We start from the raw sequence: 57671 nt of genomic DNA on the forward strand, positions 1-57671 counted from the left end.
CGGCGAACTCCGGCAGCAGGTGGCAGCTCGGCAGCAACACCTCCTGCACCGGCGAGTCCAGTGCCTCATCCACAGCCGCCAGCGGCGTCGCAGTGGCAGGTGCCAAATCGAAATGCAGCGCATCGAGCAACGGCTGGCCTGGGGCGGCATCGGCTCGAATCAGGCTCAAGGGCTCGGCAATCAGCCTGCCCGCGTGTTCATAGACCCGCGCCACCAGCTGTGAACCCTCGATCCAGGGTTCGCCAGCCACTTGCTCGATCCGGCCGATGGCGTGCCGGGTGTAGGCCGAATAGCGCAATTCGACCCACAGGGTCGCGCCCTGATGGTCGTGCAGCGGCCAGACCAGGGTCTGGCGTGTGCTGTCGAACTGCACCGTCCCCACGGCGGCCGGTTGCAACAACGCCCAGTCGTTCATCGGCCGCGCCGGGGTCAGCAGGCTGCGGCGCTGGGCCGAACGCGCCAGGAGCAAGGCGCTCCAATCCGCTGCCGCCGGCAGTTGCTGCCACTGCACCGCGGTCAATGGCTCAAGCACTGCGGCCTGTACCGACTCGGCCACCGACAGGCGCCCGTCGCCATTGACCTGGGCGCCCATCAACGACAGCCGCCGGCCGCTGGCATGGGCCGGCGACAGCAGACCGCTCCAGGGGCCCGGATTGCGGTAGCGCAGCAACGGGTTGAAGCCGCGTTGCAGCTCGGGCCGGGCCTCGGTGCAGGACAAAAAACCCTGCTGCGCCGGGCTCCAGAACACCAGGCTCAAGCCCTGGTAACCGGACGCCGAGCGCCAGGCATTGGCGCCCAGCCCCCACAGTTCCAGGGCCGTCGACGGCGTGTACTGGCTGCGCGCCTGGCCCAGCAGGCGCGCCGGCTCTTCGCCACGTTGCGCGGCGCTGGTCAAGGCCTGGAGCAAGGCATAACAGCGGCTCAGTTCATCGAACAGGCGCTGGCCATCGGCCCCGGCCGCCCGCTCCAGCAGCAGTTGCACCTGATCCGCCAGGCGCCGCAGCGACAGGGCCAGGCGCGGGTAATCGGCGCCTTGGGCCCACACCGCCAGGGTCACGTAGCGCTGCTGCATGGCCTGGGACAAATGGGCCAGGCCCACCGCCACCGACTCTTCCAGCAACTGCCGCGCGCCCTGGCGCAAACGGCTGCGAGTGGCCTCCCGAAGGGTCGGGCTCGACTCGGCATTGGCGCCGCCCAGGGGGACGGGCGCGATCAGCTCCAGCCCTTGCATACGGCGCAGCGCCAGCACCGCCGCCACCTGGTACTTCTCCAGGGCGCCGCTGCGCTGGTCGGCGAGCATGCCGCCCAGGGGGCCGCCCATATAGCGCAGGGTCAGGGGTGGCGTGCCCAGGGTCAGGGTCAGATTGTGCTCGCCACCCAGGTGCAGCTCCTGCTCCAGATCCAGGTCCATGACGAACTGCCAGGCCCAGCGATAACCCGGCTTGCCCCCATGCTTGAGCAACTCGGCATGGGGCAGCGTGAGCAAGCTGTTCAACAGTGCCTGACGCTGATCCGGCGCGGGTTCTGGCTCGGCTCCAGGCGCCAGCGGCGGACCCTGCTCGGCCAAAATCTCGCGCAAGCCCAGGGCACAGGCCAGGATGTGCTGGCACACGCCGCTGGCCGGGCAACTGCACTGGGCAAAGGCCGGCCCGCGCTGATCAAAGCGCAGTTGATAAGGACCGCACTCCAGCAGCAAGTGCTCCGCGCCCTCCTCCAGCAGCCGTGGCGGGTTGCTTTCCAAATCTTTATAAGCGCGGCGCAACAGGCCGCGATTGGCCAGGGCAACAAAGGCTTCGTCGTCAAAACTCAGCAGTTGCGCCAGCAGCTCCGGGCGCAGGCTCATGAGATCACCTTGAGCAGCCAGTGGGCCAGGCGCTGCGGGCTCATGGCGGCGATCTGCATGCCGTAGGCGGCAAGGTTGGTGGCCATCTGCCGGTCGTAATCGGGGTTGGCCTGGTCGTCGAGAGCGGCCAGCCCGAGCAGGGTCACCCGAGCCTCGGCCAGTTGCTTGACGGTGCGCAGCAGCTCATTGGGCGATGCCCCTTCGTAGAAGTCACTGACCAGCACCAGCACCGTGCGCTGGGGGTTTTCCAGCAACTGGCTGCAATAGCGCAGGGCCTTGCCGATATCGGTGCCGCCCCCCAGTTGCACGCGCATCAGGGTTTCCACCGGGTCGCCTGCGTGCTCGCTGAGGTCGACCACGTCGGTGTCGAACACCACCACCTTGACCCGCAGCGCCGGCAGCCCGGCGAGAATCCCGGCCATCACCGCGCTGTGGATCACTGAGTCGGCCATGCTCCCGCTCTGGTCCACGCAAAGTATGATGTCCCACGGCAGGCGCCGGCTGTTGCGCTGGAAAAAAAACAGCTTCTCCACCACCAGCCGCTGGCGTTCGACATCGTAGTGCTTGAGGTTGCGCCGCAGGGTGCCCAGGGCATCGAAATTGCGGGCCACGGCCATGGGGGAATGGCGCTGGCGGTTGAGGCGCCCGGACAGCACCTGGCGCACCTGCGGTTCCAGCCGCTTGCGAATCTCTTCCACCACCTGGCGAATGATGCGCCGCACCATCACCAGCACATCGCCCTGCAAGTGCCCGCGCAGGGCGAGCAAGGTGCGCAGCAGCTGTTGATTGGGTTCCAGGCGCTCCAGGGCCTGGGGATCGGTGACCAGCTCGGTCAGGCCGTAGCGGTCCAGGGCGTGCTGCTCGATCACCTCCACGGTGTCCACCGGGAACAGCTCGCGCACCTCACCCAGCCAGGTCACCAGGGTCAATTGGGTCGGGTCGAGGGAACCGGCGCGAGCGTCTTCGCGTAAGCCCCGGCCCTGGTATTCACGGCCGTAGAGGTATTCCAGTGCCACGTCCATGCGCGCCGCCTGGCCTTCCAGCCCGGCGCCGCCGGCGGCGTCACGCAGAGGTTTATCGGCATATTTGCCCAGCACCAGGCGCCAGCGTTCGAGGGGGGTCATGGCGTCATCCAGGGGGCGAGGCCGTCGCCTTGCAACACCAGGGCCAGGCTTTGCGACAGGCGCAGGTTGGCCTGGACCTGATCGGCATGCAGCATTGCATGGCGTAGCCGGCCCAGATCATCGGCGCCATGCAACTGGGCGACTCGGGTTGCGATACGGTCGGTTTCACGCGGGGTCATTTCGGCAAAGGCCAGGCGCAGCTCCGGCAGGCAGGCGACAAACTGCGCCTCGCCCCACTGGTTGAGCAATTGGTCCAGCACCTCTAGCAGGCTGGGGATCTGCCAGGCGCTCTCGCGGGCGGTGGACAGCAAGCCGCGCAGGTAGGCCACGGCTTCCTGGGGTTGACGCAGGCCATGCAGGTGCCCGGCCAGTTCAGTGGCCAGTTGTGCTTCGGACAAGCGCCCGGCCAGGTACAGCAAGCCGGCACAGGCACCCCGCAACAGCAGGTTGGGCTGCTGGTGCAACTGGCTGACCAGGGCCCAGTACAACGCCTGATCCAGCTCCGCACCCGCGGCCCCGGCCAGCAATTCGCGCAACTGCACCAGGCAGGCCACATGGCCCGTGGCCTCGGCCTCGCTCACGCCTTGGGCGCCAAGGTAGGTGGCGCGCTGATAAGCACTACGCAGCAACCCCGGCAAGCCCGGCAGGTGCGCGGCCTGCAACGGCTCGTGGGACTCCAGCAGCAGCGACAGGCTGGCCGTGGCCGCCACCAGCGAGGCGAATACCGGGTCGGCGCCAATGGCTTCCGCCAGGCGCTGCAAGGGCGTGGCCAACTGCTCATGCAGCCCCAGCACACAGGCCTGCACCAACAGCACCGCCGCGCCCCGGGCATCGGCCACGCCGTCGCCGGTCTGTTGCTCCAGGCGCTGGGCGAAGCGATTGGCCACCGCCTGGGGCAGGGTCGCGCCATACACCGACGCTTCCACCAGCGCACCTTCGGTGCTGGCCGTCCAGGCGTACTCCCAGTGTTCCTGGAGCAGATGCAAACCGTGGCCGTCGACAAAATCCGGGCCGCCGGTGCGCCAGGCAAAGGGGATGCCCAACAACAGCAGGCCATGCAGCAACTGGCTGCTGCGCCGGTGTTCGGCGCGCCGGTACAGGTCCAGCACCACCCGGCGCGGCTGCGAGTCGTGCAGCTTCAGGCGCTGGTGCCGGGCACGGTATTCCACGTCCCTGACCAACGGCGGCGTGCCGGCCCCGGGCGGCACCCGGCCCAAGGCCTGGCCGGTGAAACAGGCGCGGGCCACTTGCCGCACCCGAACGCCGTCGGCGTCGGCATTGCCCTGGATAAAACAACTGAGGATGGCGTCGTCGACATCCACCCGGATCGGCGCATCGCGCCCGCGCAGGGTGGCCAGGCGCAGCATCTGTTCGTAGGCGGCGGTGAGGGTCGGCAAAGGCAGCGCCACGTCCTGCTCGCGGAGTTTTTCCGCGACCTCGAACAACAGCTCCAGGGCCGCTGCCTGCCGTGGCCGAGCCGGGGCCTGCGCGCTGCGTTGCAGGTGCTTGAGCTGGGCGTGCCACAGCCGCTGGTGCCAGGCCGGCGCGGTCATGCCGGCGGCGTAACCATTGAGGCGCTCCAGGCGGTCGAAGCTGTAGCGGATCAGCGCGCTGGCTTCATCGGTCAGCCCGGCGCGGCTGATGGCCGGCCGCTCGACCCCGGTCGCCAGCAAGCCCGGCAGCGCCACCGCGTGCAAGCCACCGACCACCACCAGCACCGGCCCCTCTCCCGGACGCCGGGCGGCCAGGGCCTGCTGGATATGCCAGGCCATTTCCGCCTCACGGGCCAGGGTGCCGTCGACGTGCAGCTCGTCGTGGCTGCAATCCAGGCGCGCCAGTTGGCAATAGGCCGCGACCCGGGTCAGGTGCTCGGGCCAATCGAGCCGGGTAGCCGGCACCTCGAACAGGTGCTCCCAGAGTTCTTCGTGGTCGCGGCAGCCCAGTTGGCCGGCCAGGCGTTGCAGGTGTTCGCTGCGCCGGTAATGACCCTCGTCGAGCAGCGAATCCTGGCGGAGTTCCACCTCGGGCGGCGACGCCTCCAGGGCGCATTGCTCGGCAAAGTCGAGGTCGATAAAGCGTGCGGGAATGCCCTGGGCCGCTGCGGCGCGCAGGGCCACCAGCTCCGGCGAATAGTCACAGAACGGGTAATAGGCTGCGCGCCGCGAATCCGCCGCCGCGCCGCCCACGGCGTAGGTGTAGATCGCCAGGGGCATCTGCGCTTCGGGGTGTACCAGCAGCGGCAGCAACGGGTCGAAGGACCGCGGCCCTTCCACCAGCACCACGCTCGGCGGATGGCTGGCGAACAGTTGCTGCAATTGCCAGGCGCAACCGGGGCTGTGGTGGCGCACGGCAAACACAATCAACTCATCGCTGGCCAGGCTCTGGCCCAGGGCGCGCAGGCTGGCGCTGTCTAGCCCGCTGTCTAGCCCGGTGCCGGCCAGGGACGCATCAGCGATCAAGCTCACGTCGCGCCTCGAGCACCCGCTGCCATTGCGGTTGGCGCTGGGCCCGCTGGCGCACCACCACGTCGAAATAGTGGCGCAGCTTGCCGCCGTCCTCGGGGTTGTCCTTGAGCACGGTGCCGATCAGTTGCCGGGCAATATGCTCGCCGCCGACCACGCCGTTGCCGAAGTAGTGGGCATCCAGGCTGGCGGCGTACCCCACTGCCACCGCTTCGGCGGCCGACATCACCGCGCTGGGTTTCTCCAGCACCGTGCCTTCGGCGGTGGCACCATGGCGCAGGTCGTTGAACGCGGTCACCAGCAGTTCGAGCACGTCAGGGCTGAAGTCGACCTTGACCTGGGCCTGTTGCAACAAGGCTTCGGTCTGCTCGCGCACCAGCTGGGTTTCAAGGCGCCGGTCGCTGATGGGGCGCACGGTTTCGAAGTTGAAGCGGCGCTTGAGGGCGCTGGACATTTCATGCACGCCCCGGTCACGCAGGTTGGCGGTGGCCAGGATATTGAACCCCGGCGCGGCAAACACCGTGGCCTCCTCGTCCTTGAGTTCGGGCACGTGCAGCACTTTGTCCGAGAGCAGGCTGATCAGGCTGTCCTGGATCTCGGGCTGCATGCGGGTGATTTCTTCGATCCGGCACAGGCTGCCGCTGCGCATCGCCTCATACATCGGGCCGCGCACCAGGGCGCGCTGGGTCGGACCTTCGGCCAGCAGCAAGGCGTAGTTCCACGAATAACGGATCTGCTCCTCGGTGGTCCCGGCCGTGCCCTGCACCGTGCACAACGACTGGCCGCTGATCGCCGCCGCCAGCAGCTCGGAGAGCATCGACTTGGCGGTCCCCGGCTCGCCCACCAGCATCAACCCACGGTTGCTCATCAGGGTCACGATACAGCGGTCGATCAGGGCATCGTCGCCATAGAACTTGCGCCGCACCTGCAACGGCCCGTCGCCGAGGATAAACCCGCGCACCGCGCGCGGTGACAGGCGCCAGCCGATGGGGCGCGGGCCGCTGTCGTGCTGTTGCAGGCGCGCCAGTTCAGCGGCGTGGGCCTGTTCGGCCGGGGCCTTGAGCATTGCGCCAGGCGCAGGGGTCATGGGCGTGGTCCTTTACGGTGGCGTGCCAGGCTTTCAGTATTCACTTTTCTTTTCCCAGTCCGGGTCGAACCCTGTGCCCTGGGCGGCGATCGAGCGCAGGTCGTGGTAGCACTCCGAGAGCAGAATCGTCGGCACCTCAGCCAGGGGCATGCTGTAGCGGCCGCGGTAGAACGTCAGGTCGACCAGGGCCACGGTGCGGTTGCTCTCCGGCAGCGGGTTGCCGGTAAAGCGGATATCGGCCGACAGCCCGAGGCTGACAAAGGACTTTTCATAGGTGTAGAACCAGCCGGCATCCTCGGTCGCGCCCCGGGTATAGCCGAGCTTCAGCGCGTGGCTGCGCAGGGCGAAGGCTTCCAGCAGGTGGCCCTTGAAGTCTTCGATAGAATGGGCGTCGCCCTGCCCTTCGGGCAACTGATAGACGCCCTTGCCCAACTGCTGGAACAGCGGCGTCACTTCGTAGTCCACCAGGTGCTGCTGCCACTGGAGCAGTTCCTCGGCGCCCAGCAGCGAGTCATGAGCCAGGCGCACCTGGGCGTCGTCGGCCAGGGTCAGCGGGTTGTCCTCGCAATCGGTCAGGCTGCCATCGTCCAGCGGGCGGAAGCTGGCCAGTACCCGGTCCCCCTCGACCTGCACCCAGACCAGGCGCTGCAACAGCCGGCGCATGATCGGGTGCTGGTTGAGGTAACGCTGCCAGTCGGCGTACGGCCACTCGCGGCCGGTGCACAGGGCTTCGTAGAGGCGCTCGGTCTGCTGCTTGACGATGCTGGCCAGGGACTTCTTGGCACTGGCGAACTGCTTCTTCGCCTCCTTGGCTTCGTCGGCGTCGTCGTCCTGGCGCGGGTCGGGCAAGGCGGCGATTTTCTTGCCGTCGGGGTTGTACAGCTCGATCTTGAAGTCAGCCAGCAAGCGCGCGCTGAACAGCCGTTCGCCGTAACTCAGCTCCAGCAGGCCGTGCTCGTCGAAGCCGGCCGAAGGCAAGGTGCGGTCCGCCAGCTGGGCCAGGGTCCAGTGGTTGCGTTCGGCCAGGGCCCGGGCTTGCAGGATGGCTTCTTCCTGAAAGCCTGCGGTGCGGAAGCGACTGGCAATGGACAGCAACAACTGGGTCGCGGACGGGTGCTCGATCCAGGCCAGCATGGCGATCAGCGCCTTGCCCTGGGACGCGCGGGTGCCATAGAACTCCTTGAGGTAACGCCCGGCCGGCGCCGCTGCATCGGCCCCGGCGCAGGCCGCCGCCACCGCCAGCAAGCCTTTGCTGGCCGCCGCCGAGCCTTGGGGCTGGCGCATGAAACGCGGCAGGAAGCTCGCACTCAGCTCGTCCAGGCTCTTGCCCAGGTGCGGGCTGTCCTTGTAGTCGTCCGGGTAGCGCTGGATGAAAAACAGGGTGCTCGTGGCATGCCGCTCGGCCAACTGCTGGGCCTGCTCCAGCGGGATCGGCCGGGTGTCTTCGGCCAGCCAGGTGTCCAGCACGAACTGGCCGAAACGCTCGCGGCCGCGGGCTTCGAACATCCCGCAGAAGCGCCGCAGCAACGCCCCCGGCTGCGCCGACTTGAGCTTGACCGCCTGGGCCAGCAGCCCCTGGGCCGCCGGGGCCGGAACCGGCTCCTGAGTATCGGCCCAGCGCAATTCGGGCAAGGCGTCCCAGGGGAACCATGCCAGGTCCTTGGGCGCGCCCTTGGCCATGGCCTTGCTGGTGTCGATGACCCATTGCTCGCGGTCCAGGTACTGCTCCACCGGCTGGCCCATTTGCTCCAGAGCTTCGATCATGGCGGTGCGCACGCCGTCGTTCTTGTCCTTTTTCAGGGCCTGTTCCAGGGCCGGGATCGCCGGCTGGTGGCCCAGGTTGCCGAGCCATTTGGTGGCCAGCAGCCGGACCTCGGACTTGCCCGAGCCGAGGGCGGCAATCAGGTGCGCCTCCTTGCCCGGCAGCTGTTCCAGGGCGCGCTGGGCCTGGGCCCGCTCACCCTGGTTGGAGCCCAGGGCGATCTCGAACAGGCGGTTGATCAACGATGCGGGCGGCGGTGCCATCTTGACCACCGCGGCATACAACGCGTCGGTGCGATACACCTCCAGGGCCGCCAGCGCCTGCTCCAGCCAGCCCTGGTGCAGGGCAAAATACGGCGCCACCGCGTCGGCATCCCAATCCTCGGCGAACCCGCCATTGAAGCAATCCTGCAGCAGGCTGTCGCCGTTGCGGCCACGGTCCTCGAGCATCTGTGCCAGGGCCATCAGGCTCAGCGAGTCGTCCTGTTGATAGGCTTGCTCCAACGCGCGACAGCTGATGTTGCTCAGGCAGCCCTCGCCACTGCCCAGGGCGTTGCAGAAATCCAGGACCTTGAACGCCATCACCCCCGTCAACTCCTCGCTGTCGGCGAAGGCCTGCATCGCCGAGCGGGAAAAGTACTCGCTATGGTCTTGCGGCAGATCACGGGACGCCGGCGGCACCACTTCGGTCGAGGCCAAAAACGCCTTGAGCTGGTTCAGGGCTGCGACGCTGTAGTTGGGCCACAGCTCCGGCTTGCCGGCGGTTTTTTTCTCCGGGTGGGCGGCGTAGTACTCGATGTTGCTCTCGTTATCCCGGTCGATCAGCTGATTGAGGTCGGCCCACAGTTGGTCGACGACTTCCAGGCGTTCAGGGGTCAGCACCACCGCCCAATCAATCACCGGGCCGCTGTAGTGGACCGGCCCCTGCTCGTGGGCAGGCTCGGCGTCCCACTCAGCGAGCAGGCCGCGCACCGAGGCCGCACGGTCGGCTTCGGCCAGGGCCCGGGCCTCGGCGCGCAGGGGCGGGTCAGCCAACTGGTTGGCCAGGGCCCACAGCAGGCGCAGGGCATGGGCGCGCTGCTCGGGCTTGCCGCCCTGGATCATCAGGGTCAGGGGTTGCAGGGCGCCGCGCTGGCACTTGAGCAGCAGCGGAGCCGCCTGTTCACGCACTTCGCGATTGCCGCCACAGGCCATTTCACACAGCTCACCGGCCATGGCGGTCATGACCGGCGGATCGAGGTCGCTCATCAGGTTCAGGACCTGGTGCTTGAGGTACATGTCCCCCGCCAGCAGCAACGGCCGCAGCGCCTCGACATGGCGCAGCACCCACTGCGAATAGCCGTCCATATAGGGCACCAGGTAGATGCCGTAGCCCTGACGGTAGGCGTCATTCGAGCCGCTGAAACACGCGGTCAGCAGCGCCGAGGGCGGCAGGTGCGCCTCCAGCAGCAGGGTCTCCATCAAGGGGGCGCTGATGCGCTGGACGATGCGGGTTTCATCGGTCTGCGGGTCGCGCAACAGCTCGACGCTGTGGGTCAGGAGCAGCTCCGGCCAATGGCTGCCGTCGGCCATGGCGATGCCGAAGCGGCGTGCCGGACAGGCTTGCAGCACCCGCGCCCAGCGCAATAGCTGGGCCGGGTCGACATCGGTCAGATCGTGATACAGCTGCGGCCCGAGGCTGCCGACCCGGCACTCGTGCCCGCTCAATATGTGGAGGTAGTTGGCGACGGCGTAGCGCTGGCCCAGTTCGGCCAGGACCTGCGGCCCATCGCCCTGGCGCACATAGGTCAGGATCGCCTCGGCCAGGCCGGCGCGGCCGCCGTTATCGGGCAAGTGGTCAAGGGGTTCGAGGTAGGTCTGCAGGCGCTGCAGCCAGACATCGCCCGGCACGTTGCTCGCCGCTGCGGCCGGCGTTGCGCTGGCCCCACCCAATACCTTGCCTATCCATTTGAGCATGCGTCGTCCTGTTCGCTATCGGTCCGTTTCGGGCGCGCAGGATACAACACAATTTCCCTTGGCGGCAGGGCGGCCTGTGCAGCCGGGGCCCTGCCCGGGCCGGTTGCTTATGCCTGCGGCAGCTTGCGGAAGCCCACGGCCAGGCGGTTCCAGCTATTGATGGTGGAGATTGCCACGGTGAGGTCGACCATTTCGCTGGGGCTGAACGCGCTGGCCAGCAGCTCGTAGTCGGCGTCCGGGGCGTGGGTCTGGCTGATCAGGGTCAGCGACTCGGTCCAGGCCAGGGCGGCGCGTTCACGCGGGGTGAAGAACGGCGTTTCACGCCAGACCGACACCGCATACAGGCGGCGCTCGGTCTCGCCCCCTTTGCGTGCATCGGCAGTGTGCATGTCGACGCAAAAGGCACAGCCATTGATTTGCGAGGCACGCAGCTTGACCAGTTCGATCAGCGACTTTTCCAGCGGCAGTTTTGTCACCGCGCTTTCCAGCGCGATCATGGCTTTGAGGGCATCCGGCGAGGCGGTGTAGAAATCGACGCGAGATTGCATGGTCAGCTCCATAGCAAGTGGGGATGCGCTATACGGTAGCGCTGCCGGCGATTGGCACAAATAGCCAATTGTTCAGAAGTCGAGGTAGCCAATGACTGACCCGCCCGTCTTTTGGCGCGACCGTTTCTGCGGTCGGGTTGGCGGTGAATCGAGCGCTGGATCACCTCGATGCACGGAACTCACCGCAGTAGCCAATCCGGCGTCAGTCATTGTGGCGAGGGAGCTTGCTCCCGCTCGGCCGCGAAGCGGTCGTAATCCGGTAATCGCGCGCTATCTGGATATTCGCGGTGGCTGATTTTAGGGTCGCTTCGCAACCCAGCGGGAGCAAGCTCCCTCGCCACGGAACCGTATCGGCCTTTGGGCAGTGTTCGCAGACCACACAAAACCCGCCACCTTTTCACGAGGTTGGCGGGTTTTTGATTGCTCCCACGAGAGAACATTGTGAAGGCGCCGTAACGGCCTACGCCCGGCTACGCAACCACTGCAGAAAACCCTTCTTTTCCACCACTTTTGGTACTTCCTGAGTCAAGGTTTGTGCAGTGTGCAAGCGGAAATCCAGTAACGCCTGCATCGCTTCGTTGATGTCGTGGCGGGCGTCGAGACAGGGTTTGAGGTATTCCTTTTCGATCCGGTACAGGGTGCAGAAGGTCTTGGCCGAAAAGTCCGCCGGCACCGATTCATCCGAGAGAATCCCTGCCTCGCCGATCACCTCGCCCGGCCCCATGCGCCCGGCTTCGAACTTTTTGCCGCCACGGCTCAAGGCCACTGACACCACGCCCGATTCGATGATGAACAGGTGATCGCTGACCTCTCCCGCCGGCAGGATCATTTCCCCGGCACGGAAGGTGATGAGCGTCATGTTCTGGCTGAAGGTGTCTTTCTCTTCCGAACGCAAGGTCGAAAAAATACTCGAGCTTTCGAGCAGCGCCCGTGGCCGTGAAAGGCCCGGCGGTGTTGTGGTTTCTGCGGTCGACAACAGGCTCACGCCCGATGCACGCAAATGCCGGAAGGCCAGATCGAACAGCAGATTGCGCACTTCGCGCTTTTGCCCCATGGACGATACAAATCCGATGATCTCGTATTCCACGCCACTGGCGCTGGAGCTTTTCAAGGAGACGCTCGGTGCCGGTTTGCTGAGCAGTGGCCGGCAACCCTGCATCGCCCGCTCCAGTGCTTCGATCACCGTGTGCGGGCGCGCATGAGGGCTCAGTTGCAGGCTGATGGTAATGCCGAAAATGTCGCTGGGCCGACTGAAGTTGATGATCTTGGCCTTGGCCGCCAACGAGTTGGGGATCACCGCCATGCTGCCCTGTGAGGTTTGCAGCCGCGTGGCCCGCCAGTCGATGTCGGTGACCCGGCCTTCGGTGCCGTCGATGGAGATCCAGTCATCCAGTTGATAGGGTTTGGTGGTGTTGAGCACGATGCCGGAAAACACATCGCTGAGGGTGCTCTGCAATGCCAGGCCGACGATGATCGCCAGGGCACCGGAAGTCGCCAGCACGCCTTTGACCGGCAAATCGAGCACATACGCCAGGGCGGCGATGATCGCGATCAGGAAAATTACCGCACCGAGCAAATCCTGCAACAGCCGGCCAGTATGCCCGACCCGTTGCATCATCACCGTGCCGAGCAATACCGTCAGGGTTCGCGCGCCAAACAGCCACCAACCGATCTGCAATCCGGTCGCGGCCAGGTGCAACGGCACGTTCTCCGGCCAAGGCGCCACGTCCATCGGGTTCATGCCTTCGTTGAACAGCACGGCGCTGAACAACGCAAAAATCACCACCCGCACGACCAACTGCCAGTGACTGACACTTACCAACCGCCACAGCAGGATGTCGAGCAAAATCAGCGCCAGGGCACAAAACAGCGGGTGATCGGTGAGCAGTGACAACATCAAGCAACTCCAGCAAGACCAATGGCGTGAAGATCGCACAGATTGGGCACAGTGTAGGAGTGTTTGATTGCGAGGTGAACGCAACCCGCACAACACCACTCACCATCGCTTGAGCGCACGGCCCCCTGGATTCGTGATTTTCAGTAAAAAGTGCTTTGCCGATTCAGCGGTTTTTCTCAAGGATGCAGACCGGGATACTCGCGGCCATTCCCGTCACAACCCCTGGAGTCACACATGTCTGTTCCCGCCTTCGGCCTCGGTACTTTTCGCTTGCAAGGCCAGGTGGTCATCGATTCGGTGAGCACCGGCCTTGAACTCGGTTACCGGGCGATCGATACCGCGCAGATCTACGACAACGAAGCCGATGTCGGCCAGGCCATCGCCGCCAGCGGCATTGCCCGCGAAGAACTGTTCATCACCAGCAAGATCTGGATCGCCAATTTTGCCAAGGACCAGCTGATCGCCAGCTTGAAAGATAGCCTGCGCAAACTGCAAACCGATTATCTGGACCTGACGCTGATCCACTGGCCGTCCCCGGAAAACCAGGTGCCGGTGCATGAATTCATGGGCGCCCTGCTGGAAGCCAAGGCGCTGGGCCTGACGCGGCAGATCGGTGTGTCGAATTTCACCGTCGACCTCATGCAGCAAGCCATCGACGCGGTCGGCGCAGACAACATCGCGACCAATCAGATCGAGCTGCACCCTTACCTGCAAAACCGCACAGTGGTCGAGTTTGCCCAGAGCCGGGGTATTCAGATCACCTCCTACATGACCCTGGCCTACGGCGAAGTCCTGAAGGACCCGGTCATCCAACAGATCGCCGAGCGGCATCAGGCAACTCCGGCACAAGTCACGCTGGCCTGGGCCATGCAACTGGGTTACGCGGTAATTCCGTCGTCGACCCAACGGGCCAACCTCGACAGCAACCTGGCGGCCCGCGAGCTGACATTGAGCGAAGCCGATATGACGCTGATCGCAGGACTTGAGCGCGGCCAGCGCCTGACCAGCCCGAAAGGTATCGCTCCCGATTGGGATTGAGCGTAACCGCTCAGCATTATTGCTCCAGGTGCAGAGCCAAACGCTCCATGGCGAATTGCAGGGCCTGCACCGCCTGGTTCAATACGTTGTTGTCGCGCCCACCGCAGGCGACTTCCAGTTGTTCGCAACAGTGGACCACGCGCCGGGCCTTGACCATTTGCGCGCCGCCCTTGATCCGATGGGCCAGCTCCCGCAAGCCTATGCGGTCACGCTTGCGGTAAAAGCCCTGTAACCGTGCCAGATCCTTGGCATTACTGCTGGCCAGTTCAGCCAGCAGTTTATTGATCAGGCTACGGTCAGGCCCGGCCAGTTGTTCAAGGCTGCCAAGATCGATTTCGGCAGCGCTGACCGGCAACGTTTCGAGCGGTTGTCGCGTGTTGGTGTCCGGTGTCACATCGGCCAGACGGGCACTCAGGTCTTTCAGGCCGATGGGCTTGAACAGGCAATCGTCCATCCCGGCTTCCATGCAACGGATCTTTTCTTCGGGCTGGGCATTGGCAGTGAAACCGAGAATCAGGCAAGGCATGTCCCCATTGGCCCGCTCCTCGTCACGAATTGCCATGGCCAACTCGTAACCGCTGAGGTTCGGCATGTTGCAATCGGTGATCACCACGTCGAACGTGTGTTCACGCCAGCATTCGAGCCCCTGCTCACCGTCCTGGGCATCACACACACGGTGCCCAAGACGGCTCAGTTGTTGCACCAGCAACAGGCGATTGGCCGGGTAGTCGTCAACCACCAGAATGTTCAACGAGTGCCCTCGCTCCGGTGGCACAGTCTCGACCGGCGGCGCGGCCAGCGGCTGCAATGCCAGTACATCGAGGCTGACGTCGATTTGCGTGCCCGCGCCCAGCTCGCTGCGCAATTGCAATCGCCCCCCCATCATCTCGCACAGCGAACGGCTAATGAGCAAGCCCAGCCCGGAGCCACTGCGGCCATCCTGCGGGCTATTGCTGGCCTGTACAAACCGACTGAACAATCGCTGCTGGTCGAATTCGCTGATGCCTATCCCGCTGTCCTTGATCCGCAGGCTGATCGCCAGGTTCCCGTGGACGGCAGCGGGCTCTACTCGTAGCGTCAGGCTGATCTGTCCGGCGCGGGTGAACTTGATCGCGTTGCTCAGCAGGTTGGAGACGATTTGCTTGAAACGCATCGGGTCGATCAACACATCGCGGTCACTACGGGCATCCAGTTCGACCTGCCAAAGCAGGTTCTTTTGCCGTGCCAGGCCTTCAAATACTTTGCTCACCGAACTGACCAGCGCCAACAGATTCGCGCGTTCCGGGGTCAGGGACAAATGCCCCGACTCGATCCGCGCGATGTCCAGAATATCGCCGATCAGCTCCAGCATCTGCTGCGCGGCATTCCACGCCACCTCTATCGCAAGATGGTCCGTGACGCCCTCTTCAGCTCGCAACATCGCCAGTTCGAGCATGCCGATCACAGCGTTCATTGGCGTGCGGATTTCATGGCTCATGGTTGCCAGGAAGGTGGTTTTGGCACGGTTGGCATCGTCCGCCGCGTCCCTCGCTTGCTGCACCTGTTGCAGCAATTGCTGGCGCTTGCGGATCAGGTTGCGCTGGTAGGCAATCCAGCCCAGCGCCAACAGCAGCAACAGTCCTGCGGCCAAAAAACCCTGAAGGATGGACGTGCGGTGACGCGACCAGTAGCTGTCATCCACCGGCAGTTCATTGCGCCAGCGGTTGGCCAACTCGTCCATTTCTTCCGGGGGAATGCTTAACAGGGCTTTATTGAGAATTGAGTAGAGTTCAAGGGCTCCACGGTTGGTCGCGAAGCTGATGTGTGCCGGTTCGGTGCCGACGGTGCTGGTCACTTGAAGCGTGTTGCGGTAGTACCGGCCAATCATGTAGCGCGCACTGATCAACGAGTTCAAGGCAGCATCAGCCGCCCCGCTGGCCACCATTGCCATCGCCTGGGCGGGACTTTCCGCTTCGATGAAGAGCACACCCGGTGCATTGACCCGAATGAATTCATGCAGAGCGTTACCACGGACAATTGCCAGGCGTTTACCCGGTAAATCGTCCAGGGTCTTGGGGGCTTTGGCGCTCACGGCACTGACAAGCACAAAGGGGCTGACCCGATACGGTCGTGTGAAGCGCAGCTCTGCCTGGCGTTCGATGCTCGGCGTCATCACCGCCAACAAGTCGACTGTTCCGCGTTTGAGTTGATCGAGTTGCTCACTCAATGACTCGCTGCGCAGCGGTTCGAATTTCAACCCGGTGAGCAGGCTAATTCTGTCCAGGACCTCCGCGCTAAGGCCACTGAACCGGCCTTCTTTTTCATAAAACGAAAGTGGCTCAAAGTTGCCGATAACCCCGACCGTGGCACGTGGATGCTGGTCGAGCCAGCGTTGTTCGCTGGCGCTCAACTGTACGCGCTGCGGGTTGCTGAAACTGCCGCCGGAGCTCCAGCGACGCAGGATGGTCATGCGTTCCTGCTCTGGGATCACCGCCAGAGCGGCATCGGTGATGCGGCGCAAACGGGTGTTCTCGGCACTCACGGCGAACCCGAATGTGTTGACTTCCATTCGGGCAAATTGCGTCAACCGCACATTATTCAGGTAATTGTTGTTGATCAGGTAGCGAGCACTGATGGAGTCACCGAGGTAGGCATCCGCGCGCCCAAAGGCCACGGCGCCAATGGCACTCAATGTCGAGGGATAGAGTCTTAGCCGGGCTTCGGGGTAACTCTCCTTGACAGCTTCAGGCCGCAGATAATGATCGAGCATGGCCACCCGCACCCCTGAAAGATCTTCTGTCAGCCTGGCGCTGTCACCCTCCTTCGCGACCAGAACGGGAGCATCTTCTGCATAGGCACGCGACATCAGAAGCTGCGGATCGGCCGCTTCAAAGTTGTTGGCGGTCCCCAGCAGATCAATCTCTCCCCGCTTTAACGCGTTAATTACAGCCTCGCGAGACTCGTAACGCGTCACCTCAACCTTGATGCGCAGCAATTGGGCGAGCAGGTCTGCAAAATCAGCCGTGATGCCCTCAAAATCGTAGTCGTTGATCGTGCTCTCGAACGGCGGGTAATCCGGCGCCGAAGCGCCCAATCGCAAGCTGCCCTTATCCCTTAACCAGCGCCAGTCGGCCGGTGCCAGTTCGACGCGGTAACCCTCAACAGTCGAGCGTCCCAGTAGATGCAGGGGTTCAGGTTCTTGCGCAAAGGTGTTCGCCGCGTACCACGGACTGAACAACGTCAATGCAACCAGCCATACACGCAGGCGCATATGCATTCAGATCAGCTGATTGCGTATGGCGAATTCTCTCAAGTGAACCAGGGATTTCACATTGAGCTTTGCGATCAAACGGGTTTTGTAGGTACTGATGGTCTTGTGGCTGAGGTTCATGGCTTTAGCGATTTCCTTGTTGCTAAAGCCGAGCGCCAGGTATCGAAAGATGCTCAGTTCACGGTCGGAGAGTTTCCCGATCATCTGCGACTCGTTGAGTTGCAGCGGATCCAGACTCACTGAGCTGGAGTCCAGTTGAGGGAAATACATATAGCCAGACATCACCGCTTGAACGGCTTTACGCAGCTCTTGCAGGTCATTGGTTTTCGAGACAAAGCCCAAGGCCCCGGCTCTCATGCAGCGGTCGACATAGAACCTGGGCTCACAGGAGGTGAAGACCACAACCCGGGAAAGTGACTGATCGCGCTGCAGACGACTCAGCAGTTCCAACCCGCCAAGCCTGGGAATATTCAGATCCAGCACCACCAGATCAGGTGACTGGGTAAGGATCGTTTGCAGGGCCTCAACACCATTGAATGACTCCAGAATAGTCTGGAACATCTCTCTGCCATTGGAATCCTTGAGTGCCGCAAGCAGCATTTTGACAGCGGCCACAACAACCGGATGATCATCCGCGATCAGCACTGACAGCATGGCAACTCCTGTAGAAACGCCCAAAAACCCCGGCGTGCCGCCCATGGCATTTGCCAAGGCTGACACAACGGCTGCGCAACGACTGTTGCACGAGGAACTGGGCGAAACTACCTGTCAAAGTTGACAGTTCAGACCAACGGTCGTGTGCCTCAGGCGCGCAAACCGCCCTGCTGCCGGGCGTGCCCACGCCGGGAACCGTGAGCCGGTATATCGACGCGACTCATCAGCCCTTCGAGGGTTTCCTGGTCCGGTACGCGATCCTGGCTGATCCGCACGTTGTGCTGCTGGACGGCAAACAACGCGGGCAGGCCGGCTTTCTGGGCATCGTAGATCAATGTATGACAGATCTGCTGGTTGTCTTGGCAGAACGCCACCAGGTCCAGGCCGGTCCCGGTACACAAGGTTGCATTGATGATCACCAGATCAAACGGCTCACAGCCGTATTCGACAACGCTGAGCAGCTCTACAAGGGAGTGCACGGGGGCAATTCGGTAGTAACCGAGCTGATTCAGCCTGCGCTCGATTTTCATGCGATGAAAATGCTGCTCATCGGCGATCAGGATACGTAACGCTTTATTCGGCATGGTTGATTGACCCTACAATGACGGTGCGGCTGTTTACGCCCACCCTTATCAAGAGCGCCTCAGACTAAGGGCAATGCCGCGGGGGTTTCTGTAGGACATTTCTGAAAGAAACAGTTCCATCGACTTTTAATTTTTTTGCTGTCGCACCGATGACAACTTCAGCCAACGCTGCAAATCAGTGCCCGTCATCGGTCGGTCACTCAGTCGTACTCGGGCCCAGAACGCCTGTTGAACCAAGGGTGAGAGGGAGATTCGTGCCACAAGCGCACCCAGTTCGTCTCCGTCAACCGAGGTGGTTGCCGGGGTGGCTTCGATTTCCACTTCATCATTGCCAAAGGCGCGCACGTCATCGCTGGCCGGTAAGGGGAAAGAATGACGCCCAACACAAATTAGTCGCCGTACATGTGGGAGCGTGGCTTGCCCGCGATGAACGATGACGCGTAATACCTGAAAAATCGCGGTGTTCGCTTCGCGGGCAAGCCTTGCTCCTACGGGTTTATCGCCTATCCATGGATTTGAGTCAGCTGACGCCAATGTTCATTTGAGTCGTCGATAACTCTGGATGGCCGAACCCAGCACCACCGCCCCCGCCGCAATCGACAGCCAGAACCCGCTGCGTGCGCCGAAGGCATCCACCAGCCAGCCGGAACCTGCTGCGCCGATCGCCACGCCGATGCTCAGGCCGGTGATCAGCCAGGTCAGGCCTTCCGTGAGTTTGGCGGGTGGCACGATGCGCTCCACCAACCCCATGGCGACAATCAACGTCGGTGCGAAAAACAGCCCGGCAACAAACACCGCCAGCGACAACCCGAGAATGTTCCCCGCCAGCAGCAACGGCAGCGTGGTCAGCGCCGTCGCCACTCCGCCGTACAGAAACAAACGCGGCAACGGCACGTCGGGTTTCAACGCGCCGAACGCCAACCCGGCCAGGCACGAGCCGATGGCATACACCGACAGCACGATGCTCGCCGCTGCTGGCTGGCCTTGCTGCTGGGCGAAGGCCACGCTGACCACATCCACCACCCCGACGATGGTGCCCATGGCGCCCATCAACAGCATCAACAGGCGTATATCCCCTGAACCCACGACCGAACCCGGTTGATCGGCGTCATGCGGATGCACCGACGGCTCGGTGCTGCGCTGCAACACAAACGCGCTCACCCCAATCGCCAACATCAGCAACGCCACCAACGGCCCGGCCTCGGGAAACACCACCACGCACAGCCCCACCGAGAGTGGCGGTCCGACGATAAAACACACCTCATCCAGCACCGACTCCAGCGCATAGGCGGTTTGTAACTGCGGTTGACCACGATACAGCTCGGTCCAGCGCGCCCGGACCATCGCCGACATGTTCGGCATGCAACCGGCCAGCGCGGCGAACACAAACAGTGTCCAGTTCGGCGCTTGCAATCGTGTACAGAGCAACAGCAACAACAACGCGCAACCGCCGACCAAGGCCGAAACCGGCAGCACCCGGCCCTGACCAAAACGGTCGACCATGCGCGACACCTGCGGCGCGCAAAACGCCGTGGCCAAGGCAAAGGTCGCCGCCACTGACCCGGCCAACGCGTAACCGCCCTGCAACTGCGAGAGCATGGTGATCAGGCCGATGCCGGTCATCGAGATCGGCATGCGCGCGACCATTCCCGCCAGCACAAAGGCGCGGCTGCCAGGGGCGTTGAATAGCGCTTGATAGGGATTTGCCATCCGGTTCCATCCTCTGCTGAGCCGTGCAACTTGCCACAAAGCGTCCAGGTAGTAAAAAACCACAAATAAGCCCGCCAAACATGAACTCAAGCCACCTTGCGCCAGTCACCTGATAAGCCCGCCCGTCGAAAGCTGAGTGATAGGCACATCTCGTCAGCAGCACACTGTTCATCGATGGCGGCCTATGTCTCTATCCGGAGTGACGCAGCAATGACTGATCATTACAACGAGCGACAAAGCGCTATCGACGCCCACGGCATCATCGGGGACATGCGCAGCGCAGCGTTGGTCAACGACAAGGGCAGCGTGGACTTTTTCTGCTGGCCGGAATTCGACAGCCCGTCGATTTTCTGCTCATTGCTGGACACCCCGGACGCGGGGATTTTCCAACTGGCACCCGACCTGCCCGATGCCCGGCGCGAGCAAATCTACCTGCCCGACACCAACGTGCTGCAAACCCGTTGGTTGAGTGAACAAGCGGTGGTGGAAATCACCGACCTGCTGCCGGTCGGCGACAACGACGACGCCCTGCCCCTGTTGATCCGTCGTGTGCGGCTGGTCAGTGGCCACGCCACGTTCCACCTGCATTGCGCGGTACGCCATGACTACGCCCGAGCGCAGACCAAGGCGCGGACCGACGGCGCAGACGTCTGCTTCGAAGCCGACCAGCAGCCAGGTTTACGCCTGCGCGCCAATCAGCCGATGCAAGTTGCACAAGACGCCGCCGTCGCCACGTTCAGCCTCAAACAGGGCCAGAGCGCCGAATTCCTCCTCGGCGCCCTCGACGACCCACGCTTCAAGGATGAAAACAGTGACCTGTGCCTGCAACGCACACTGAAGTTCTGGCGCGACTGGATCGGGCAATCCAATTACCGCGGACGCTGGCGCGAAATGGTCAACCGCTCGGCGCTGGCGCTGAAACTGCTGACCTCGCGCAAACACGGCGCGATCCTCGCTGCCGCGACCTTCGGCCTGCCGGAAATACCCGGCGGCGCCCGCAACTGGGACTATCGCTACACCTGGATCCGCGATGCCTCCTTCACCGTCTATGCCTTCATGCGCCTGGGCTTTGTCGATGAAGCCAACGCCTACATGCGCTGGTTGCACGGACGGATGAGCGACTGCCAGGGCAAAGCGATGAAGCTCAACGTCCTGTATGCCATTGATGGTCGTCAGGAGCTGCCGGAAATCGAACTTGCGCACTTGTCCGGTCACGGCAACGCCAAGCCGGTACGTATCGGCAATCAGGCCTACGAGCAGGCTCAGCTGGATATTTTCGGCGAGTTGATGGACGCGGTGTACCTGGTCAACAAGTACGGTGAGGCCATTTCCCATGAGAGTTGGCAACATGCCATCAAGGTGGTCGATCAGGTTTGCGATAGCTGGCAGCAAGAGGATGTCGGCATCTGGGAAATGCGTGGCGAGCAGCATCACTTCCTGCATTCACGGCTGATGTGCTGGGTGGCACTGGACCGGGCCATCCGTCTCGCGTCGAAACGCTCGCTGCCCGCCCCGTTCGCCCGTTGGGATCAGACCCGCCAAGCGATCTACGCCGACATCTGGAACAACTTCTGGAGCGACGAACATGGGCATTTCGTCCAGCACATCGGCGGCACCGCGCTTGACGGTTCGATGTTGCTGATGCCGCTGGTGCGCTTCGTCAGCGCCAGGGACCCGCGCTGGCTGTCGACCCTGCAAGCGATCCAGAAAACCCTGGTGCGCGACGGCATGGTGTACCGCTACCACAACGACGACAGCCAGATCGATGGCCTGCCCGGCACCGAGGGCGCCTTCGCCGCCTGCTCGTTCTGGTACATCGAGTGCCTGGCTCGCGCCGGCATGGTCGAAAAAGCGCACCTGGAGTTCGAACAACTGCTGCGCTACGCCAACCCGCTCGGGCTTTACGCCGAAGAATTCGACAGCCACGCACGGCACCTGGGCAACACGCCACAGGCGCTGACCCACTTGGCACTGATCAGCGCAGCGAGTTTTCTCGAGCGGAAGTTGAGTGGGGAGAAGAGTTACTGGCAGCCGTAAATGCGGGTGAGAAACCTGACGCGGACTGTCTGACAGCCGACAATCCCTTGTGGCGAGGGAGCTTGCTCCCGCTCGGCTGCGCAGCAGTCGTAACCTCTGTCACTCGGTCCTCCAGCAAAACCGCATCGAATGGTCTTAGGACCGCTTCGCGCTCCAGCGGGAGCAAGCTCCCTCGCCACAAGGTTGTGCTTTACGCGTCGGAGTCGTATGGATCGAAATTATCCAGCACCCGATTTACCAGCAACTCGCTCAGTACAATCATCTGCTGAATCGCCAACGCCACATGACGCCGCGAACCTTCCAGTTCGAAGGCCAGATCGCTGGCCGAACGGAAGTAGAGTGAGGAAAAGAGTTAATGGCAGCCGTAAGGTGCTGGTGCGCTTGATGCGGCTCACTGACAATGACCAACTTCGGCTCGAACCTCAAGCACCTCGCCAACAGCCTTTCCATGTTGTGATGTGCACTAAGCGCAAACACAACGAATACCTCAAGATTACACGCAACCCTCTCTAACGCACTGTCCAACCTGGTATCGGTCGAATCGACAATCAATAGACGCTGTATCATAAATTTTTCACTCCGGCCTCAACCGACCAACTAAATCAACAGGCGCTCCCCTATAAGCCCCCTGATCAACATTGCGTTAATCAACCGACAGAGCGCGGCCAAAATACTAGGGCTTGAGACTGAGGCATGAGTAAAGAAATTCATCTCAACCCGTAATCGGCCAAAGAAACATTGGCTTTCGGTCTCGAAGATAGCAAACGACCACGACTTTACAAGCCTCTGACTGATGAGGATTAGCTATATAAGCCAGATCATATTGACCTAAAGGATTCTCCTGAAAACCTATACAAAATTATATAAAAATATAACTAACAACGAAGCCAACTAAAAACCATTAAAATATTTGCTTCTATCAAAAACTCAACTAAATTCCTTCCCCACACACAAACATTACTAAACTCACAAACTAGCCTTGCCTACCATAACGCCCAGCAGCGAAAACAAAATGGAGTTTGCCCATGGAAGAAAAATTGATACTTGTTGATCCAGGCGATCGTGAAATCGGCTCTGCACCGAAGTTGCACGTCCATCAACAGGGTCTTTTACACCGAGCATTCTCGATCTTCATTTTCGATGGCAACGGCCGTGTACTGTTGCAACAACGGGCACTGGGCAAATACCACTCTCAAGGCCTGTGGACCAACGCCTGCTGTGGACATCCGCGCCAGGGTGAGCGGACCCGCGCCGCAGCCAAACGCCGGCTGCGCGAAGAAATGGGGCTCACCTGCAAACTGACGCCGGTCTCCACCCTGCTCTACCACGAACGCGTGTCAAACCAGCTCATCGAGCATGAATACGACCACGTGTTCGCCGGTATCAGCCGTACTCCACCGATTGCCAATCCCGAAGAAGCCCACAGCTGGCAATGGCAGAAGCTCTCCGAGATTCCGGGACGCATCGCGGCAACCCCTGAAGCCTTCAGCATCTGGTTTCGTCGGATCTTCGAACAAGTCGGGCCGGCCGGGGTACGCAGCTGGAAAGAACTCGCGCACAGTCACCGCTGAGCGGTGTTGCTTCGTCCATACCTTCACGAGAAATCAGCCATGAGCAGCCACCCCCAAAAAATCACCCTCGCCGATGAAACCCGCCTGCCTTATCAAATCATCCAGGGCTCCAGCATCGACAGTTATCAGGAGAAGGTCGTGTACACCTACGGCGACAGCCCTGAGGACTGGCGCAAGGCAATCGGCAATTACATCCTGTTCCAGTTCGGTGTCTACGACGATCCACGTTCGACTCCGCCCATCAGCCTCGACGAGTCCGGCATCCGCTATTTCGAACGACAACTGAAACTCGCCGGCCTCGAAGAACCGAATCGCCCACCGATCAAACGCATCCTTGACATCGGTTGTGGCTGGGGCTACATCCTCAAATACCTGGCGGAACGCTTCCCCGAATGCCAACGCCTGGACGGGGTCAACGTCAGCCGCCGACAACTGGAACACTGCGCGAAATTCCACGCCGAGCAAGGGTTGTCCGAACGCATCAACCTCTACCTGTGCAACGCCAAGGATATCGAGCTGCTTCCGGACGCGGATGAACCCTACGACCTGGTGATCATCCGCGGCGTGATCTCGCACTTCCCCGACGAGCTCTACGAAACCACCATGCAAGCCCTCGCCGGCCGAGTGCGCGAAGGCGGTGTGGTGGTCATCGCCGACAACCTCTACAACACCCCTCCCGCAACCTACACCCCCGACACCCCGGACGAAGTCGACCGCCTCGCCTGCAAACACCGCAAATCACCGGCGTACTTTCGTGAAGTGCTTGAGGAAAGTGGCTTCACGATCCACGACATGCGGGTACTGCCCTCCAATATCGATGTGGCGCGTTGGTTGATGGATTCGAAAGCCAATATCGAAAACAAGGAGTTGTTCCCTTATGGGGTAACGGGGGCGTTGGAAGAGTTGCGGGTGCTGGCAGAGAACTGGTCGGTGGCGCTGATTAAGAACAAGGTTTCGACGTATAGCGTGGTTGTGAAAAAACCAAAGAATAACTAAGCGAATTTTTCAGGAGACGTATATGAACCGGATCACGCTTCCCCCTATGGCTAACCCATTCCCATACGCTACCCATCCCAATGTCGACTTAGAACATCCAGATAAGTGCCGAATTGAGTCAACCACACGAGACTATGCGGATCGTTTCAAATTGTATTGGGATGATACTCAGCGACAACGTATGAGAAGTCTTGAAAGCGCTCGCCTAGCCGCCCTTATGTACCCAAGAGGTTCCGACGAATTATTGCAAATTGGTTCAGATTTTGTGCTATGGGCATTTGCATACGACGACGAGTATTGCGATGAAGGCCCGATGAGTTTGAAACCTGCAACATTCATCAATAATGCTGCCGAAATCCAGCGAACTTTGGAGTCGCCCGAACATGCAGTATCCAATGATCGCTATGCCCTGGCTATGCGCGACTTGCGATGCAGGCTTGATAGGTATGCAACACCAACACAGGTTGGGCGATTTGTAGAAGGTATGAGAGCCTACATGATGACCGAGATATGGAAGGCTGTAATACCTAACCCGTCGCTCAACGAATATCTGGTAATGCGTATGTATGGTGGGGGAGGATGGGCTTTTCCAATACTCAATCACGTCATCGCTGGCATAGATATATCACAAGATGAATACGAGGACAGGCGTGTCCGGGCTCTGACAGAAATGATGGTGACTCTAATGGTATGGGACACTGACCCTTATGGTTATGTGAAAGAGTGTGCCCGAGCCGTCGACGGAAAGGAGCACAATCTGATCAGAATTCTGTGCAGGGATTACAACTACTCGTTCGAACAAAGCATGCATAGTTACTTAGAAATGAGGCGACGTCTAATCAGTCTTTTTTACCGTCTGCGTGCTGCCGTATTTACCGAAGCATCACCTGCAGTACGTTCATACATTGACAGTTTGTCCGAATACTACAGCGGTGCTCTGGTTTGGACACAAGCGAATAATCGTTACGGCTCCATAAGTGGTGTCAGCCTCACAGGTGCTTTTGAAGGCGGCGAATTGACTCAAGAAGCTCCTCCGGAAAGCTTCGAGTCCTTGGGACTCTCATCGTTTGAATGGTGGTGGAAATACGACCCTGCGCGGGCACCCGACTATCGCCGTCGGTCCATTCACGGCTGATACGAGGAATCACCATGAAAGTCATCCTCGCCCAACCCCGTGGCTTCTGTGACCCTGCGCGATATTGCCGGCGAAAGTTGGTGGAACGGTCCCGATCAACCTGCTCAATCCACGGTCCATCTGACGAAACTCAATCCCCGTGACGAGGGGGCTTGCCCCCTCGTCACGGGTTGTGCTCTGCGCGTCAATCGTACGGATCGAAATTATCCAGCGCCCGACTTACCAGCAACTCGCTCAGTACAATCATCTGCTGAATCGCCAACGCCACATGACGCCGAGAACCTTCCAGTTCGAAGGCCAGATCACTGGCCGAACGGAAGTTGAGTGAGGAAAAGAGTTACTGGCAGCCGTAAGGTGCTGGTGAGAGACCTGACGCGGACTGTCTGAAAGCAGACAGTCCCTTGTGGCGAGGGAGCTTGCTCCCGCTCGGCTGCGCAGCAGTCGTAACCTCTGTCAGTCGGTCCTCCAGCAAAACCGCATCGAATGGTTTTGGGACCGCTTCGCGCTCCAGCGGGAGCAAGCTCCCTCGCCACAAGGTTGTGCTCTACGCGTCGGAGTCGTAGGGATCGAAATTATCCAGCGCCCGGTTCACCAGCAACTCGCTCAGTACAATCATCTGTTGAATCGCCAACGCCACATGACGCCGCGAACCTTCCAGTTCGAAGGCTGGATTGCTGGCCGAACAGAAGTTGAGTGAGGAAAAGAGTTACTGGCAGCCGTAAGGTGCTGGTGAAAGACCTGATGCGGACTGTCTGACAGCCGACAGTCCCTTGTGGCGAGGGAGCTTGCTCCCGCTCGGCTGCGCAGCAGTCGTACCCCCCTGTCACTCGGTCCTCCAGCAAAACCGCATCGAATGGTGTTGGGACCGCTTCGCGCTCCAGCGGGAGCAAGCTCCCTCGCCACAAGGTTGTGCTCTACGCGTCGGAGTCGTAGGGATCGAAATTATCCAGCGCCCGGTTCACCAGCAACTCGCTCAGTACAATCATCTGCTGAATCGCCAACGCCACATGACGTCGCGAACCTTCCAGTTCGAAGGCTGGATTGCTGGCCGAACAGAAGTTGAGTGAGGAAAAGAGTTACTGGCAGCCGTAATATGCGGGTGAGAAACCTGACGGACTGTCTGACAGCAGACAGTCTCTTGCTCCCGCTCGGCTGCGCAGCAGTCGTAACCCCTTCGCTCGGTCCTCCAGCAAAACCGCATCGAATGGTTTTGGGACCGCTTCGCGCTCCAGCGGGAGCAAGCTCCCTCGCCACAAGGTTGTGCTTTACGCGTCGGAGTCGTACGGATCGAAATTATCCAGCGCCCGGTTTACCAGCAACTCGCTCAGTACAATCATCTGCTGAATCGCCAACGCCACATGACGCCGCGAACCTTCCAGTTCGAAGGCCAGATCGCTGGCCAACACATTCACCGATGCCAGGGTTTCGCTGGCGTGGGCCAGCAGGGTTTCGTTATCGACATCGGGTATGACCACAAACATTTTGCCCGGCCGGGTATCGAGTTTCGGTGGCGGGGTGAACGGTGGTAAGTGGTAATCCAGCGCACGTTCGGCGGCTTCATGCAGCTTGCTGGAATCGAGGGAGTCGTACGGGGAAACGCTTGGGTTTTCGGGGGGATTGGGGGTGATTTTGACCATGGTTGAAACTCCTGACATTCATGAAGCTCACCAGCATCGTGACCAAACGATGGGTGGTGGGCGGTACGCAGGTTGGTCAACCGGGAAGTCAGGCACCCGGCGCACTCGAAAGTGCCCCGCGCACAGCCCACCGCGAAGCATAACGGCAAGTGCAAAAAAAAGCGCCGACATGCTTAGGTTGGCGCTCATGCGCCTGACATTGAACAGGTGACCAAACCCGGCCGCTGAATTGGCAGCGACCCGCAAACACTAGTCCCGTGCCCTTCCTAACCACAACCTGAAAACCTCGTCGGAGAATTCCCCGGTCGACACCGCTTCTGTAGGAGCAAGGCTTGCCCGCGATGAACGAAGACGCGGTCTACCTGACGAAACGCGTTTAATGATGAATAGCCCTGCCCCCTACAAACACTAAACAACTCACCTCGCCGCACTCTGAAATATGCGGTTGCATGCCAACCATCCGCCTCATACCATCGCCCCCTCAACGGGTACAGCGGAGCTGTTCTACAAAAACCCGCATTCAAGGAACCAGAATGAGCCATCGCATCCACTGCAGCATCAAAGCACCTCCCCGCTCGGGCCTGACCCGGGATCAACTGTGGGAAGCCGACGACAAAGGCCTGATCAAATGTTGGGAAGTCGGCCGCGAACGTGCCGCTAAATTCCCCGACCTTTCAAAACGCTGCCTGGCCGGCGAACTCCCGGTGCTCGGCTGGAAAGGTGGCGTCAGCCGCAGCTTGAAGAAGCGCGATAAATTCGGCTCCCTCAAATACCTCGCCCAATGGCAAGGCCTGCGCGGTGAAGACCTGGACATCGACCTGACTCAGGAACGGACGATGACCTGCTCCAGCACCAGAATGGTCGTGACCTTTACCCCTGATCGCACAAAATACTTTAACCAGCCGTTGGAAATGGAAGCCTAGGTGCCGACCTGATGGCCCGCCCACAAGTGGGCCAATCATCCTGACTCACAACCTTGCCCTAAAGTCCGCCGTTTGCCACGCCTCGCTTTTCAGCAGTAAGCCAGGCAAAACATCGTTACACTTGCCGCCCCCAAGGACGCGATCAGGACAAGGAATGTTACCCACCTCTTCTACCCTCCGGCGCACGCTGGTGGGTTGGTTGTATGCCGCCGCCATGGCGCATCTGCTCGTCAGCGTCATGCTGACCTGGGCTGGCCACTCGGGTTTGCTCGATGGCTATCTGCAAATCATCGAACAAGCCTTCTGGGCAGACGCCGCGCCTGCTGCTGCCCGCGCACAACAGGTCTGGTGGCTGGCGTTGTTCGGCGCCACCCTGCAAAGTTATTCGCTGTACATGCTGGCGCTGGTGCACATCGGCAACCGCCTTGAAAGCCCTATGGCGTGGGGCTGGTTAATTGCCGGGATCGTGCTCTGGGCCCCTCAGGACATGCTGATTTCGATTCAGGCCAACGTCTGGTCACACTTGTGGATTGACAGCTTTGCGCTGCTCACCCTGCTGCCGCCCCTGTTCTGGCTGTATCGCCATGACCGCCGTCCTCCCCCTGTCAATGTATTGAGTGAATCCGACCATGGCTGATTTTTCCCTTCTGGACTGGGCGCTCACGCTGTTGATTGCCCAAGCTGTTCTCGGTGCGCTGGATACCCTTTATCACCACGAACTGACCGTCGCCCTGCCCTATCGCCACAGCGCACGGCTGGAGCTGTCGATCCACGCGTTGCGTTCATGTTTCTACGGCATCCTGTTTCTGGGCATGGCACACCTGGCCTTCCAGGGCACGTGGGCAATTGTCATTGCGCTGCTGTTCGCGCTGGAGATCGGCCTGACACTGTGGGACTTCGTGGTCGAGGATCGCAGCCGCAAGTTGCCGGCCATCGAGCGCATCATGCACACGGTACTGGCGGTCAATGGCGGTGCGTTCTTCGCGTTATACGGTGTGCAACTGGCGCAATGGGCAACGCTGCCTACCGCCCTGAGCCCTATCGATTTCGGCTGGCGCGGTTGGTTACTGACGCTGTTTGCGATCGGCGTCACCGCTTCTGGTATTCGCGACGGATTGGCGGCACTCCGCATGCAGCGCGAAGGCAAACCGGCTAACCCGTTCGCGGGGCTTGCCTATAAGCGTGTACTGGTCACCGGTGGCACCGGGTTTATCGGTGAAACCCTGGTCAATCAACTGCTCGACGCCGGTCACACCGTCAGCGTGCTGGCCCGCGATCCGTTGAAAGCCGCTTACCTGTTTGACGGCCGTGCTCGCTGCCTGCGCTCGCTGAGCAAACTGGGCTACAACGAAACCTTCGATGTGGTGATCAATCTGGCGGGCGCGCCGGTTGCCGGTCCGCGCTGGAGTGCCAAGCGTCAGGCGCAATTGCTGGCCAGTCGGGTCAACACCACTGAAGCGTTGATGACCTGGTTGAAGAATGCCCGGCACAAACCGGCGCTGTGGGTTCAGGCCTCGGCCATCGGGTTTTACGGCGTGCGTGACGCCAGTGAAAGCCTTGATGAAAGTGCCACCAAGGGCGAGGGTTTCATGGCTGAGCTGTGCTCACGCTGGGAAGCCGCCGCGCAACCGGCCAGCGAACTCGGCGTGCGTCAGGTGGTCATGCGTCTGGGTGTGGTGTTCGGCCCGGGCGGCGCGTTGTTGCCGTTGCTGATTCCATTCCGTTTGGGTTTCGGTGGGCGCATGGGCGATGGCCAGCAGATCATGAGCTGGGTGCACCGCGACGATGTGATTCAAGTGATCGCCCGTGCATTCGACGACAACAGCCTGAGCGGCACCTACAACCTGGTCGCACCGGATGCAGTCAGTCAGGCAGTGTTCGCCGACAGCGTCGGTAAAGTCCTGAAGCGCCCGGTGTGGTTCCACATCCCGGCGGCCCCGGTGCGCACCCTGGCTGGCGAAATGGCGCAGTTGTTCTTCGATGGCCAACGGGTGGTGCCAGTTCGCCTGACGGAGGCTGGCTATACCTTCCGTTACCCGACCCTCGACGCTGCCCTGCGCGACCTGGCCTGAGGACTGTGATGAGCAAGCCCCTTTTGTACTTGCTGGCCGGCAACGGCAGCGCCGCCGATTGGTGGGATGATGCACTGCCGTACTTTCAGCGCTATCAGGTGGTGCCGCTGGAACTTCCGGGGTTCGGGAACAACCCCCAAGCGCCCTGCGAGGACCTCGCCGCCTACGCTCAGGCGTTGCTGGCAGCGACCGTCAAAGGCAGCGCAATCATGGCGGTCGGCGTGAATGCGTTGCTGGTATTGCATGCACTGCAACGGCAACCGGGGCACTTTTGCAGGAGTGTATTGCTGGCGCCGGTGGGGGCGTTTTTGTGGCAACGACGTCTGCCGGCGTTGATGTCACCGCTGCCCATTCGCAAGACCATCCACTGGTTGCTGGCGAACAAACCCACGCTGTTTGCACACAAGTTTTCCAGCCAGACCTGGACACCCGCGCAGTACCGACGCATGGGCGCCGGTTATGCACGCTGCCGGGCGTTTGTACCGCACTGGGATCTGGTGCGGGCAGACACCGCGTTGCCTTTGCTGGAGTGGATCAACGATCCGGTCGAGCTGGTCTGGGGCGATCAGGACAAAGTGCTGGGCATCGAGCAAGCCGCCGCATGGTCGGCGATTCTGGCCCGTGCCGATTTGACCATCAGCCTGAAACCCGGATGGGGCCATTACCCATGGATCGACTCACCGGCCGAATTCGCGGCGTGGCTGGAATCGGGTGAGCGCGGATTCGTCGCGCACACCAAGGGCGGGCGTTTACGTCTGGCAACACTGGCCGGGCAAGCAGTTCCCCCTGCGCTTTCACTCAATGACTGCAACGACTCACGCTTGCCGGCGTTTCTCGCCAGCCAACCGAACGCCACTTGGGCGGTGCGCTCTTCCAGCTATGGAGAGGATCAGGCCGATGCAGCGAACGCTGGTTTGAGCACCACGTTCCTGCGTGAACCGACGCACAGCGTGCCTGCGCGGATTGCCGAATTGAGTTCGTCCGGGGTCGAGGAAGTGGTGGTGCAACGCTTCATCACTCCCCTGCTGTCCGGGATTGCCTTTGTACGTCATCTGTCGGTCGAGCTGGAATGGGTCGAGGGTCACCTCGAGTCACTGGCCGACGGCCAGGTGAGTCCGCAGCGGGCGATTGTTTCGCGGCTCGGTACCTCCTGGAGCAGCGACACATTCAAGCCATCCCATGGCTTGACCGCGAACCTGCTGTGGCGCTTTTTACAGAACGTGTTGCGGGTCTTCCACTATGTGCCCGGCGACGTCGAATGGGCCTGGGACGGTACGCAACTGTGGTTGCTGCAATACCGGCCGATCAGCGATTACGGCTGGCGTCGACACCTGACCGCCGCCAACATCGCCGAGATCCTGCCGCCCCAACCGAGCCGTCTGGTGGAGTACGCCCAACGACGTGCAGCGGCCAGTATCCCGGCGATCATGGCGCGCTGGGATTCACGCGTTTTGCAGGACAACGAGCCGTTCACTGCGGTATTCGGCGGCGCCTCCTATATCAACAACGACCTGTTTCTCGCCCGCCTGGCGGACTGGGGAATCTCCGCCAGCAGCTACGCCGGCGAAGTCGGTGGCGCGACGCCGGAGCTGCCTTGGCGGCCTCTGCGTCTTTTGCGTTCGCTGCCGTTATTGCTGCGTATGCAACGCATCGCTCGCGGGCATTTGCTGACGCTGGAAAGCCGATTGCAGCGCTTCGACCAGGAGCTGACAGACCTGATCGCGCAAAGCGCCGACGGCCAGCAACTCGCCGACTGGTTCACCCGGTTCTATGTGTTTGTGGTGCAGGGAAACCTGTGTATCGCCACAGCGTTGGCCAGCAGTGGTGGCGATCTGCTGGGGCGCCCACCGACGGCGTATGACGACCTTGAGCACAGCCCACATCGACTGCCATGGGAAACCGATCCGGCGACGCCGCGCCCGGCACCGACCGAGCTGCCGTTGCAGGCATTCCCGCGATGGTCCCGGGCCATCCACCTGGCTCATTCAGCGGGTGCGCCAGGCTTGCGCGGTTACTACCTGCAAGTGCGCGAGTGGTATCGCGACAACCTGATGCGGCTGTTCTTTCGCCTGCACCATGCCATGCCGATGGCGGATCGGGCGCACTGGTTCGGAGCCCATCCGGAGATTCGCACGCGTGACGGCAGCTTCTGGCAGGACGGTCGTGAAGGCACCGAGCAGGCCACGGGGTTCATGATCTATCCGGGGCAGGTCCAGGGCATTCTGGGTGACGATATTCTGCTTGAAGACACCCTGGACCCCGGACGACACGCGCACTACCAGACCGCGCGGGCAGTGATCGCACGCATGGGCGGACGCTTGTCCCACGGCTCGACCTTGCTGCGTGAACTGCGCAAACCCTCGGCAGTGCTGCCCCAGGTCGATCTGGCGTGGTTAGGCCGCGAAGTGCGGTATTGCGATGGTGAGTTGACGTTGGTGAAGTAAGCGCAAGCCTTACCTCTCGCAGGTCTCAGCGACACAGCAGTCTTCGCGCGAAAACCGCTCGCGGTACGCCTGCGGTGTCACCCCCATGGCCCGCAGGAAACTACGGCGCAGGGTTTCTTCGCTGCCAAACCCGCATTGCACGGCAATCCGTTTGATTGGTACGCCGGTGTCACTCAGCAATCGTCGTGCAGTTTCGACACGGATCAGTTCGATGGCCCGCGCCGGGGTCTGGCCGGTGTCGGCGCGGTAGTGTCGGATAAAGCTGCGTTCGCTCATGCCCGCTTGCAGCGCCAGCGCCGGGATGCCGAGGTCCAGGCTGAGGTTTTCGGCGATCCAGGCGTGCAGTTCATCAAACCGATTGCCGTGCTGTTGCAGGTCCAGCGTTACGCTGAACTGTGACTGGCCACCCGGACGCTTGAGGAACACCACCAGTTGCCGGGCAACTTCCAGGGCAATCCCGCGCCCCAGATCTGCTTCCACCAGCGCCAACGCCAGGTCGATGCCGGCCGTAACCCCGGCCGAGGTCCAGACCGGGCCGTCGTTGATAAAGATCGGGTTGGGCTCGACCCGCAGTTGCGGGTGCTTTTGCGCCAGCTGATCGCAGCGGGTCCAGTGGGTGACCACGCGACGACCGTCGAGCCAGCCGCTGGCGGCCAGTAAAAACGCCCCGGTACACACCGACGCCACACGCCGGGAAACCGCAGCCTGCTGACGCACCCAATCCACCAGCGCAGCGTCTTCGGCCGCCGTGTAAACACCCCAGCCGCCCGCGATGATCAGCGTATCGGAAGACTCGCTCGGCAACGGTTCGGCCAGCAGCGCCAAGCCGGCCGAGGACATCACCGCACCGCCGCCATCGGCAATCACCGTCGGCGCATAGGGCGGCGGTAATCCTCGCTGCGCGGCCATGTCATTGGCCGAGGCAAACACCTGCAATGGCCCGGTGACGTCGAGCAATTGCACATTGGCGAAGGCCAGCACATGAACGGTTTTCGGTGAGTTCGGCATAATTGGCGTAATTCGAGGGCTGATTGGCGTATACGCCAAATCCTACGAGCCTACAGTCAAACCGTCCACCCAATAAGGCTGTGAACACGCAGACCAAGGAGATAGCGTCATGACGTTGCAGATCGGTTTTCTGTTGTTTCCACAGGTGCAGCAACTGGACCTGACCGGACCTTACGATGTGTTGGCCTCGCTGCCGGACGTAAAGGTGCATTTGATCTGGAAGGACCTGGTCCCCGTGACGGCAAGCACCGGTCTGGTCCTGAAGCCGACCACCACGTTCGATGGCTGCCCCGACCTGGATGTGATTTGCATCCCCGGAGGCAGCGGCGTCGGGCCATTGATGGAAGACCCACAAACCCTGGCGTTCATTCGCAAACACGCCGCCCAGGCACGCTACGTGACTTCGGTGTGCACCGGTGCATTGGTGCTCGGCGCTGCTGGATTGCTCAAGGGAAAACGGGCGACGACCCACTGGGCCTATCATGAATTGCTGAGTCTATTGGGCGCCATCCCGGTTCGGGATCGGGTGGTACGCGATGGCAATCTGCTGACCGGTGGCGGGATCACGGCGGGGATCGATTTTGCCCTGACCCTGGCCGCTGAGTTGTATGACAAAGACACTGCGCAATTGGTGCAGCTGCAACTCGAATACGCACCCGCACCGCCCTTCAACTCGGGCGACCCGCAAACCGCGCCAAAAGCCGTGCTGGAGGAAGCCCATCGGCGTGCAGCCGCCTCGCTCAATCAGCGCACGCTGATCACCGAGCGTGTGGCCGCACGTCTCGGTTAAGCGCTTGGTCAGGTCTGAAACAGACTTTTACAGCGCCCATAAAAAAACCCGCCGAAGCGGGTTTTCCAAGACCATGACGACATCCTGTCGCTGCATTCCTTGCAAATGGTCGATCATCCATGACCCTGAGCGCGTCCTGCGCTGCAGTTGATGGAGTCAGATTAGGCCTGAATCCACAGGCGCAAAAGACGACATACCATCGCCCGTGCGTAAGCCATTGGCTATACGTCAGGTCCAGCCCCAATCGGCCGATTCCTGCAGGCAAAAAAAAACCCGCCGAAGCGGGTTTTCAAGACCATGACGACATCCTGTCGCTGCGATCCTTGCAAATGGTCGATCATCCATGATCCTGAGCGCGTCCTGCGCTTCAGTTGATGGGTGTAGATTACGCTTCGGATCCAATCTGAAACAGGAGACATAGCTACTACTTCGTGTAAGACATTCGCCATTGCAGCACTTCCGAAAACCCTTAGACACCCCAGGTTTCAAGTGCCTGAGTCGCGTGTTTCGCGTCAGCTACGGCTCGCAATTCATTGTTCGACAAAGGCTTTCAGATTCACCAAGGCGTGGTCCCACTGCTGGCTGATCACTTCCAGCGAGCGGCGAGCCTCGTCCAGTTGCGTCGGCTCGAAGACCCATCGGCGCTCACGCCCCCGTTTGGTGTCACGCACCAGACCGGCGTCAGCCAGCACCCGCAGGTGTTTGGTTACAGCCTGGCGGCTGATGTCGGTGCCGGCGGTCAACTGCGCGATCGACATTGCCCCGCCACCACACAACACGTCGATCAGCCGCAGCCGGGTTTCGTCGCCAAGTGCGGCGAAGGTCAGTGCCGAGCGGCCCAGCGCAGTAGTGGCCGACGGCGTATCCAGCGTTAAGGCGTCAGGGGGTGGCAAGGTACGTCTCGATGTTGGTCATTTGTTCATCCCAACCGCGACTGTTCATGCGGAAGGCTTTCAGACGGCGTTCTGCCGGAATGTTATCGAAACCGGACTCGACGACCTTCAGCAGCGTGCCGCCGTCCATGTCTTCAAGCTCGAACAGCACCAGGGTGGTGGGCTCCGACGAATAGTCCATGTCCGGCTCCACTGCATACGGATGCCAGCGAAACGCAAATACCCGCTCGGGCTCGACCCGCGCCACCTGCACGTCCCAGACCAGATGTTCATAGCCCGGATAAGTGATTTGCCCCTGGGTTCGCTCACCGGCAACAAAGCGTTTGCCCTCGAGCGCGACACCAAACCACTTGCCGAAGGACTCGGCATTGGCCAAGGCGCGCCAGACGGTGGAGCGTGGAGCCTTGAGCAGGATCTTTCTTTCGATGCGATCTGATGAGTGCATAGGTCACCTCCTTTGATGAACACTAGGCCCGGATGGCTGAATGCGCAACTTTCTGGTTGCATAAAAACATTCGGACAGGCTTTACCTTTCTGTCATGACGCCTGGAAATGCTAACGTCGCCAGTGAACTGACTCAAAACAAGGATGCTTCATGTTGCCTACCCTTTCGGAGCGTTATCGCGGCTGCCTGCTGGGGCTGGCTTGCGGCGACGCAGTCGGTACAAGCGTAGAGTTCAAACCGCGCGGGTCGTTCCCGGCGCTCACCGACATGGTGGGTGGTGGCCCGTTCAATCTGAAGCCGGGCCAGTGGACCGATGACACGTCGATGGCCCTGTGCCTGGCCGAAAGCCTGCTCACAAAAAATGGTTTTGACGCCTTCGACCAGATGGGGCGCTATCTCAATTGGTGGCAATGGGGTTACCTGAGCTCGACTGGCGACTGCTTTGATATCGGCATGACCGTGCGCGAAGCCCTGACTCATTATCAGGAAACCGGCAATCCATTTGCCGGATCGACCGATCCGTTCAGCGCAGGTAACGGTTCGCTGATGCGATTGGCACCAGTGGTGCTGTTTTACTTCCCTGCTATAGGCCATGTCAGGACGTTTTCCAGCGATAGCTCTCGAACCACTCACGCTGCGCCTGAAGCCATCGAATGCTGCCAGTTGTTCGCTGGATTGATTTGCGAAGCATTGCAGGGCGCGTCGAAATCGGATTTACGACACTTGGGCCACGGACACTTTTCAGAACCCAAAGTCGCCACGATTGCCAGTGGCAACTATCTCGCCAAACCAAAATCCGAGATCGTGGGTACAGGCTACTGCGTTGCCTCGTTAGAGGCGGCGTTGTGGTGTTTTCATCACACCGACAGCTTCGAAGACGCCATTCTGCAAGCCGCCAACCTGGGTGATGATGCTGACACTACCGCCGCTATTGTCGGGCAGTTGGCCGGAGCTTTTTACGGTGTAAAAGGAATCCCCAAGAGTTGGCTTGCGAAGCTGCACATGCACGATGAGATTGAAACGACAGCCGACGCATTGTTACAGGCATCAAACACCCACCACACTCACGACTGATCCGACCGCCAGGTTTTGCCGCCGGGTTCATGCGTCACCTCCTGTGATCAACACCAGGCCCCAATGGCGATTGCGCAGCCTTCAGGTTGCGCAATCGCCATTGGGGTCGATCTTCACTGCCTGTCTGCGTATCAGGTGTTGTTGCAACCCTTGGCGATGGAGTCTTCATTGGAGGTGTAAGGTCTGGAAGGTTCCAGGTTCCACTCAGGCTTGTTGCGGGCAATGTTGAAATGGCAGACCAACTGGCGGCGCATGCTGCCGATGTTGCTGTCACGGTTGTCCGGGTTGTCTTTCCAGTTCGCGTCCAGGTAGTGATCGGCAGCCAGTTCGTTGAAGAAGTTGTTGGTCTGGCCGTCCTGTACCTTTCTGCCGCAATCGGTCGGCGTCACTTCTAGGGTCATGACCTTCTTGCCAAAGCCCGGGTCGTCACGCTCAACCCAGCTTGCGCTTTGTACGTAGCGATCACAGCCGTTCTTTTCAGTCGTGGGGTAGATCACCTGCTTTTTACTGTCGTAGACAAAGGCTGCGTCTTGTTGAGGGGTTTGCGGCAATTTCATGTTGATGACCGGCAAGTGCTGCTGCACCGCCTTGTACCATTGGATCTGATTAAGCCGGGCGCCCTCCAGGCCGCTGTCTTCGGTATAGAACAGTGCAAGGATCGATGGAGATTTCGGCGGACTCTCTTCCCACTTGGCCAAGCGCAGTTCGTTCTGGGTGCCGAACGATTCGGCAGCAATCTTGCTCATCGCGCGGATGCTTTGGTAGAAGGCCGGGCCCGAGGCACTGTTGCGTTCATCACGTACGTCGAATGAGCATTGGCGTGAATGATCCCCCCTGTTCTGCTGGTAATTGGCAGCCCATTGCTCGGCAGTGGCCACGCCTTGTTCGTGACAGAATTTTTCCACGTTGCCGGGGGTTCGCCGCGAGTCGGTGCAACCTTGTTGCCCGCGATCATCGGTGGCTGCATCGATCGGGAACGAACACAACACGGCGTAATCCTGATGGTCCTTGGGGTTACCGAAGATGGTGTCGAAAATGAAGCCGCTCTTGAGCCCATAGGCCAGCTTGCGGAACTTCGAATCCTTGCGCAGATACGAGGCGGATACCCCGCCACTCGCCTGGCTTTTCGGGCTGATGCTGTAGAACTGGTAATCGGTCGAAGGCCAGGTCGCCCGAAACAGCACACCCGAACACAGAAACGCCGGTTTGGATGGCCCGCCGCAATCTTGCCGGGTGTCGTTATAGAGTTGGTTGAGACGGGTAACCGTATCGCTGCCCAAATCGGCGTGGGCCGTGGAAAAAAATGACAGGCCAGCGATGGCAACAGCGCTGGCAATGGGTGCTTTGATTCCTTTCATAGGGATCCCTCCTGGTGGTTGAAACGGGACGGCCAGTGCAGGCCGTCATGTCCTTCTCGTTCAGCGCGGGACCGGGTTGCAACCGGCCGCTTTCGCTTCACTGTCTGAAACAGTGGGCCTGAAAGGCTCCAGGTTCCACGGCGTCTTGCTGCGGTAATTGACCAGCACGCAGTTCAGTTGCTGACGCATGCTGCCGGCAGACTTTTCTTCTTCACGCCAGTTCTGGTCGCTGCCCTTCATGGCGAACAGTTCGTCGTACAACGCGCTCAATTGATTACTCGGCAGCGCCCGCCCCTCGGCGGTGGGTACGACGCTCAAGGTCCATTCATCCTTGCGGGTGCCGGGGTCGTAGCGTTTGACCCAGTTGGCCGACGCGATGTACTGACGGGGCGGTGTGCTGACGACCGGGTCAACGGGAGCGTTGGTGTTCAGTGCGATCACCTGATCGGCGGCCACGTAGCTGAAGCGCTGCTCTGGGGGCTTGGTGAAGTCCAGGCGCAGAATCGGTACTGGGTAGCCCTGGTCATTCAATTTTTTCTGGAAGTTGCGCGCACTCTTCAGACCGTCTTCCGGCTTGGGCGGCGCCTGATCGCCTCGGGTGGCGAAGTTTTGCGTGCTGTTGACGTTGTAGATGAAGGCATCGATGTATTTCATGTTCTCGCTGCCATCGTTGGTGGCGGAAGCGTTTTTGAGCATGAACTCGTTGACTTGGGTCTTGATCGAAAACGGGTCCTTCATGGTGGTGGTTGCACGGGACTCATGCACCCGGATCATGGCATTCCAATCACTGGGTTTTTCGGCATTCCAGGAACACTGGCTGGACTGGATGGGGCCCTTTAACAGCCCTGTGTATTGCTGGCTCCACTTTTCTGCGGTGGTGACCCCGACTTCGGCACAGGTGCCGTAAGCCCACTGGGCATTCTTGTTGTTCAGCGTGCCCTGGGCGTTTCTGGGTGGCTCCTTACTGTCAAAGAAGCCGCAGCCATACCACTTGCGTTCCGGTCCGGTGCCGCCATCGAAAGCATAGATGCAGGTCCAACCCTGCTCCTTGACCGGCCGGTTCAACGCCGCCGCATCCGTTGGGGTGCGCATGATGAAACCGGCGGGATGAATCAGAATGCTGGTGCTCAGGTCCTTGCGAATCCAGGAGTAAGAGGTCGCACCGATCTTGATCGCATAAGGGCTGTAATCCCAGGGATTGAAAGGCCCGTCATTGACCATGCGCAGCGTCACGCCGCTGCAATAATAATGACCGCGCGCGGCCCCGGAATCGATTTCCTTGCAGTCGTTATTCAGCGTGTTGTAGTTGCGGTTGATTCGATTCAGGGTCTCGATAGGATCGAGGGCGGGTTGTGCGGCTATCGCCGATAACGCAAAGGTAGAAGTGAACGCCAGAATAATTGGCGCACATGCCATAGGGCGCATGCAGACCTCCTTGTCGCAGTGCTGGATGATGATTTCCAGTTTCGCAGCGTAGACCAAACCCGGCATGTGTTCCTGTCACTGGAGCTTTTTAGTCGGCGCGTCTCGGACTTATCCGATCGCCCTAAAAGAAATACCCTACGCAAAGCACCACTTTTCAAAGGATGAATCAGCATGAAAACACTCCACGGCAGTTGCCTGTGCAAGGCCATCACCTATGAACTCGACAGCCTCGACATGCCGATCAGCCACTGCCATTGCCATACCTGTCGCAAGGCGCATGCGGCGGCATTCGCTTCGACGGCCGGGGTCATGCGCGAGCATTTTCGTTGGGTCAAAGGTTTGGATAAGTTGTCATCCTTCGAGTCCTCGCCCGGCAAGCTGCGGCACTTCTGTTCGCAGTGCGGCTCGCACCTGGTGGCCGAGCGTTTGGCTCAGCCGCATGTAATTGTGCGGGTGGCGACCCTTGATGATGATCCGCAGATGACGCCGCAGGCACACATCTGGACCTCTCACGATGTGCCATGGCTGGCTTATGAAGGAATGACCGAGTCTGCCGAATAACCACCGCCACGGGTTGCACAAGTGTGGCGACTGCACTTCAATCAGCCTATTCAACTCCTCGAAGACCCACGCGAGCTTTCCATGCCTCCACGTTTTTTACTGGCACTTGCGCCGCTGTTGCTGGCGCCCTTCGCTCACGCCGACGACTGCGCTAATGCCGCCGACCAACGCACGATGAGCGAGTGTGCCGCCAAGGATTACAAGAAGGCCGACACCCAGCTCAACGCCCTCTACAAGCAGATCAATGACCGCTTGAAGGACAACCTCGAGAGTAAAAAACTGCTGGTCGGTGCACAGCGTGCCTGGGTGGCGTTCCGCGATGCCGAGTGCGAGTTCTCGGCGTCCGGGGTGGCTGGCGGCAGCGTTTACCCGATGATCTACAGCAACTGCCTGGCCGGGCTGACGCTAAAACGTGTCGAAGCCTTCAAGACTTACCTCGAGTGCCAGGAAGGTGACCTGAGTTGCCCGGTTCCCGGGGTTTGATGCTCGAGCGTCTGTAAGGGCCTCTTCGCGAGCAAGCCCGATCCAGAGCGGAAGCGGGCTTGCTCGCGATAGCGTCCGTGCAGGCACCGCGATTACCGAACGAACACCTGCGCCGTGGTGATCGCCATGTCGCCCCCCGGCATTTTGATGCTGCCGATCTGTTTCAGGCTGTCGGCATCAAAGATCGCCACGTCGTTGAAGGTCCCGGCCAGGTAGATCTTGCTGCCGTCCTTGTTGAAGGAAATGCAGTAGTAGGAGTGATCCAGGTTTGCCGACTGCAGCAGCTTCTTCTGCTTGATGTCGTACTTGGCCAGGCGATTGAGCACGCCGAACATCAGGTTCGGGTCTTTCGGCGAGCGCATGCCGCTGAAGTAGATCTCGGTCAGCGGGCCGAAATCGGTGGTTTCGGTCTTGCCGGTTTTCAGGTCGATGCTGAACAGGCCATAGAGGTTTTCGGCAGTGGCCGGGTCCTGTTTCTTGTCCTTGAATTTCGCTGTGGTGTAGAGCAGCGAGAAGTCATGCCGGTACGTCTGCTGGTTCCACACGTAGAGCACGTCCGGTGCACTGTAGTTCGGACGTTTCCAGTGCCGACTGGGGATCAGCACGTCGAACTTGCCGGTTTTCACGTTGACCTTATAGATGTCCGCCCCCGCCACATACAACGTGCCGTCATCACCGCTTTGCATGATGGTCAACTGGCGCGGTGCTGGAAAGCTGCGCAGCGGTTTGGCGCTCATACCGGCATCGGTGGCGTAGACATCCAGCCGTGGTGGCTGCACTTCGTAATGATCGTTAAGCATCAAGGTCGGGTTGGCGACGGTGTACAGCTCCTTGCCGTCGTGACTGAGGGTGAACGCGAACATCGACCGCGCCTTCTCCCCCGGTTGCTGGGTGATGCTGGCGTGGAACACCTGCTTGCAGCTGTCGAGTTCGACACCGTAGATATCCGCGTAATGGTTGTTCAGCACGTACGCGGTCTTGCGGTCCGGCGACAACTGAATGGTGCCGGGGCCAAAGGCGTCCGGCAGTTTGCAGGTCTTGTACAGGCTGTCGGTTTTAAGGTCGATGACGTTCAGGTTGTTCGGGTAATTGGTGGTCAGCATGTACTCGTGACCACTTTGAAGTACGGTGTTTTCATCGGCCAGAACGCTAAGTGAACAGGCACTCAGGATGGCGGAAGCGGCCAGGCCGCAGGCATTGATAAGGCGCATGCAGGAATCCTTCTTCGGTCCGATTACTTGTCTTTAGGGAACACGGTGCCGAGGTTGCGCCAGCTCTCGTTGGAAGCTTGGGCGTCCTTGTTCCAGTCCGGGTAGGTGCTCATCATGTCCGGAACCTGGGCCGGCCACCAGCAAGGGTCGGAACAGCCATAAAGGTCGGCTTCCATCGGCTGGCACAGCGACGACACACCGCCAAAGGCGTCGATTTCCCAACCCGGATCGGTGGTCGAGGCGCAGCCAGCGACGGAACTCATGGCCACGACTTCTTCGATACGGTTTTCGGCCGCGGCCTGATCGAGCTTCTGCGCTTTGTTATTGATTGCCTTGAGATGTTTCATATCAGTGAGCCTTGCGCGGAGTGATGTAACTGCTGATAAACGCAGGGTTGTGAGCCATGATCCGGGTGTAGACCTCAATGCCGAAGTCGACCCAGTCACGCATCAGTTCGCAGTAGTGATAGGTCGGATGAGTCGGGTCGCCATAACGGGCGTAGCTCTCGTGGTAGCAGCCGCCGGAGCACAGGTTGCGGATCTGGCAGTCTTCGCAGCCGGTGTTGGTCCGGTCCAGGCGCTGGGACAGGAAGTCGTTCAACTCGACCTGTTTCACGCCACTGTGAACATTGCCGAAGGTCGGCAATGACGAGCCGGTGAAACGGTGACAGAGGTTGAGTTCACCCTTGTGATCCACCGCCAGCATCTTCAGCCCTGCACCACACGGCAGGGCTTTTTTGTGGCCCTCGTGGATGTCGGTGATCAGCTGGTGGAGGTTGGAAAAACCGATATTGCGATGCTCCAGCGCCGCTTCCAGATAACGCCGACCGAGTTTCTTCATGTTGGCGAAAACTTCGATCAGTTCGTCGCTGGACAGGTTGAAGCTGCTGATATCACCCGAGGTCACCGGGGCAAAACCGACTTCGGCAAAACCCAGCTCGTTGAACAGGTGATCCCAGATGGTTTCGACGTCGGTGACGCCAGTGGTCAGGGTCACACGTGCACCAACCGGGCGGCTGTTGTAGCGCGACAGCAGCATCTCGGCCTTGCGCCGAACCACGTCATAGGTGCCCTGCCCGCCCACGGTGATGCGGTTACGGTCGTGCACGGTTTTCGGTCCATCGATACTCACCGACAAACCAAAGCGATGGGCATTCAGGTAGTCGACCGTTTCCTCGGTGAGCAGCGTGGCGTTGGTGGTCATGACGAACTCGACGAATTTGCCGGCCTCGCGAAAACGCTTCTCGCAATAATCGACCATGTACTCGATCAGCTTGCGGTTGCTCAACGGCTCGCCACCGAAGAACACCACGGTGAAACGCTCTTCGTCAGGGGATTCGCGCAGCAGCATTTCCACTGACGCGACGGCGGTGTCGACGTCCATCTTCTTGCCGGCCGATGGCTTGTCGAGGTCTTCCTTGTAGCAATAGGTGCAGCTCAGGTTGCAGCCAGTATTGACGTTGAGCACCACGGTGTTGATCGCCGTGCGTTCGACCCGTTTGGTGCCGATGTCCGGGGTCAGTGGCGAGCCGTCGCTGACCAGTTCCAGCGAGATCAACTCGCGCAGGGTTTCGCTGATTTCTTCACCGTTGAAGCGTGCCGCCAAGCGCTCGATCAAGTCCTCCGAGGAACAGCCGGGACCACGCAAGGTATCGATGATGGTCCCGGTCAGCTCATCGCTGGCGAACAGCGAACTGCTGGGGATATGGAACAGCATGCGGTCGGCATCGACATGCACTTCGTGCAGATTGCGCTCGACCAGATTCAAAATGGCGCCCATTACAACCTCCTGTGCAAACCCCGTTTGGCGAGGCCTGCGGTCATTCCTGAAAAGTGTCCGAAACCGTTACGTCAGCCAGCTCACGTTTTCAAATCAGGGAATGGGTGGATTGTTCCAGCGTTGCACGGTGACGATCATGTGGCCCTCGCCGGTCAGGGATTTCCCTGCGTCGTCGACGGCGGCGATCACCTTGAGGTTGCCGGCGTTGTTGGTGGACATCTTGCGCGCAGGGTTCGGCCCGGCATCGCCAGGGGTGAACACGCCGCTGTCGGCCTGCATGGTGCCGGCGAACTTGACGTCCTGATCTTCCTTGGCGCGATCATCAAAGGCTTCGACCTTCCATTGCGCCGGAAACACACCAATGCGGTACGGCTTGCCATCGACGCCTTTGCCCCAGGCTTCGGCGTCAAAACGGCCCTGGACTTTCGGCGTCGAGCCGCCACCCTCACCGATCCGCGCTACCGAAAACTCCGGCACCACCTTGACCTCGGCAATCTGGCTGTAGACCGCCAGCGTCGCGCCTTTCAAGTTGCCAATCGTGACCTCGCGCGCGCCCGGCTTGGCGTCGGCGGCGGCTTTGAGCCTGACCTTGATGCGCTCCGGACTTTGCTCCAGCACTTGCGCCACTTGCACACCGCTGCCGAAGTTCGGCGTGCCTTGCAGGCCGCTGCCGATCAGGGTCACCTCGGTTTCGCTGCCGGCCTTGAGGTAACCCGGCTGCACCGCCAGCAAACGGCTGGAACCCTGTTTGGCGGCGATAAAGTCGAGACCACGTTCATCGTGCTCGGCTTCGAACATCCGGCCTTGCAGCTCAGTGCCCTTGGCGGCAAACACCTGGCGCATGACCACCCCGTCGATGGTCACGTTGCCGCGCCATTCATACCCGCTGTAGAGAATCGCGCTGCCGTCGCCGTTGAACGGGCTGCCATCGGCGTATTGGCCTTTGACCGTGACCTTGAACTGGTCGGCGCCCGAGGCGCTGACGCTCATCACGCCGGCCAGTTCACCCTTGCCCGGCAAGTGGCCGCTGAAACTCCAGTCGCCCACCAGCGCGTCGGCTTTCGGTGCGGTTTTCTGCCAGTTTTTCCAGGCCGGGTTGTCCAGCGGATAGCGCTTGGCCAACAGCGGCACCATGTCTTTACGGGCAATGTCGAACCAGTCACGGTCGCGGGCCAGCGCCTGGTACTCCAGGGACGGCCATTGGCCGAGGTGGAAGTTCACCAGACGTTCCCACTCCTGGGTAGGCCGCCGTTGCAGGGCGATTCGCGCGCCGGAGTGGCAGCGACCGCACATCTGACTGGTCTGGTCATCGAAATGCTCGACGGTGTTGAGCCGGCGCTCCAGCGCATAACGCACGCCATCGGTTTCGCTCGGTGCCAGGCCCTGGGTATCGGCGAGGTATTTGACCAGCGTGCGACGGTCCTCATCACTGATCTGCAAACCATGCATGGTCTGCATCCGGGCGATGCTCATCAGCCAGCCTTCGGGGGTTTTGCGCTGGTGGCTGATACGGCTCAAGGCATTGCCGGCTTCAGGGGTGTGACAGCCCTGACAGGTTTCCTTGAGAATGCTTTGGGCGTCACGCGCCGCCATGCTTTGCGGAGCATGCAGGGCGGCACACGCAGCGAGCGCCAGCAGACTGGCGCTCATGCCTGATCGGAGTTTTCTCTTCATCAACGTCGAACCTCGCACGGTGCTTTCTTATTTTTTGAATGATCGTTTTCAGGGTCTCTGCCGTCGGCGAGCCGGTCGCTGACGGAGGCAGGAGAAACGTCTGCGAAGGAGCAATACACGGAGCGTGCCAGCTTATTAATAGCCTTTAAAATCAATCAATTAGCCATAAACAATGGATTTTGATCACTGCTGAAAAAGGTCCGCGGCGTCTAATATCGCGACAACTGTTGCACTCTGAGACGAGCATAGATGACGCCCTGCGTATACGATGGCCAGCTATCCGCTTAACCGCTTCAGCTACGGGAACTGCGCCATGCTCAATGCCTTGCTCTTCGACCTCGACGGCACCCTGACCGACACCGATGCGCTCCATCTGCTGGCGCTGCAACAGCTGTTGCTGGAGGAGGATGGTCGGGTCTTCAGCAAAGCCGAGTTCGAAGCCCACGTCAGTGGCCAGGCCAACGCCAACATGTGTCGCTACCTGTTCCCGGACCGCTCGGTGGCCGAGCACGAAGCGTTCGCCGAACGCAAGGAAGTGCGTTTCCGTGAACTGTCGCCGCAACTGACACCGATTGCCGGGCTGGTGCGCTTACTGGATTTCGCCAAGGAACAAAACATCGGCATCGCCGTGGTGACCAACGCGCCACGGGCCAACGCTGATCACATGCTGCAAGCACTGGGCCTGCGTGAGCGTTTCGAACATATCGTGGTCGCCGAGGAACTGCCCCGCGCCAAACCCGATCCCCTGCCCTACCTCACCGGCCTCGAACGTTTGCAGGCCAGCGCCGAAGTGACCCTGGCGTTCGAAGACTCGATCCCCGGCTTGACAGCGGCAGTGAACGCCGGGATTTTCACCGTGGGCCTGGTGACCAGCCAACGCCGCGAGACGCTGCTGGCAGCCGGCGCGCATCTGGTGATCGAGGACTTTGACGATCCGCAGCTGTGGGCGGTGATTGATCGCATGTTGAGCCGTCAAGGGTTATAGCTGTCTCACCCGTGTCTCAGTTTGCAACAACGCCGTGCGCTCCTCTCTGCTGCTTTTGGCCCTGAACCCCGCCAAATACAGCCCTTCGACAAACTGGCACAACCGTTGCGAAAGACCTCGTCACACGAACAAGACGAGGTCTTACCATGCCACTCCCTTATCTGCTTCCTGCCGTTTCGGCGTTCATCCAGCGCGCCCCACGCATGCTGATCGGCGCCGAGTGGGTCGAGGCCGCCGACGGCCAGACCATGCCCTTGCACAACCCGGCAACCGGCGAAGTGCTGTGCGTTGTCCCGAAGGCTACGCCAGACGACGTCGATCGCGCCGTGCTCGCCGCGCGTCATGCGTTCGATGATTCGGCCTGGACCCGCACCCGACCTCGGGAGCGGCAAAACCTGCTGTGGAAACTCGCTGACCTGATGGAACGCGACGCTGAACTGCTCGCGCAGCTGGAATGCCTGAACAACGGTAAAAGCGCGGCGGTGGCGCAGGTCATGGACGTGCAGTTGTCCATCGACTTCCTGCGCTACATGGCGGGTTGGGCGACCAAGATCGAAGGCTCCAGCGTCGAAGTTTCGCTGCCATTGATGCCCGATGATCAGTTCCACAGTTTTATCCGCCGTGAAGCGGTGGGTGTGGTCGGCGCCATCGTTGCCTGGAACTTCCCGCTGCTGCTGGCCTGCTGGAAACTCGGCCCGGCCCTGGCGACCGGTTGTACCGTGGTACTGAAACCGGCGGATGAAACGCCGCTGACCGCACTGAAACTCGCCGAGCTGGTGCTGCAAGCCGGCTACCCGAGTGGGGTATTCAACGTGGTCACCGGCACCGGGATCAGCGCAGGTTCTGCGCTGACCCATAACCCATTAGTGGACAAACTGACCTTCACCGGCTCCACCGCCGTCGGCAAGCAGATCGGCAAGATCGCCATGGATTCCATGACCCGGGTCACCCTGGAGCTGGGCGGTAAATCGCCGACCATCGTCATGGCCGACGCCGACCTCGGCAGTGCCGCTACCGGGGCGGCCAGCGCGATCTTCTTCAACCAGGGCCAGGTCTGCTGCGCAGGTTCGCGGCTCTATGTGCAGCGCAAACATTTCGACAATGTGGTGGCCGACATTGCCGGCATCGCCAACGCGATGAAGCTCGGCAATGGCCTGGACCCGAGCATTGACATGGGCCCGCTGATCTCGGCGCGCCAGCAGGAGCGGGTGTACAACTACATTGAAATGGGCCGTGAAAGCGGCGCGACCATTGCCTGTGGCGGTGAGCAATTCGGCCCCGGGTTCTTCGTCAAACCGACGGTGATTGTCGACGTCGATCAAAAGCATTCGCTGGTTCAGGAAGAGATCTTTGGCCCGGTGCTGGTGGCGATTCCGTTCGATGACGAAGCCGATGCATTGCGCATGGCCAATGACAGTCCGTATGGCTTGGGGGCGAGTATCTGGTCCAACGACCTGGCGGCCGTGCACCGGATGATTCCCCGGATCAAGTCCGGTTCGGTCTGGGTTAACTGTCACAGCGCCCTCGACCCGGCACTGCCATTTGGCGGTTACAAGATGTCCGGCGTGGGCCGGGAGATGGGGTATGCGGCGATCGAGCATTACACCGAGTTGAAATCGGTGTTGATCAAACTCTAAAACAACCCTTATCGATCGTTCCCACGCGGGCGCGGGAACGATCAGGGACGGGCTACTGCTGTTGCACTGAGATCACCGGCGTCGGCGCGACGAACACCTTGGCGTGCATCTGCTCCCCGCCGCCACGACGCATGCCGCGTACCGGGCAGGCATCGAGATAGTCGAGGCCCACCGCCAGTTTCAGATGACGCTCGGGCTTGGCCAGTTCATTGGTGACATCGAAGCTGTACCACGCGTCGTCGAGCCAGGCTTCAGCCCAGGCGTGACTGGCCAGGTGTTCGCTATTTTCGCTGAACAGATAACCCGACACATACCGCGCTGGAATCCCCAGGCTGCGCGTGCAGGCAAGAAACGCATGGGCGTGATCCTGACAGACCCCGGCGCGCCCGGCGAACGCTTGAGCGGCGCTGGTGTCGACTTCGGTGGAGCCCGGCGTGTAGGTCATGTGCTGGTTGAGGCCATGCATCAAGTCGATCAACGCTGTGCGATCGCGCCGTTGGTGACATTGCTTCTCGGCGAATGCGCGTAACGCTTCATCCGCCTCGGTCAGTCGAGTGAAACGCAAGAACGGCAGAGCTGACTGGCTCTCATGCTCGGCCTCACGCAACTCATCGATGTCCACCAGGCCTTGTGCGCCGATGATGATCGCCTCATGCGGCTCGTCCATCGTCAGCACATGCAGGATGTTGCCAAACGGATCGAGTTGCGCACGCACTGGCCGTGGCAGGTCGAGCTGCCAGCTCAGTACGTGCTGACGCTCGCTGTCGTGAGGCGTCAATCGCAAATACTGGATGCTTGCCCGCACCTGATCTTCGTAGTGATAGGTGGTCTCGTGGCTAATGGAAAGTCTCATGCAGCCTCCAGATAGGAACTGTGTATGGCGTTGCCCAACTGGCGCACCAGCGGGATGAACTCGGTCAGCCAGGCGTGCAGGCCTTCGTCGAGGATTTCGTTGATACCGGTGTAACGCAGCCGCGCATCCACTTCTGCTGCCAGACGTTGCGCAGGACGGCCATTGGTCCCCGGCAGGCTGGAGAGGATCTGGTCGATTTCCTCAGTGCAGGCACGCAGCGAACGCGGTACGTCGGCACGTAGCAGCAACAGCTCGGCGACGTGCCTCGCGCCAGGCGCGTCGCGGTAGATCTCGGTGTACGCCTCGAACGACGACAAAGCCCGCAGCAACGCACTCCACTGGTAATACGCGTGGGCCGTACCATCGCTGACCGCCTCGGCCTGATCACCGGCCATTTCGTAGCGGGCATCGAGCAGGCGTAGCGTGTTGTCGGCCCTTTCGATGAAGGTCCCCAGGCGAATGAAACGGAAGGCATCGTTGCGCATGATGGTGCCGTAGCACGCGCCCCGGAACAGGTGGGAACGTTCTTTGATCCACTCGCAGAAACGGCTCATGCCATAGCGACTGAGGCCCTGTTCGGCGATACCGCGAATCTCCAGCCAGGTTGCGTTGATGTTTTCCCACATGTCGGCAGTAATCCGCCCACGTACTGCGTGAGCACTGGCCCGCGCGGCGCCGAGACAACTGTAGATACTGGCCGGGTTCGCCGAATCCAGGGCGAAGAAGTGCAGCAAACGCTCGGCATGCAATTGACCGTGGCGCTCAAGGTAATCGTCCAGCGTGCCGGTGATCAGCAAGGGCATCGCCAATTCGTGCAGACCATCGCCGCGCCCATCCTGCGGCATCAATGACAGCGAATAACTGATGTCGAGCATCCGTGCGAGGTTTTCCGCCCGTTCCAGGTAACGCGACATCCAGTACAAATCCGAGGCGGTTCTACTTAACATGGCAGGTTTCCTTCAATCCTCGACCACCCAGGTGTCCTTGGTTCCGCCACCCTGGGACGAATTGACCACCAGGGATCCTTCGCGCAGGGCTACACGGGTAAGGCCACCGGGTACGACCCGGGTTTCGCGGCCAGACAGGACAAATGGACGCAAGTCGATGTGCCGCGGCGCGATGCCGTTTTCGACAAACGTCGGGCAGGTCGACAGGGACAACGTCGGTTGGGCGATATACGCGTGGGGCTTGGCCTTGATGCGTGCGCGGAACGCTTCGATTTCGGCGGCGGTGGCCGCGGGCCCGACCAGCATTCCGTAACCACCGGAACCCTGGGTTTCCTTGACCACCAGCTCAGGCAGGTTCGCCAACACGTGAGAAAGCTCTGACGGGTTGCGACACTGCCAGGTCGGCACGTTCTTCAGGATTGGTTCTTCGTCCAGGTAGAAACGAATCATCTCGGTCACGAACGGATAAACCGACTTGTCGTCCGCGACACCGGTGCCGATGGCATTTGCCAGCACCACATTGCCGGAGCGATAGGACGACAGCAGTCCTGGAACGCCGAGCATCGAATCCGGATTGAACGCCAACGGATCGAGGAAAGCATCGTCGAGGCGACGGTAGATCACGTCGACGGCTTTCGGCCCGTCCGTGGTGCGCATGAACACCTTGTCGTCGCGCACAAACAGGTCCGCGCCTTCCACCAGCTCCACGCCCATCTCCCGCGCCAGAAACGCGTGCTCGAAGAACGCACTGTTGAAGCGCCCGGGAGTCAGTACCACGACACTCGGATTGTCCAGCGGGCTGGAGCTTTTCAGCGTGTCGAGCAACAGGTTCGGGTAATGATCGATGGGCGCGATGCGCTGGGCGGCGAACAACTCGGGGAAGAGCCGCATCATCATCTTGCGGTCTTCGAGCATGTAGCTGACGCCACTGGGCGTGCGCAAATTGTCTTCGAGCACGTAGTACGTGCCGTCGCCATCGCGCACCAGATCGACGCCAGAGATGTGCGAATAGATATCGCGGTGCAGATCCAGCCCTTGCATGGCGAGCTGGTATTGCTCGTTGGCCAGCACTTGTTCGGCCGGGATGATGCCGGCCTTGATGATGCGCTGCTCGTGATACAGGTCGGCGAGGAACATGTTCAATGCCTTGACCCGCTGAATACAGCCGCGCTCAACGATCCGCCATTCGCTGGCGGGGATGCTGCGGGGAATGGTGTCGAAGGGAATCAGGCGCTCTGTCCCCTGCTCATCACCATAGAGCGTGAAGGTTATCCCGGCACGATGAAATAACAGATCGGCCTCGCGTCGCCGTTGTGCCAAAAGCTCGTCAGGCGTTTCAGCTAACCAACGGGCGAACTCCCGATAGTGCGGGCGGACCAGGCCGCCAGCGTCGTACATTTCATCAAAATAGGTGCGGATCATGCCGTACTCCTTGTCACCCGGACACCTGGACTTCGCAAGGCCCGTGCCAGTGGCATAAACGCTTTACTATCAATCGGTTGGCTAATCACCGAAGACACGCCGCACCAATCCTGTGCAGTAAATGCCCCAACCCGTTCGTCCCCCGCTTCATTGCGAAGCAATGCTCATGGTCAATACCCGCCTAGCCAGAGTTGATTTCACGGCCTGTGTGCGGTTGCGATCCTTTGACTTCTCAATGTCCGAAAACGAAAACGGCCAACCCTGAGGTCAGCCGTTGCTGAGTGTTGTCGCTGTTCATAGTGTTATGCGAGTAGCCCTCGTACCTCCTGCTTGACGCCCCATCCTTCGATAATCCCCCCCAAAGGCTCGACCACCGCCTCAAAGTCCTGTTCAAAGTCACCGATGCCGCCATAAGTGGCGTACATCACCTTGCTCAACTCCAAATGCCAGGCACCGTCATCACGCACGCTGACCTGCGCATTCAAGGACTCACCGCGAAAATGCCCTGCCGCCCTGCGTGCCCGCTCCTCATCCGGAAAAATGGCGTAGAACTCGATGGGATGGAACCGTGAAAAATCAAAACCGCCTTCTTTCATGCGGCGCAGCACACTGCTGCTGATGTCTTCTTGATAGGCTGTGCTCATGAAACGTCCTCCTCAAACTGATGGATAGACTTTCCGTACTCCCTGCGCCCGCAACCGAATGGTGAGGGCGATACGGCAATCAAATTGCCGCCGGGAAACAAGCATGTAGCTGACAAGACCAGACCTTAGCGATCCATTCGCTGATCTCGTTTGCAGAGTAGCCCCAAGTCAGAGTTGCTGCCAAGGCCTGTTTGCGAGTCGCATCAAGTGGTTATGCAATTGGCGTGATACTGAGAATTTCAATGCTGTTCTGATCTTTCAGGCTTTTGACCGTCGGGTCCTCGGTTCGCCCCTCCAGATCATTGAGATCGAGCTCGGCCGGAACAGGGAGGAGTTTTGAGCGAATCAATTGCGCGGCCCGCTCCATCGTGGGTTTTTGTTCGCAATCGAATTGCTCCACGGTCTGCACGCCGTGATCATCTACGAAGGTGACTTCCCACTTTTGCATCGGTGCCTCCTTGGTAAAACCCACAGATGGGCTTACAACATCTCGACCCCGAATACCGGAAAATCGTTCCTCCTGAATCCATCGGTTTGATATGAAAAAGGCCGCCGGTTGGCAGCCTCTTTGCGAAAAGCACGGCATTACTTCTCGGCGCGTGCTTTCAGGGCTTTCAAGGTATTGAAGGGTGCGTCGACCACAAACTTGTTGGCCAGCCAGGACGGCACGCTACCACCTGGTTCGGTGTGAACCTGATAGGTCACTTCGACCTGGTCCGCGCCTTTTGGAACAAGTTTCCAGAAACCCTGGACCTGGGTGACACGAACAAAGCCTTTTTCTTCAGGCAGGTAGGTCGGTACGCCTTCAAGCTTACGCGTCAGGCTGCCATCGGCGCCTTCGACAGTAGTCACGTGCAATACCGAGTCACGCGCAGTCACCGGCCATGGGGTGCTGAACTGCGTGTAGGTCCAGCTTTGATCGCCTTCGTGCTTGAGCAACTTCTGCACCTTGCACTCATGAATCCAGGCACACGCGCCAGGCACGTCTTCCTGAAGCGCGCGCAACTTGGCCACGGAGGTCTTCATTACGGTCACACCGCGGTAGGCCTTGTACTGAGACCCGGCGACTTCACTCAGGGAAACCTTGATTCCGTCCTCATCCTTGGCAGTTTTCCAGTCTTCGGCCTGGGCTGTCGTGGCCAACAGAACGGTCAAACCACACAACACAGCGATACGATGCAGCGAACCCATAGTCTTATTCCTTATTGTTGAAGTTCCGTTCGTTGAACACACTACGCCGCGGTCATTTTCTCCCACCAACCGATCAACTTGATGGCTTCTTCCCGGCTGTTGCCACACACCTCGACATCCGCCTGAAACGCGCCACAGACCGCCGGCCGTTCAGGCTTGCCGAAAATACGGCACAGATTATCGACAGACAGTTGCACACAACGTTCTCCCGCCGCTTTGCCGTTTGGCATGCCGGGGATGGGTGTGCTGATGGAAGGGGCAATGCAACAGGCGCCACAGCCTTCACGGCAGTTCATGACGACACGCTCCTCGCGACGGGTAATGTGTTGGATAACGTGGACTAGAGTACCCGCTAAAACAGCCGTTTGAAATTGGCCGGATAGAGGTTTTTCGCTCAAACACGCGTGACTGACCAGTCTCCGACCAAGCGTCAGGTGCGCGGGTCACAGAGCAATGTGCGATTTTACTGCTTGAACTGGAATTCCAGTGCCGCACCGTCGACCTCTCGGTGCTCTTCCTTGCGCATTTGCAACTGCATTTCGTTACTGAGCAGGCGACCGTTAAGCTGGAACGGGCTGTCAGCCTTGATTTTTTCACCAAACATGGGCGGCAGCAAAGGGGCATGTTTGACTAGCGGAACAGTGCCAACAGGTTGTAACTGCTTAACCATGTCCGGCGGCAGGCTCAAATCCAGCTTGGCTGGAGGCAAGTACGTGGTTCTGACCACCTCGCTCGCGGATTTTGATTTTGAGGCAATGGGTGGGCGTTTCTTTTGTGACTTCGGCTTCTTTACTGCTTCGGCCTTTTTGGCTGGTATGTGTTTTTTTGTCGGCACAACGGGCTTTGCCTTCACCTCAGAAGTGCTGATGCCCCCTTTATCCGGGGCGGCCGCAGCCATTGCGCTACCCGGCATGAAGACACTCAAGAGGCACGCCAACATCAAACCAGCAGGAAAAATCGCTTTCATGAACACTACAGCGCTAACGGCAGAGGGCCATATGCTCGCTTGTTGTAAGGCTCCTGACAAGCTCGCATAGCAATCCAGCCCCCGGTGCACGTCAAAAACCGCCAGCCGTCTCCTGACAAAGCTGAGTGGCCAGCATCCCGAGTGTCATCAGCGCCCGCTCGGCCTCACGATTCCACGGCGTGCCGCAGTTCAAGCGAATGCAGTGATTGAATTGTTCGGTGTTACTGAAAATCAGCCCCGGCGCGATACTGATGCCCTGCTGCAACGCACGGACATGCAGTTCCTGCGTATTGACCCGCCCCGGCAGGCTGACCCATAGAATGAAGCCACCCGTGGGCCGGGTTATCTGAGTTCCCTCAGGGAAATACTGCTGTACCGCCAACTGGAAGGCGCTGAGGTTCTTGCGGTATTCCTGGCGAATGTAGCGCAAATGACGATCGTAGCCGCCGTTCTCCAGATAGGCTGCGATCCCCATCTGCGTCACGCTGCACGCCGAATGGGTGCTGAAGGTCTGCAGCCGCTGGATTTCCTGCTGGTACTTGCCGGCAATCATCCAGCCGATGCGCACACCGGGTGACAGGGTCTTGGAGAAACTTGAGCAATAGATGACCCGATCCAGCCGGTCATAGGCTTTCAGCGATTTGGTACGGCCTTGCTCGAACATCAGTTCGCCGTAAATATCGTCTTCGACCACTTGGATATCGAAGTCCGAAGCCAGACGCAGCAGCTGTTTTTGCCGCTCTTCCGGCATGGTGCCACCCAGTGGGTTGCTCAGGCGCGTGGTCAGCACCAACGCCTTGATCGACCACTGGTTGGCGGCCAGTTGCAAGGCTTCCAGACTCATGCCCGTCGCCGGGTCACTGGGGATCTCGATGACTTTCAAACCCAACAAATCGGCAAGCTGCAACAAGCCGTAGTAGGTCGGCGACTCAGCCGCGATCAGATCGCCAGGACGCGTCAGGACGCGCAACGACATTTGCAGCGCATCGACGCAACCATGGGTGATGACCACTTCCGATGGGTCGACCACTACACCGGCATCACGCATGCGGATCGCCACCTGGCGACGCAACGGTTCAAAACCCGGACTGAACATGTAACTGAACGCCCGCGGGCTGTGAAACCGCGTGACCTTGGCCAATTGCTGGTGCAGTGCCCGTACCGGCAGATAGTCGACACTGGGCACCGCAGCGCCTAGCGGGAAAACCCCTTCGCGACGCGACTCGACCAACACTTGCTGAATGATACTGCTGCGCGTGACCAGGCCGGGACGTTCGACACGCGCGATATCCGGCGTCGGCGCGGTCAATGCCGGGGTCTGGTGGACGTAGTAACCCGACTGTGGGCGTGCGCGAATCAGCCCCTGATCTTCGAGGTTGGCATATGCCTGAAGCACCGTCGCGTGGCTGACATTGAGCTGCGAGCTCATTTTGCGCACAGAAGGCACGCGCTCGCCGGGCTGATAGACACCACGCCGGATATCCTCAGCCAATTGCTGAGCGATACGTTGATAGAGCAAGAGATTGGTCATGACGCAGCACTCGATTTCACGGGCATTTTATTCTTGTGTGAAACTTTACCGGAACAGTTTAGAAGTGTACTGGGACAGTTGCCACAATAGTCGACCATACAGTGCAGTGACAGCAAAAACTGTACTGTTTTGAGAGCCATTTCGCAGGTATAAAAAAACCCGGCACCACTGAGGGGCCGGGTTTTCCAGTAACGCTGACCTTAGCGGGCAGCGCCGAGCTGGCCTTTTTCGTCGGAGAACACAATTTCGACCCGACGGTTCTGCGCACGCCCCCGCTCGGAAGCGTTGGCCTCTACCGGGTATTCATCGCCGTAGCCTTCGACTTGAATGCGCTTATCTTCGATCCCCAGATCGATCAGCATGTCCGCCACCGACTGGGCGCGATCGCGAGACAGCTTCAGGTTGTCCTGCTTGCCGCCGGTGCTGTCGGCATAACCTTCGATACGCACCACGCGCTTGGGGTTGAGCTGCAGAAACTGGACAATTTTCAATACGGTGCGATTTGCCGAGTTTTTCAGCTCGGCTTCACCGGTGTCGAACAGCACATCCCCCAGGGTCATGACCAGACCGCGATCAGTCTGGGTCGTAGCCAGGTTGATGATTTGCTCTTCCAGCCATTTACCCTGTTGTTGCACGCTGAGCAGTTTGTTCTCGCGCAACGCCAACTGCAGGCGCTGACGCTCCAGCTCAAGCTTGGCCCCACGTTCGTCATTCAGCGCTTGCTCGGTGTGTTGACGGGCAATTTCGCTGTAACGCTGACTCAGGTAAGCGTAATGCTTAACATCCGGGCCGCTGCCCCAGTAGGTCGACAGACGATCAGCCCGGGCAAGCGACTCACCCGCCCGAATCACGTCCTTGGGCGCGATGCGCAGCACGTTCGAATCTTCCTTGACCTTCTGAAAGTCAGCGCTGGCTTGTTGCAATGCCGCCGCGCTGTGTTGACCTGCGCAGCCGGCAAGCCCTGCGCAACCCACCAGCAGCAAACCGCCCAGAATGGTGTTTTTCAGGCTCATTGGGCATCTCCCAGTTGCTTGCGCAGGCGAGTGATGCGGGTGTTGAGCACGTTCAGCTTTTCCTGGCTCTTCACTGTCAGAACCTTTGCTTCGGCCAGACGCGCGTCCAGCTCTGCCTGTTCGGCCTGCATCCGCGCATCCTTGAAGGCTTGAGTGGTCATGTCGGCCTTAGCCTGAGCGAACTTGCCTTCAGCGAGTTTCAGCTCTGGCACGTCTTCAGTCGTTGCCCCGACAGCGGCGGCCTGTTCCAGGGCCCGTTCGGTCAAACGCAATTGTTCATTCGGCGCCGGATCGGCAGCACAACCCGCCAGGGCCATAACGGCCATGGCAGCGAAAAGAGGTCGAAGAGTCACTAAAAATCCCTACTGTTTTGGGGTGCTGACGGGTTGCTGCAAGTGTGCTTTCCAGCGCTCCAGATTGCGCTGCAGCAGGGCCTGCGTCAGGCCGGACGCGGGCAATTCTGTCATCTTTTTCGACAACTGTCCGCGTAACCATGGATCGTTGCAGGCAGAGTTGCGGGAAATGGCAAGGAACAGCCCCGGTCGGTCGATCGGTTGCGGATACGCTTGCACATCGTTGGCCATGCCCAATGTCTGCGCCATGGCTATCCCGGTATAACGCCCGGCGAGCACGTAGTCCGCGTCACCCAGTAGCAACTTCTGAAAAGCCTGTGTCAGGTTCGGTAGGCTCATCAAGGTCAATTGCTCTTGTGCGTAGGCCTCGAACGGTTGTGTCAAACGAGCCTTTGCCGAGACTGCGCCAACATGCCCACGCAAATCCTGCGCCTCGTTGTAGACCCATGCCGAGCCCTTGCGGGTCCAGACCAGATAGTCGTTTTCCAGCAACGGCGGCTGGATGTAGTCCAGTGATTCGAGTTGATTGTCCATCAGAGGCGCGTCGGCCAGCATGTCGATACGCCCGCTACGCACTTCATCCAGCGCTTGAGATCGATTGCCGGCGTACAGCAACTCGACCTTGATCCCCAACTCCCCCGCCATCTGCTGCAACAAGTCAGCGCTGGTACCGATCAAGTGCGTCGGGTCTTGCGGGT

48 protein-coding genes and 2 pseudogenes (2 of these 50 only partly in view) are annotated in these 57671 nt (G+C 60.3%); 15 read left to right on the forward strand and 35 right to left on the reverse strand.

Features of this window, described 5'->3' with window-relative positions:
• The 7 genes from AABM55_RS19875 to AABM55_RS19905 form a co-directional block, all read right to left on the reverse strand.
• A protein-coding gene (locus tag AABM55_RS19875) for a hypothetical protein (protein WP_347927445.1) crosses the window boundary here: on the reverse strand, window positions 1–1843 show its 5' portion. It extends 224 nt beyond the left edge of the window; only the first 1843 of its 2067 coding nucleotides appear in the window; the start codon lies at window positions 1841–1843; its stop codon lies beyond the left edge, outside the window.
• Window positions 1840–2967, reverse strand: a complete 1128-nt coding sequence (locus tag AABM55_RS19880) for a VWA domain-containing protein (RefSeq protein WP_347927447.1) — start codon at window positions 2965–2967, stop codon at window positions 1840–1842. Before AABM55_RS19880 ends, AABM55_RS19875 begins: the two co-directional genes overlap by 4 nt.
• Window positions 2964–5432, reverse strand: coding sequence for a DUF5682 family protein (locus AABM55_RS19885; protein WP_347927449.1), 2469 nt, complete (start codon window positions 5430–5432; stop codon window positions 2964–2966). The genes AABM55_RS19880 and AABM55_RS19885 overlap by 4 nt, the downstream gene beginning before the upstream one ends.
• The gene (locus AABM55_RS19890; protein WP_054596459.1) at window positions 5416–6516 is read right to left on the reverse strand and encodes an AAA family ATPase; all 1101 of its coding nucleotides are present in this window, start codon (window positions 6514–6516) and stop codon (window positions 5416–5418) included. The genes AABM55_RS19885 and AABM55_RS19890 overlap by 17 nt, the downstream gene beginning before the upstream one ends.
• Before the next feature lie 33 nt (window positions 6517–6549).
• Window positions 6550–10233: a DUF4132 domain-containing protein gene (locus AABM55_RS19895; protein WP_347927451.1), complete on the reverse strand. Its 3684-nt coding sequence runs from the start codon at window positions 10231–10233 to the stop codon at window positions 6550–6552.
• A 107-nt stretch (window positions 10234–10340) separates the two neighbouring features.
• On the reverse strand, window positions 10341–10781 hold the full coding sequence (locus AABM55_RS19900; RefSeq protein ID WP_054596457.1) for a carboxymuconolactone decarboxylase family protein: 441 nt from the start codon (window positions 10779–10781) through the stop codon (window positions 10341–10343).
• A 460-nt stretch (window positions 10782–11241) separates the two neighbouring features.
• Window positions 11242–12678 carry a mechanosensitive ion channel family protein gene (locus tag AABM55_RS19905; RefSeq protein WP_347927454.1) on the reverse strand — a complete coding sequence of 479 codons (1437 nt, stop codon included), beginning with the start codon at window positions 12676–12678 and terminating at the stop codon, window positions 11242–11244.
• A 234-nt stretch (window positions 12679–12912) separates the two neighbouring features.
• Between AABM55_RS19905 and dkgB the strand changes: the two genes are divergently transcribed.
• Complete coding sequence (gene dkgB / locus AABM55_RS19910; protein ID WP_347927455.1) at window positions 12913–13716, forward strand: 2,5-didehydrogluconate reductase DkgB; 804 nt, start codon at window positions 12913–12915, stop codon at window positions 13714–13716.
• Window positions 13717–13732: 16 nt separating this feature from the next.
• Here dkgB and AABM55_RS19915 read toward each other — a convergent pair whose 3' ends face one another.
• The 5 genes and pseudogenes from AABM55_RS19915 to AABM55_RS19935 all read right to left on the reverse strand — a co-directional run bounded on the left by AABM55_RS19915 (window position 13733) and on the right by AABM55_RS19935 (window position 19914).
• On the reverse strand, window positions 13733–16972 hold the full coding sequence (locus tag AABM55_RS19915) for a transporter substrate-binding domain-containing protein (RefSeq protein WP_347927457.1): 3240 nt from the start codon (window positions 16970–16972) through the stop codon (window positions 13733–13735).
• Complete coding sequence (locus tag AABM55_RS19920) at window positions 16973–17620, reverse strand: response regulator transcription factor (protein WP_347927459.1); 648 nt, start codon at window positions 17618–17620, stop codon at window positions 16973–16975.
• 149 nt (window positions 17621–17769) lie between these two features.
• On the reverse strand, window positions 17770–18204 hold the full coding sequence (locus tag AABM55_RS19925; RefSeq protein ID WP_347927461.1) for a response regulator: 435 nt from the start codon (window positions 18202–18204) through the stop codon (window positions 17770–17772).
• A gap of 196 nt (window positions 18205–18400) precedes the next feature.
• Window positions 18401–18564 (reverse strand): annotated as a pseudogene (locus AABM55_RS19930) (MgtC/SapB family protein); the annotation flags it as partial.
• A gap of 177 nt (window positions 18565–18741) precedes the next feature.
• Entirely contained in the window at window positions 18742–19914 is a 1173-nt protein-coding gene (locus tag AABM55_RS19935) for an MFS transporter (RefSeq protein WP_347927463.1), read from the reverse strand.
• A gap of 210 nt (window positions 19915–20124) precedes the next feature.
• Here AABM55_RS19935 and AABM55_RS19940 point away from each other — a divergent pair, with 210 nt between their 5' ends.
• Entirely contained in the window at window positions 20125–21951 is a 1827-nt protein-coding gene (locus AABM55_RS19940; RefSeq protein WP_347927465.1) for a glycoside hydrolase family 15 protein, read from the forward strand.
• A gap of 366 nt (window positions 21952–22317) precedes the next feature.
• Here the strand turns inward: AABM55_RS19940 and AABM55_RS29850 are convergent.
• Window positions 22318–22518: pseudogene (locus AABM55_RS29850) on the reverse strand (1-deoxy-D-xylulose-5-phosphate reductoisomerase); the annotation flags it as partial.
• 458 nt (window positions 22519–22976) lie between these two features.
• On the opposite strand from AABM55_RS29850, the gene idi reads away from it, so the two are divergent.
• Genes idi through AABM55_RS19955 form a run of 3 tightly spaced genes read left to right on the forward strand, consistent with a single transcriptional unit; the run spans window position 22977 to window position 25653 of the window.
• Window positions 22977–23522 (forward strand): isopentenyl-diphosphate Delta-isomerase, encoded by a 546-nt coding sequence (gene idi, locus AABM55_RS19945; RefSeq protein ID WP_347927466.1) that lies wholly within the window; start codon window positions 22977–22979, stop codon window positions 23520–23522.
• Between the two features lie 39 nt (window positions 23523–23561).
• Window positions 23562–24518: a methyltransferase domain-containing protein gene (locus AABM55_RS19950; protein WP_347927467.1), complete on the forward strand. Its 957-nt coding sequence runs from the start codon at window positions 23562–23564 to the stop codon at window positions 24516–24518.
• A gap of 22 nt (window positions 24519–24540) precedes the next feature.
• On the forward strand, window positions 24541–25653 hold the full coding sequence (locus tag AABM55_RS19955) for a hypothetical protein (RefSeq protein WP_054596443.1): 1113 nt from the start codon (window positions 24541–24543) through the stop codon (window positions 25651–25653).
• Window positions 25654–26918: 1265 nt separating this feature from the next.
• On the opposite strand, the gene AABM55_RS19960 is transcribed toward AABM55_RS19955, so the two are convergent.
• Window positions 26919–27290, reverse strand: a complete 372-nt coding sequence (locus AABM55_RS19960) for a DUF6124 family protein (RefSeq protein WP_347927469.1) — start codon at window positions 27288–27290, stop codon at window positions 26919–26921.
• Window positions 27291–27823: 533 nt separating this feature from the next.
• On the opposite strand from AABM55_RS19960, the gene AABM55_RS19965 reads away from it, so the two are divergent.
• From AABM55_RS19965 to AABM55_RS19980, 4 genes are all read left to right on the forward strand, one after another.
• The gene (locus tag AABM55_RS19965; RefSeq protein ID WP_103317572.1) at window positions 27824–28213 is read left to right on the forward strand and encodes a hypothetical protein; all 390 of its coding nucleotides are present in this window, start codon (window positions 27824–27826) and stop codon (window positions 28211–28213) included.
• A gap of 154 nt (window positions 28214–28367) precedes the next feature.
• Window positions 28368–28850, forward strand: coding sequence for a cell division protein (locus tag AABM55_RS19970; RefSeq protein ID WP_347927471.1), 483 nt, complete (start codon window positions 28368–28370; stop codon window positions 28848–28850).
• Window positions 28843–30285 carry a TIGR01777 family oxidoreductase gene (locus tag AABM55_RS19975; protein ID WP_347927472.1) on the forward strand — a complete coding sequence of 481 codons (1443 nt, stop codon included), beginning with the start codon at window positions 28843–28845 and terminating at the stop codon, window positions 30283–30285. Before AABM55_RS19970 ends, AABM55_RS19975 begins: the two co-directional genes overlap by 8 nt.
• 8 nt (window positions 30286–30293) lie before the next feature.
• Window positions 30294–32729 carry an alpha/beta hydrolase gene (locus tag AABM55_RS19980; protein ID WP_347927474.1) on the forward strand — a complete coding sequence of 812 codons (2436 nt, stop codon included), beginning with the start codon at window positions 30294–30296 and terminating at the stop codon, window positions 32727–32729.
• Window positions 32730–32738: 9 nt separating this feature from the next.
• On the opposite strand, the gene AABM55_RS19985 is transcribed toward AABM55_RS19980, so the two are convergent.
• Window positions 32739–33737 carry a GlxA family transcriptional regulator gene (locus AABM55_RS19985; protein ID WP_347927476.1) on the reverse strand — a complete coding sequence of 333 codons (999 nt, stop codon included), beginning with the start codon at window positions 33735–33737 and terminating at the stop codon, window positions 32739–32741.
• A gap of 109 nt (window positions 33738–33846) precedes the next feature.
• Between AABM55_RS19985 and inhA the strand changes: the two genes are divergently transcribed.
• Entirely contained in the window at window positions 33847–34527 is a 681-nt protein-coding gene (gene inhA, locus AABM55_RS19990) for an isonitrile hydratase (protein ID WP_347927478.1), read from the forward strand.
• Between the two features lie 530 nt (window positions 34528–35057).
• Here the strand turns inward: inhA and AABM55_RS19995 are convergent.
• Window positions 35058–35420, reverse strand: a complete 363-nt coding sequence (locus AABM55_RS19995; protein ID WP_347927479.1) for a metalloregulator ArsR/SmtB family transcription factor — start codon at window positions 35418–35420, stop codon at window positions 35058–35060.
• On the reverse strand, window positions 35407–35865 hold the full coding sequence (locus AABM55_RS20000) for an SRPBCC family protein (RefSeq protein WP_347927481.1): 459 nt from the start codon (window positions 35863–35865) through the stop codon (window positions 35407–35409). The genes AABM55_RS19995 and AABM55_RS20000 overlap by 14 nt, the downstream gene beginning before the upstream one ends.
• A 150-nt stretch (window positions 35866–36015) precedes the next feature.
• On the opposite strand from AABM55_RS20000, the gene AABM55_RS20005 reads away from it, so the two are divergent.
• Window positions 36016–36939 carry an ADP-ribosylglycohydrolase family protein gene (locus AABM55_RS20005; protein WP_054596433.1) on the forward strand — a complete coding sequence of 308 codons (924 nt, stop codon included), beginning with the start codon at window positions 36016–36018 and terminating at the stop codon, window positions 36937–36939.
• 131 nt (window positions 36940–37070) lie between these two features.
• Here the strand turns inward: AABM55_RS20005 and AABM55_RS20010 are convergent, their stop codons facing one another.
• A complete protein-coding gene (locus tag AABM55_RS20010; RefSeq protein ID WP_054596432.1) occupies window positions 37071–38297 on the reverse strand; it encodes a DUF2599 domain-containing protein in 1227 nt (408 codons plus the stop codon).
• A gap of 60 nt (window positions 38298–38357) precedes the next feature.
• On the reverse strand, window positions 38358–39713 hold the full coding sequence (locus tag AABM55_RS20015; RefSeq protein WP_347930068.1) for a DUF2599 domain-containing protein: 1356 nt from the start codon (window positions 39711–39713) through the stop codon (window positions 38358–38360).
• 180 nt (window positions 39714–39893) lie between these two features.
• On the opposite strand from AABM55_RS20015, the gene AABM55_RS20020 reads away from it, so the two are divergent.
• Together AABM55_RS20020 and AABM55_RS20025 are read left to right on the forward strand one after the other, a co-directional pair.
• Complete coding sequence (locus AABM55_RS20020) at window positions 39894–40283, forward strand: GFA family protein (protein ID WP_054596431.1); 390 nt, start codon at window positions 39894–39896, stop codon at window positions 40281–40283.
• Window positions 40284–40364: 81 nt separating this feature from the next.
• On the forward strand, window positions 40365–40766 hold the full coding sequence (locus AABM55_RS20025) for a lysozyme inhibitor LprI family protein (protein ID WP_347927483.1): 402 nt from the start codon (window positions 40365–40367) through the stop codon (window positions 40764–40766).
• A gap of 92 nt (window positions 40767–40858) precedes the next feature.
• On the opposite strand, the gene peaD is transcribed toward AABM55_RS20025, so the two are convergent.
• The 4 genes from peaD to peaA form a co-directional block, all read right to left on the reverse strand.
• Complete coding sequence (gene peaD, locus AABM55_RS20030) at window positions 40859–41977, reverse strand: quinohemoprotein amine dehydrogenase subunit beta (RefSeq protein WP_347927485.1); 1119 nt, start codon at window positions 41975–41977, stop codon at window positions 40859–40861.
• A 23-nt stretch (window positions 41978–42000) separates the two neighbouring features.
• The gene (qhpC, locus tag AABM55_RS20035; RefSeq protein WP_054596428.1) at window positions 42001–42324 is read right to left on the reverse strand and encodes a quinohemoprotein amine dehydrogenase subunit gamma; all 324 of its coding nucleotides are present in this window, start codon (window positions 42322–42324) and stop codon (window positions 42001–42003) included.
• Between the two features lies 1 nt (window position 42325).
• Window positions 42326–43756, reverse strand: coding sequence for a quinohemoprotein amine dehydrogenase maturation protein (gene peaB, locus AABM55_RS20040; RefSeq protein WP_347927487.1), 1431 nt, complete (start codon window positions 43754–43756; stop codon window positions 42326–42328).
• A gap of 93 nt (window positions 43757–43849) precedes the next feature.
• Window positions 43850–45430 carry a quinohemoprotein amine dehydrogenase subunit alpha gene (gene peaA, locus AABM55_RS20045; protein WP_347927489.1) on the reverse strand — a complete coding sequence of 527 codons (1581 nt, stop codon included), beginning with the start codon at window positions 45428–45430 and terminating at the stop codon, window positions 43850–43852.
• A 313-nt stretch (window positions 45431–45743) separates the two neighbouring features.
• On the opposite strand from peaA, the gene AABM55_RS20050 reads away from it, so the two are divergent.
• Together AABM55_RS20050 and AABM55_RS20055 are read left to right on the forward strand one after the other, a co-directional pair.
• A complete protein-coding gene (locus AABM55_RS20050; protein WP_347927491.1) occupies window positions 45744–46415 on the forward strand; it encodes an HAD-IA family hydrolase in 672 nt (223 codons plus the stop codon).
• Window positions 46416–46561: 146 nt separating this feature from the next.
• Complete coding sequence (locus AABM55_RS20055) at window positions 46562–48052, forward strand: aldehyde dehydrogenase family protein (protein WP_347927493.1); 1491 nt, start codon at window positions 46562–46564, stop codon at window positions 48050–48052.
• 52 nt (window positions 48053–48104) lie between these two features.
• On the opposite strand, the gene AABM55_RS20060 is transcribed toward AABM55_RS20055, so the two are convergent.
• The 12 genes from AABM55_RS20060 to AABM55_RS20115 all read right to left on the reverse strand — a co-directional run.
• Window positions 48105–48905 carry a transglutaminase family protein gene (locus tag AABM55_RS20060; RefSeq protein WP_347927495.1) on the reverse strand — a complete coding sequence of 267 codons (801 nt, stop codon included), beginning with the start codon at window positions 48903–48905 and terminating at the stop codon, window positions 48105–48107.
• On the reverse strand, window positions 48902–49852 hold the full coding sequence (locus AABM55_RS20065) for an alpha-E domain-containing protein (RefSeq protein WP_347927496.1): 951 nt from the start codon (window positions 49850–49852) through the stop codon (window positions 48902–48904). The genes AABM55_RS20060 and AABM55_RS20065 overlap by 4 nt, the downstream gene beginning before the upstream one ends.
• A 12-nt stretch (window positions 49853–49864) precedes the next feature.
• Entirely contained in the window at window positions 49865–51274 is a 1410-nt protein-coding gene (locus AABM55_RS20070; protein WP_103317616.1) for a circularly permuted type 2 ATP-grasp protein, read from the reverse strand.
• A gap of 302 nt (window positions 51275–51576) precedes the next feature.
• A complete protein-coding gene (locus tag AABM55_RS20075) occupies window positions 51577–51918 on the reverse strand; it encodes a ribonuclease E inhibitor RraB (RefSeq protein ID WP_019689386.1) in 342 nt (113 codons plus the stop codon).
• 211 nt (window positions 51919–52129) lie between these two features.
• Complete coding sequence (locus AABM55_RS20080) at window positions 52130–52366, reverse strand: hypothetical protein (RefSeq protein ID WP_054593316.1); 237 nt, start codon at window positions 52364–52366, stop codon at window positions 52130–52132.
• A gap of 137 nt (window positions 52367–52503) precedes the next feature.
• On the reverse strand, window positions 52504–53109 hold the full coding sequence (locus AABM55_RS20085; protein ID WP_347927498.1) for an START domain-containing protein: 606 nt from the start codon (window positions 53107–53109) through the stop codon (window positions 52504–52506).
• Between the two features lie 41 nt (window positions 53110–53150).
• Window positions 53151–53405 carry a YkgJ family cysteine cluster protein gene (locus AABM55_RS20090; protein ID WP_347927500.1) on the reverse strand — a complete coding sequence of 85 codons (255 nt, stop codon included), beginning with the start codon at window positions 53403–53405 and terminating at the stop codon, window positions 53151–53153.
• 167 nt (window positions 53406–53572) lie between these two features.
• The gene (locus AABM55_RS20095; protein WP_347927502.1) at window positions 53573–54076 is read right to left on the reverse strand and encodes a translation initiation factor 2; all 504 of its coding nucleotides are present in this window, start codon (window positions 54074–54076) and stop codon (window positions 53573–53575) included.
• 91 nt (window positions 54077–54167) lie between these two features.
• On the reverse strand, window positions 54168–55607 hold the full coding sequence (locus AABM55_RS20100) for a PLP-dependent aminotransferase family protein (protein ID WP_054593319.1): 1440 nt from the start codon (window positions 55605–55607) through the stop codon (window positions 54168–54170).
• A gap of 200 nt (window positions 55608–55807) precedes the next feature.
• Entirely contained in the window at window positions 55808–56620 is an 813-nt protein-coding gene (locus AABM55_RS20105; protein ID WP_103317623.1) for an OmpA family protein, read from the reverse strand.
• On the reverse strand, window positions 56617–56973 hold the full coding sequence (locus AABM55_RS20110) for a DUF4398 domain-containing protein (protein WP_347927505.1): 357 nt from the start codon (window positions 56971–56973) through the stop codon (window positions 56617–56619). The genes AABM55_RS20105 and AABM55_RS20110 overlap by 4 nt, the downstream gene beginning before the upstream one ends.
• Window positions 56974–56982: 9 nt before the next feature.
• Window positions 56983–57671: the 3' portion of a transporter substrate-binding domain-containing protein gene (locus AABM55_RS20115; RefSeq protein WP_347927506.1), read on the reverse strand. Its footprint extends 136 nt past the window's final position; only the last 689 of its 825 coding nucleotides appear in the window; the start codon falls outside the window, past its right edge; its stop codon occupies window positions 56983–56985.

This window comes from Pseudomonas helvetica, assembly GCF_039908645.1.
Classification (GTDB): Bacteria; Pseudomonadota; Gammaproteobacteria; order Pseudomonadales; family Pseudomonadaceae; genus Aquipseudomonas; species Aquipseudomonas helvetica.

Excerpts from the sequence above, each read along its gene's own strand:
- AABM55_RS19880 (WP_347927447.1), bottom strand. The coding sequence starts at position 2,967 with ATGACCCCCCTCGAACGCTGGCGCCTGGTGCTGGGCAAATATGCCGAT.
- AABM55_RS19890 (WP_054596459.1), bottom strand. The coding sequence starts at position 6,516 with ATGACCCCTGCGCCTGGCGCAATGCTCAAGGCCCCGGCCGAACAGGCC.
- AABM55_RS19895 (WP_347927451.1), bottom strand. The coding sequence starts at position 10,233 with ATGCTCAAATGGATAGGCAAGGTATTGGGTGGGGCCAGCGCAACGCCG.
- AABM55_RS19900 (WP_054596457.1), bottom strand. The coding sequence starts at position 10,781 with ATGCAATCTCGCGTCGATTTCTACACCGCCTCGCCGGATGCCCTCAAA.
- AABM55_RS19905 (WP_347927454.1), bottom strand. The coding sequence starts at position 12,678 with ATGTTGTCACTGCTCACCGATCACCCGCTGTTTTGTGCCCTGGCGCTG.
- dkgB (WP_347927455.1), top strand. The coding sequence starts at position 12,913 with ATGTCTGTTCCCGCCTTCGGCCTCGGTACTTTTCGCTTGCAAGGCCAG.
- AABM55_RS19915 (WP_347927457.1), bottom strand. The coding sequence starts at position 16,972 with ATGCATATGCGCCTGCGTGTATGGCTGGTTGCATTGACGTTGTTCAGT.
- AABM55_RS19920 (WP_347927459.1), bottom strand. The coding sequence starts at position 17,620 with ATGCTGTCAGTGCTGATCGCGGATGATCATCCGGTTGTTGTGGCCGCT.
- AABM55_RS19925 (WP_347927461.1), bottom strand. The coding sequence starts at position 18,204 with ATGCCGAATAAAGCGTTACGTATCCTGATCGCCGATGAGCAGCATTTT.
- AABM55_RS19935 (WP_347927463.1), bottom strand. The coding sequence starts at position 19,914 with ATGGCAAATCCCTATCAAGCGCTATTCAACGCCCCTGGCAGCCGCGCC.
- AABM55_RS19940 (WP_347927465.1), top strand. The coding sequence starts at position 20,125 with ATGACTGATCATTACAACGAGCGACAAAGCGCTATCGACGCCCACGGC.
- idi (WP_347927466.1), top strand. The coding sequence starts at position 22,977 with ATGGAAGAAAAATTGATACTTGTTGATCCAGGCGATCGTGAAATCGGC.
- AABM55_RS19950 (WP_347927467.1), top strand. The coding sequence starts at position 23,562 with ATGAGCAGCCACCCCCAAAAAATCACCCTCGCCGATGAAACCCGCCTG.
- AABM55_RS19955 (WP_054596443.1), top strand. The coding sequence starts at position 24,541 with ATGAACCGGATCACGCTTCCCCCTATGGCTAACCCATTCCCATACGCT.
- AABM55_RS19960 (WP_347927469.1), bottom strand. The coding sequence starts at position 27,290 with ATGGTCAAAATCACCCCCAATCCCCCCGAAAACCCAAGCGTTTCCCCG.
- AABM55_RS19965 (WP_103317572.1), top strand. The coding sequence starts at position 27,824 with ATGAGCCATCGCATCCACTGCAGCATCAAAGCACCTCCCCGCTCGGGC.
- AABM55_RS19970 (WP_347927471.1), top strand. The coding sequence starts at position 28,368 with ATGTTACCCACCTCTTCTACCCTCCGGCGCACGCTGGTGGGTTGGTTG.
- AABM55_RS19975 (WP_347927472.1), top strand. The coding sequence starts at position 28,843 with ATGGCTGATTTTTCCCTTCTGGACTGGGCGCTCACGCTGTTGATTGCC.
- AABM55_RS19980 (WP_347927474.1), top strand. The coding sequence starts at position 30,294 with ATGAGCAAGCCCCTTTTGTACTTGCTGGCCGGCAACGGCAGCGCCGCC.
- AABM55_RS19985 (WP_347927476.1), bottom strand. The coding sequence starts at position 33,737 with ATGCCGAACTCACCGAAAACCGTTCATGTGCTGGCCTTCGCCAATGTG.
- inhA (WP_347927478.1), top strand. The coding sequence starts at position 33,847 with ATGACGTTGCAGATCGGTTTTCTGTTGTTTCCACAGGTGCAGCAACTG.
- AABM55_RS20000 (WP_347927481.1), bottom strand. The coding sequence starts at position 35,865 with ATGCACTCATCAGATCGCATCGAAAGAAAGATCCTGCTCAAGGCTCCA.
- AABM55_RS20005 (WP_054596433.1), top strand. The coding sequence starts at position 36,016 with ATGTTGCCTACCCTTTCGGAGCGTTATCGCGGCTGCCTGCTGGGGCTG.
- AABM55_RS20010 (WP_054596432.1), bottom strand. The coding sequence starts at position 38,297 with ATGAAAGGAATCAAAGCACCCATTGCCAGCGCTGTTGCCATCGCTGGC.
- AABM55_RS20015 (WP_347930068.1), bottom strand. The coding sequence starts at position 39,713 with ATGGCATGTGCGCCAATTATTCTGGCGTTCACTTCTACCTTTGCGTTA.
- AABM55_RS20020 (WP_054596431.1), top strand. The coding sequence starts at position 39,894 with ATGAAAACACTCCACGGCAGTTGCCTGTGCAAGGCCATCACCTATGAA.
- AABM55_RS20025 (WP_347927483.1), top strand. The coding sequence starts at position 40,365 with ATGCCTCCACGTTTTTTACTGGCACTTGCGCCGCTGTTGCTGGCGCCC.
- peaD (WP_347927485.1), bottom strand. The coding sequence starts at position 41,977 with ATGCGCCTTATCAATGCCTGCGGCCTGGCCGCTTCCGCCATCCTGAGT.
- qhpC (WP_054596428.1), bottom strand. The coding sequence starts at position 42,324 with ATGAAACATCTCAAGGCAATCAATAACAAAGCGCAGAAGCTCGATCAG.
- peaB (WP_347927487.1), bottom strand. The coding sequence starts at position 43,756 with ATGGGCGCCATTTTGAATCTGGTCGAGCGCAATCTGCACGAAGTGCAT.
- peaA (WP_347927489.1), bottom strand. The coding sequence starts at position 45,430 with ATGAAGAGAAAACTCCGATCAGGCATGAGCGCCAGTCTGCTGGCGCTC.
- AABM55_RS20050 (WP_347927491.1), top strand. The coding sequence starts at position 45,744 with ATGCTCAATGCCTTGCTCTTCGACCTCGACGGCACCCTGACCGACACC.
- AABM55_RS20055 (WP_347927493.1), top strand. The coding sequence starts at position 46,562 with ATGCCACTCCCTTATCTGCTTCCTGCCGTTTCGGCGTTCATCCAGCGC.
- AABM55_RS20060 (WP_347927495.1), bottom strand. The coding sequence starts at position 48,905 with ATGAGACTTTCCATTAGCCACGAGACCACCTATCACTACGAAGATCAG.
- AABM55_RS20065 (WP_347927496.1), bottom strand. The coding sequence starts at position 49,852 with ATGTTAAGTAGAACCGCCTCGGATTTGTACTGGATGTCGCGTTACCTG.
- AABM55_RS20070 (WP_103317616.1), bottom strand. The coding sequence starts at position 51,274 with ATGATCCGCACCTATTTTGATGAAATGTACGACGCTGGCGGCCTGGTC.
- AABM55_RS20075 (WP_019689386.1), bottom strand. The coding sequence starts at position 51,918 with ATGAGCACAGCCTATCAAGAAGACATCAGCAGCAGTGTGCTGCGCCGC.
- AABM55_RS20080 (WP_054593316.1), bottom strand. The coding sequence starts at position 52,366 with ATGCAAAAGTGGGAAGTCACCTTCGTAGATGATCACGGCGTGCAGACC.
- AABM55_RS20085 (WP_347927498.1), bottom strand. The coding sequence starts at position 53,109 with ATGGGTTCGCTGCATCGTATCGCTGTGTTGTGTGGTTTGACCGTTCTG.
- AABM55_RS20090 (WP_347927500.1), bottom strand. The coding sequence starts at position 53,405 with ATGAACTGCCGTGAAGGCTGTGGCGCCTGTTGCATTGCCCCTTCCATC.
- AABM55_RS20095 (WP_347927502.1), bottom strand. The coding sequence starts at position 54,076 with ATGAAAGCGATTTTTCCTGCTGGTTTGATGTTGGCGTGCCTCTTGAGT.
- AABM55_RS20100 (WP_054593319.1), bottom strand. The coding sequence starts at position 55,607 with ATGACCAATCTCTTGCTCTATCAACGTATCGCTCAGCAATTGGCTGAG.
- AABM55_RS20105 (WP_103317623.1), bottom strand. The coding sequence starts at position 56,620 with ATGAGCCTGAAAAACACCATTCTGGGCGGTTTGCTGCTGGTGGGTTGC.